The organism is Paenibacillus sp. JQZ6Y-1 (genome assembly GCF_040719145.1).
In the GTDB taxonomy this organism is placed as follows: domain Bacteria; phylum Bacillota; class Bacilli; order Paenibacillales; family Paenibacillaceae; genus Saccharibacillus; species Saccharibacillus kandeliae.
The window spans coordinates 1-54,425 of sequence record NZ_JBFDUZ010000011.1 but is presented as its reverse complement, the minus strand read 5'-3'; the positions used below and the strand labels follow the sequence as shown (position 1 = coordinate 54,425).

Genomic DNA, 54,425 nt, shown 5'->3' with positions numbered 1-54,425 from the left:
TATCGACTCCGCTCGACTTGCATGTATTAGGCACGCCGCCAGCGTTCGTCCTGAGCCAGGATCAAACTCTCCATAAAAGTGTTTGACTTGCTCATTTCTTGCTGGCGAGAACATTGCTGTTCTCTATTGTTTTGAAGAACCGAAGTTCTTCACTCACTCGTTGTTCAGTTTTCAAAGATCAAACTCTTTCGTTGCCGTTCAGTGTCTGTCGCAGCAACTTTTATATCATATCATGTTGTGTTTCTTTCGTCAAGCACTTTTTTAAGAAGTTTTTCTCGTTTCAAGTGTTTAACTTAGATCTTCATGATATTCCTTACATCGTTATCACTCGTTCGTGACAACTTTTATAATATATCATGGAACGTTTTTGTCGTCAACACTTTTTTTCGAATATTATATTCGGTTTAAATGATGACGATATTCGCTGATAATTGAAACAGCGACCGTTGCTTAATATATCACGAGAAATAAATGCTAGTCAACAACTATTATACTAATTGCTATAACACATATATCATCCAACGATTCTGGCATATCCATGTATTGCTTGGATACGTCAGAATCGTTGGATGAACCTGCTTATAGTATTGGAATAGAACGTCTGTAGCTTTTATTGCAATTCAGGAAAAGCATTGCGGACCTGCTCTGTAAAAGTGGCTACGACACTATTGTACTCTGTTCCATTTGTAATCCCTTCTTTAGCGACTTTGCGCCATAGTCCGAGAATTTCCTCACTATATTTGTCAGGCTGAATCGGAGGAAGATTCTTAACGGTTTTATAGTACACCTTCATTACAGTCTGGTCGCCTGTAATATCAGACTAAACTGATTCATATTTTGCTCGTACACGGCTGCACTTCCTGGCATATTTCCTGTCGTTTCCAAATTGTGCTGCTGCCACTTTTCGCCCGCTATATACTTAATAAACTCATAAGCTAACTCTTTGTTCGGCGATTGGCTATAAATCCCGCGATACGTACCGCCATTATAATAGCCTTCTGGTGTTGGGGCGACTCCATATTTCCCCTTGGCTGCTCCATTTTCATTATCGATCATAAAGGATGCCCATGCAGGCATTGTTGTCAGTATGACGCTACCGTCATTAAGAGCATTACCCCAGCCAGCAGACATAAACGGCAGTTTGGCATCGACATTGTTATCATTGATCTGGCGCTGAATATTGTAGTACTGCTGCCATTTGGGATCAATATTGAGTTTGCCATCCTTTACCCATGGCTCTGTATTATAAGCTTCAATATCGAAAAGATCACCGGAATTGGCAATCAGATGCACATTACCGCCACTCTTCTGCTGTACTTGTTGACCCAATTCTATGATCTTATCCCAACTGTCGGTCATCTCACCAATCTGTTGTGGGTCATCGGTACCGAGATATTTGCGGGCATTGTCACGGATATACCAAAAGCCGCCGGGAGAAGAATGGTCAGACACGGCGCGTATTTGATTATTGGCATCTCGCCCGATTGCTTGTACATACGGAATATACGCTTTGACTACGTCTTCCGCTCCCATTTCAGACAGGTCGGTGAGATATTTGGAGTCGATAAATTTGCCGATATACGAACGCTCCAGATCAAAAATATCCGGTACATTTTGCCCCGATTGCAGAGCAGTCAGCAGCTTGGTTTGATAATCATCACCCGGGAAGGTTTGTACCTCCACTTTGACTTTCGGATGTTCCTTCATAAATTGAGCAGCCATATCCTCAACTTGATTGAAGAACGTCCAGATAACAAGTGTGCCTTCCAATTCACCGTCGGCATTGCGAGCGGGCTGACTTGCCTCTTGTTTTTGGCTCCCTCCTCCACATCCTGCTAACAATATCGCTACTGTTAGCATAAGTATAACCGCTTTCCATGTATAACTCCCTTTGCCCTCTTTGATCACTCTTGTCATGATAGTAAGGTTGCTCATTATTTTCTCCCCTTTATAGTGAAATACAATCTGACAGTCAAAAAAGTGTATACACCCTTTCATCTTTTTACTTGGTTATGGAATAGAGAACTGTGCTTTGTGTACTCCGGCCAGTACCATGTATACGTTTCGTTTATGCAGTTCTCATAGGGAAGCAGAACTATGTTCTTCCGCTCTTCCTTTACTCTGCTACTGTGGCTGTGGCTGTGGCTGTGGCTGTGGCTGTGGCTGTGGCTGTGGCTGTGGCTGTGGCTGTGGCTGTGGCTGTGGCTGTGGCTGTGGCTGTGGCTGTGGCTGTGGCTTGAAAATGATAACTTTTACAGCACAGTTTGCATAGCATAATAGAGAGTTGCATAGTACGCAGTATGGTGTTCTTTGTTATAGAGCCATGCTTTATCCTTTCACGGCACCAGCAGCTACACTTCCGATAATCCGTCTAGACATGATCGAAAATACAATCAGAATCGGAATAATGGAAATCACAATCCCTACATATTGTGCGCCAAAATCGGCACTGAATTGCGACTTTACTCCGGCAATCATTACGGGCAAGGTTTGTAACTGGCTATCGAACAGAATAATTAATGGATTGAGGAAATCATTCCATTTGCCAATAAACGTGAATATGGCCAGTGTTGCCATACCCGGCATCAGCAGCGGCAATACGAGACGATGAAAAATCCGCCATTCCCCACTTCCATCGATCCGTCCCGACTCCACCATCTCGGATGGAATCATGCTATCGGCAAACTGCTTCATCAGGAAAACCCCAAATGCGTTATGGATGGAGGGCAGAATTAAGGGCCAATAGGTGTTAAGCCAGCCAAACGAATCCATCAGACGATAAAAACCGATAATGCCCAATTGCCCCGGAATCATCATTGTGCCTAATACGATGCCGAATAATACGCTATTCAGACGAAAGCGATATTTGGAAAAACCATACCCCGCTAACGCGGAAAAATAGACTGTCAGCAGTGTCGATATGGTACTGATCAGAGTCGTATTGAAAAATCCGCGCCAGATCGGTACCGCTTCTACCAGTCTGCTATAGTTATGCAGCAGCTCTCCACCGGGAATCAGCAATAGCTGACGGGCGATACTGGAATTGGTATGAGTAGCCGTTATAAACATACTGTAAAACGGAATCAAGCAAATCACGGCACTGCCAATCAAAAACAGATAAATGATGAGCCGAGCAATCCAGTTGCCTGTCTGTCGGTGTTGTATCGTACCCGTTTGACTCACTTCCATAACAACCTCCTCGATGTCTGTCATTGCCTCATAGGGACTACAGGTTTTATATGAATCATTGCTTATAGAAGTAATCCATCAGGCTGCCTTTTTGCGAGTAATCAGAAGTGTAATAACGGTGAAGATCATAACGATGACAAAGACACCGTAAGCAATCGCCGCTCCATAGCTGAAATTGAAATTTTTAAAAGCAGTCTCATACAAATACATAATCATGGTACGTGTCGTATTGTTCGGTCCATTGCCGATCATGAACGGCGAATCAAACAGCTGTAACCCACCAATTACGGACGTAATGAGCGTAAATAGGAAGACGGGACGCAACAATGGCAAAGTGACGTACAATGTGCGTTGCCACCCGCCTGCTCCATCCATCTCAGCGGCTTCATATACTTCGGAGGAAATACCTTGAAGTCCGGCGATAAAAACAATCATATTAAAGCCAAAATTCTGCCAGCAAATCACCGCTGCTACGATCAGTCGGGACCACCACGGATTGTTAAACCAATTGACTGGGTCGTCGACCAAACCGAATGTCATGAGCATTTTGTTGATACTACCTGTTTGCCAGTCAAAGATCAGACTGAACAATACACCTAGCGTAACTGGCGTAATCAGATTCGGAAAATAATAAATTGCACGGAAGAAATGCTTACCACGGATAAACTTTTCATTTAGGAGAACTGCCAGTGTGATGGCAATCAGAAGCTGTGGCACAATCGAGAGTACCCAGATAATGAGGGTGTTGCCGATAGACTGGTAAAAGGCGAGATCATGCAGCAACCGCACGTAATTATCAAGACCGGCATAGGTCGGATCGGTAAAGGCATCCCAGCTCATAAAGCTGAGATACAACGTGTAACCAATCGGAATAAGTCCGAACAGAGCAAATGAAATAAAAAACGGTGCCACAAAAATATAGCCAAAATAGTATTTGTTCAGCCGGGAATTCATTTCTCCCCTCCTTTGCTTGTAGCTATTCACGTTAGAGGAATATTTGACTTCCATTTGGTGCAATCCCTGTTCATACGGGATTGCACCAAACTGCTATACGGATTCGCATGAAGATCGCACGATAAGCTTGGGACGAAATCGTCGACTACTGCTCACAGACTCATTTATTTTGCTAAACAGAAGGTCTGCTGCATACTGACCCACCTGTTCCAGCGGCTGCCTCACTGTGGTCAAGCCCGGCATAATCCAAGCGGAAATGGGAATATCATCATAGCCAGCAATCGACATGTCGGTCGGTACATGCAGTCCCGCTTCCACGGCAGCACGCATCGCTCCGACAGCCACTTCATCGTTGGAGCCGATGACCGCGGTAAAAGAGGACCGTTTTAATAGATGCTGCATTGCCGTATATCCTCCCTCCTTACTCCAATCTGATGAGATCACCAGCTTCTCGTCGTAATCTATGCCTCGCTGTTGCAGTGCCTGCACATATCCTTGAAACCGATAGGTACTAGCTGTTATGTATGAGGGACCAGAAATATAAGATATCCGCCGATGACCGAGATCGTATAGATACTGCACCGTATCATCAATACCAGCTTCATGATCCACATCGACCGACAACAACTGCTCCTGCTGTCCATCATCCCCAATCAATACTACTGGGTACGGCGTATCCGCGATTCGCTGCAGTTCCTCCAAGCTGCGTTTACAGAAACTAAGCATGATTAATCCATCTACCTGACCTTCATGCAGCAGCTTCAAAAATGTGCTTTCTCGTTTCTCTTCTTCTCTAGGATGGTCGGTAAGTGTAGAGTCCCAGCTGTAAAAAACGCTATTATAGCCGCTGCGGTGTACCATTTGCTCAATGCCGCGGATCAAACCGGAATAAAACGTATTCGAAATATTATCTACGATCACACCGATAGTAAATGTTTTATTCATGACCAGCCGCCGAGCATTCATATTACGGTGAAAGTTCAACTCGCGAATTGCTTGCTCCAGTGCAAGCGCTGTATGCTTTTTGACCTTTTGGCCATTCAAGTAACGCGATACGGTGCTTTTGGATGTGTTAGCCAATCGGGCTACATCATGAATGGTAGGCTGCATGATGTACCTCCTTTTCTCTATAAGGTATATAGGATTTCAAAAATCATAGGGAATCGGCAGAGTGTCTTACATATGGTTCGTGGATTTAGATAGTACAGATGCCAAAATGGGAACGTTCCCAGAAACGTGACTCTTACCATATACCCTAAATCTATAAAAAGTAACAAAAAAAGGCGCCAGCCCCTATAAAATAGGACCTGACACCTTGTTATACATAATAGTTGCATGCCACCCCTGTCGGATGACCTGTTTTCTTTTGGGATGTAGCTTAGAGTTCGCGACGTCCTTCTAGCGCTTTGGAGAGTGTAACTTCATCCGCGTATTCCAGATCGCCGCCGACAGGCAGACCGTGCGCGATACGAGTCACTCGAAGGTTAAACGGTTTGACCAGTCTGGAAATGTACATCGCGGTCGCTTCACCCTCGATATTCGGATTGGTTGCCAGAATCAACTCCTGTACGCGCTCATCGCTCAGGCGGTTCAGCAATTCTTTGAGTTTGATCTCTTCCGGTCCAATTCCTTCAATCGGAGAAATCGCACCATGCAATACATGATAATATCCGTTAAACTCTCTGGTCCGCTCCATTGCTACTAGATCTTTCGGCTCCTGCACAACACAGATCACCGAAGCATCGCGGGTTTTGTCCTGACAAATCTGGCAAGGATCGGAGTCCGTAATATTACCGCAGACCGAACAATAGTGAAGATTGCGCTTCACATTCACCAGGGCTTTGGCAAAATCGATTACGTCATCCTCTTTCATACGCAATACATGAAAAGCCAGCCGCCCTGCTGTTTTCGGTCCAACTCCCGGCAGGTGTGTAAAAGCATCAATCAACTTGGCAATCGGTTCGGGATAATACAATACAGCGATCTCCTTTGAGACCGGTCATTTTAACGAATGCCGATCTGTTATTTTAGAACAGGCCCGGAATCTTCATTCCGCCTGTGAATTTGCCCATATCTTGGTTGGCGAGTTCTTCGGCTTTGGTCATTGCATCGTTCACAGCTGCCATGATCAGATCTTGCAGCATTTCAACATCTTCTGGATCGACCGCTTCTGGTTTGATATTGATAGCGAGTACTTTTTTGTGTCCGTTCACTTCAACGGAAACAACGCCACCACCGGATGTACCTTCAACGGTTTTGCCGCCCAATTCTTCCTGTGCTTTCAGCATTTGCTCCTGCATTTTCTTTACCTGTTTCATCATCTGGTTCATGTTACCCATTACGATCATCTCCTCGATTTGAATTGGTTATGGTGTCTAGTTATTCCTTAATAACAACAAGTTCTTCGCCAAACAGCTGGATGGCTTCATCAATCAAGGCTTCGCCTTGTTCTTCTTCGTGCTCCAGCTTCAATTCTTCGCCAGGCTGCTCGGTTGTTCCTTCAATGGCGTCCATCCAATCTTTTTGCATCATGGTCACTAGACGATACGAGCCGCCCAACACTTCTTGCAATACAGATTCGATGACTTCGCGGTTCGCCGCTTTTTCAATCGTCTCGCGGTGCATGTCATGCTTGAAGGCAACCAGTATCGCATCCTCATGAATCGATACCGGATCACAGTTGACGAACCAAGCGTGAATGGTCACTTTGACTTCCTTCACACGCTGTAGCACTTTGCTCCAAGAGCCTGAGATTTTGGTAAAGTTCTCATGGCTGCGATTCGCCACATAGTGATTCATTTGCGACGGGATTTTGGCAGCTGAAGAGATACGCGGCGTCGGTGCGCGGCGTCCGGTATTGGCTGCTGCGCCTCCACTCGAATCGCCACCACCAACACCTGCTTTGATCGCCTTCTCCAGCTTTTGCTCCAATGCAGCGAGCTGCTGCTTGAGCTGACGAATCTCGCCAGCGTCCGCAGGGGAACTAGAGGTTGAAGCTGCTACGTTCCCACCTGCCGTGCCACCGGATTCAACAATTCCGCTCAGCTTGAGCAGTGCAACTTCAAACAGCATCTGCGGCTGAGTCGCATACTTCATCTCAGTCTGGTAATGATTGAGTGTATCAATGATGCCAAATAACTGCTCGCGACTGAATGACGCTGCAGTCTCGCGGAAGTTATCTGGGTTCAGCATACGCTCAGTCAGATCGGCTGCCTGTGGAATCATCTTGATCATGAGTACGTCACGGAAATAGTAGAGTAAATTCTCCATGCACTTGTCGGCGCTTTTGCCTTCCTGCATAAAGGACTCAACCATCTGCAATACTTTACCCACATCGCCCTGCTGTAATGCGGTAGCCAGCTCAGCAAATTGCTCGGAGGCAATCCCACCGGTCATTTGCAGCACCTGCGGATAGGTGATCTTGCCTTCGGTAAAGGCAGATACCTGATCCAGTATGCTCAGTGCATCCCGCATTCCACCATCAGATAGACGTGCAATGTATTCCAGTGCATCTTGTTCCGCTTCCAATCCTTCCTGACCGGCAATCAATTGCAGTCGCTGGGTTTGCTCCTGAAGCGATACACGCCGAAAATCAAAACGCTGACAGCGTGAAATGATCGTCGCTGGTAAGCGATGCGGCTCGGTTGTTGCCAGTATAAAGACCACATGCCCCGGCGGCTCTTCCAGCGTTTTCAGCAGCGCATTGAACGCTTCCGTCGTGAGCATGTGGACTTCGTCAATAATGTATACTTTACGCCGAACTTCAGTTGGCGCATATTTTACCTTTTCCCGCAGGTCGCGGATCTCTTCCACACCCCGGTTGGATGCGGCGTCAATCTCCAGCACGTCCATAATATTGCCCGAGGTGATCCGTTTGCAAGTTTCACACTCGTTACAAGGTTCAACAGAAGGGCCTTTTTCACAGTTGATCGCCTTTGCCAGTATTTTGGCAGCGGACGTTTTCCCTGTTCCTCTTGGTCCATTAAACAGGTACGCATGTGATATACGCTCTTCCCGAATGGCATTCTGCAGTGTCTGAATGATATGCTGCTGTCCTACCATGTCCTGAAACGACTGCGGCCGCCAAGCACGATAAAGTGCGATATGTTCCACTTGCTTACCTTCCTTTCGCTATGGATTGCTTTATTCCGGCTTCATTTACACCGGGTTCATGTTGTCTGAAAATGCGTGTCAAAAGCAAATATCCTACCTTCAATTATACTATAAATCCACCTTCAACAAAACCAGCAACGGCTTATTTTACATACAAAAAACACCTGTTGCTGCATGCAAAAGGTGTTTTGAATAAGCTGTATAATATACCGTGCACCTGTCTTCGATAATTGCGATCCAAACGGTTCTTCTGAGCAACAGCTCGGGATAGGCACTCCCTCGGCACAAGAACGAAACTGCTTATGGCTGCTTCCTTCCGGACCTGACCAGATTCACAGGTGTCCCTTGCGAAGGACCCATCCGTCAACACTGCGCTCAGATACCTGCCTCACATCGACAATACCTATGACAGGAATTCAATCTCGCTATAGCGGATTGCGAGTTACAGGGCACCGCTACCTCCCCATCTAGCACGGCATTACATTATTATACTTGACGCAACTTCACTTTGCAACCGGTATCTGAATTGCACACGCGCAGACACTGTTAGCGACCAAAGCGAGTAGGATTGTATAGGATCAGTTCGTCGTAGCTGATGTAGCGGTAGAGCGAGTCGTACGGCGACCGTTACTGCTGGAATTGCTACTGGAACCAGTGGATGCCTTTTTACCAGTGGAGCTGTTGCCTGATCCATTGCTCCGGTTATCTTCAGTCGTATCAAAGGAAGCAAGGAATTCCTGATTTGTTTTGGAATTACGCAGCTTTTTGAGGAAGCCTTCGACAAAGTCTGGCGTTTCGTTCATATTTTTGCGGATATGCCAGATAGTGTCCAGCTCTTCTTTTGCGAGCAGGTCTTCTTCGCGGCGCGTACCGGAGCGACGAATATCGATTGCCGGGAAAATACGGCGCTCGGACAATTTGCGATCCAGATGCAGCTCCATATTACCGGTTCCTTTAAACTCTTCGTAAATGATATCGTCCATACGGGAGCCGGTATCGATCAGCGCTGTAGCGAGAATGGTCAAGCTGCCACCTTCCTCAACGTTCCGTGCCGAGCCGAAAAAGCGTTTGGGACGATGGAACGCTGCTGGGTCAATACCACCGCTGAGCGTACGTCCAGAAGGTGGAATTACTAGGTTATAGGCACGCGCAAGACGGGTGATACTGTCGAGCAGGATGACGACATCCTTTTTGTGCTCTACCAGACGAAGTGCACGCTCCAAAACGAGTTCCGCTACCTTGATATGATTTTCTGGCAATTCGTCAAATGTGGAAGCAATGACTTCCCCTTTGACAGAGCGCTGCATATCAGTTACTTCTTCCGGTCTTTCGTCGATCAGCAGCACAAACAGTTCAATTTCCGGGTTGTTTGTCGAAATGCTGTTGGCGATTTCTTTGAGTAAAAGGGTTTTACCTGCTTTGGGAGGTGCTACGATCAGACCGCGCTGCCCTAAGCCAACAGGAGCCAGTACGTCCATAATCCGAGTGGACAATTTGTTCGGAGCCGTTTCCAGTACGAGTTTCTTCTGTGGGTAGAGGGGTGTGAGAGCCGGGAAGTGCAATCGTTCCGCCGCTTGTTCAGGGCTAGTGCCATTGACTGCATTAACCTGAAGCAGACCGAAGTAGCGTTCATTCTCTTTGGGTGCTCTGCATTTACCGGAAACAAGATCGCCGGTACGCAGATCGAATTTGCGAATCTGGGATGCAGAAATATAAATATCTTCAGCGCTGGGCAGGTAGTTAATCGGACGAAGGAAGCCATAGCCTTCTGGCAGAATTTCCAGTACGCCCTGCATAAACATTAATCCACTTTTCTCTGCCTGTGCACGCAAAATAGCAAAAATAAGCTCTTTTTTCTTTAGCTGTCCATAGTAAGGAATCTGGTATTGTTTCGCTAACTTGTATAGATCCGTTAGCTTCATTTCTTCCAGATCGGCAATTTGTAAATCCATAAAATAACCACCTATTCAATTTTAGTCGGGATGTTAGATGTTAAAAGAACATAGAGAAGATATTGGGAATAATTCAGAAGGTGAGTGGACAGATTCCAAATCCATTCATTTAGGATAGCATTACCCATTGTGGGGAGGAGATATTCAAGAGGTATGTATTTCAGAAAATACAAAAGAGCTCTCCTCCCGGGTAAGAGGGACATTCATTATGGCGGGTTTGCATGCAAATCAGATTACAGCATCTCTCTCCATACATTCGCGCCCAGATGACGCAAATTATCTACGAGATGGTCATATCCACGGTCAATAAATTCCACACCAGACACCTCAGTCACGCCTTCTGGTACAGTCAAGCCAGCAATGACAAGTGCTGCACCAGCACGTAGGTCCATCGCTTTGACTTTGGCTGCGTTCAGTTCTCCACCCTCGATGATGGCAGAGCGACCTTCGACTTTGATTTTGGCGCCCATCCGTACCAGTTCCGGTACATGCTTAAACCGGCTGCTGTATACAAAGTCACTCAATACACTCACGCCCTGTGCTTGGGTGAGCAGACTGGTCATAGGAGATTGCAGATCCGTCGCAAAGCCCGGATAGGTCAGTGCTTTGACGTCTACATGCGTATAGGAAGACTTGCCGAGTACACGAATGCCCTCGTCCAGCTCGTCCACATGCACACCCATTTCCAGTAACTTCGCCGTTACCGCTTCCAGATGCTTAGGGATTACGTTGTCAATAATCACATCGCCACGTGTTGCTGCTGCGGCGATCATATACGTACCTGCCTGAATACGGTCAGGAATAATGGAATGTTTGCAGCCATGCATTTCGGAAACGCCCTCAATGCGGATCGTCTCTGTACCGGCACCCTTGATTACAGCACCCATGGCATTCAATAATGTTGCTACATCTATAATCTCAGGCTCTTTCGCCGCGTTTTCAATAATGGTATGGCCTTTGGCTCTTGCAGCCGCCAGCATAATGTTGATGGTCGCACCGACACTGGCTACGTCCAGATAAATTTTAGCACCGCGCAATTCTTTGGCATACAGATGAATAGCGCCGTGTTCGTTGGTTACAGTAGCGCCAAGCGCTTCAAAGCCTTTGATATGTTGATCAATCGGCCGGGGTTCAAAGTTACAACCGCCCGGCAAGCCGATAATGGCTTCTCCAAAACGTCCGAGTAATGCACCCATCATATAGTAGGATGCTCTTAATTTTTTGACTGGTCCGTTAGGCATCGGAATAGATCTGACGCTGCTTGGATCAATACGCATTTCGTTGTCTGCTTCATTCCAAGTTACCTTTGCGCCTAGATTCTCCAAAATCTCTGCATAAACTGCTACATCACTCAGAAGTGGCAGGTTATCAAGCACAACTTCCGATTCGGCGAGCAATGCCGCAGGAATAAGCGCAATGGCACTGTTTTTTGCACCACTGATGGTGATAGTTCCCTGCAACGGACTTCCGCCGCTGATCATCAATTTTTCCATAAAGCTTAGTATCCCCCTACGTGTTTTGCAGCCGATAAAACGATGGTTGTGTTTGCATTTTAACGGTGAAATTAGCGGTTAAAATGGAAAGACACCGTCAGCGCGGTGTACTTCCCAATTCAACCTATTCAATTAAACGCATATTGCATATAAAAGTTACGATCGTTGCGACAAATGCTGCTGTTTTAACTTCTGCATACTGTAATATACACTATGCTCAATCAAAAAGCGAATTATGCTTTGTTGCTTGTACCGAACTCACGGATTTTGCCGATAACAGTTTGTTTGATCGCTTCACGACCTGGAGCGATGAATGTACGTGGATCGTAAGCATCTGGTTTTTCAGCCAGAACTTCGCGAACTACTTTAGCGAAAGCGATCTGGTTTTCAGTGTTTACGTTGATTTTGGATGTACCCAGAGAAATGGCTTTGTCGATATCGTGTTTCGGAATACCAGTACCACCGTGCAGTACGAGTGGCAGGCTAACTGCATCACGAATTTCTTCCATTTCTTTGAAGCCCAGGTTAGGCTCGCCGTGGTAAGGACCGTGTACGGAACCCAGTGCTGGTGCCAGTGTGTCGATACCTGTTTCTTTAACGATGCGTACGCATTCTTGCAGGTCAGCGTACATGATGCCGCCGATTACGTCGTCTTCTTGACCACCGACTGTACCTACTTCAGCCTCAACGGAAACGCCTTTAGCGTGTGCGTATTCAACGACTTTTTTGGTCATTTCGATGTTTTCTTCGATTGGGTGGTGGGAACCGTCGATCATAACGGAAGTGAAGCCAGCGTCGATTGCTTCTTTACATTTGTCAAAGCTAGAACCGTGGTCCAGATGGATTGCAACTGGTACAGTGATTTTCATGTCGTGCAGCAGACCTTCTACCATTTTGACAACGGTAGTGAAGCCGCCCATGTGACGAGCTGCACCTTCGGATACACCAAGAATAACTGGGGATTTTTCTTCTTCCGCTGCGCCCAGAATCGCTTGTGTCCACTCCAAGTTGTTAATGTTGTATTGACCAACCGCATATTTTCCTTCAAGTGCTTTGTTCAGCATGTCTGTCATAGATACTAATGGCATAATGACATCCTCCTCAAATATATTGGGCACATCCTATCCGGTATGTCCCATATTGTGTAAGCCGCTACTGCATACGTGCCTATTATAACACAACCCACTTCAAATACTAAACAAACAATTTGCACAGATTGATGTCGATTTTCATGGAAATAACAACGATTTGCATAACAAAGAAGACGGCAAAATGCCGCCCTTTTCCTGTTTTACTGATCCACACTACTACCGCGCAAACAGCGATCTACTGCTTGACGCATTTCATCAATATCAAACGGCTTGGTAAAATGACTCAGCGCACCGAGTTCCTTTGCCTTCTGGATAATATCCAGTTCGCCGTACGCAGTCATCATAATGACATGAATATGTGGATGGGTCGTCTTGATATGGCGCAAAATCTCCAATCCGTCCATGCCAGGAATCTTCATATCCAGCAGTACTAGATCAGGCGAATCCTGCTCTACTACTTCAAGTGCCGCCTTGCCGTTGGCTGCTTGAAACATCTCATATCCTTCATTGCCGAACAATTCCATCAATAGAATCCGAATTCCGGTCTGATCATCTACAATCAATATCTTCTTCTGTTCCATCTGTCACCTTTCCCTTCTTCTATGCTGACGTATTCCGATGTACATGACTGCTGCTATTCAGAATGATGACGAACTACAGGTTGGTGACTGGTCTTATGAGCCGGATGAGCTATAACTTACATTATCCGTCAGAAATCACCAGACTTTGTTTGCAATAACATAATCTATAGGATTCGCCGTTTTTCGTACAAATCCTGCATCTTGCCGAAAAATCCGATCATTTCGTCTACATCCAGTGTGTACGCGAAATATAGGCGAAACGCTATATGTACGGCGGTTTGTTGCCTCATGGTGGGAGCGAACAACAAACGTGTTTCTACATCTATAGCATACAATGATTCATGTCTCAAAGATATGGGGTTATCCATGAATATCATGCTATTTGTATATGCAAAAAACCACCCATTTCCCATGACAGGAAACGGATGGTTGCGCAAAATGCAATTTAAACGTATAATCGTAAACCCGACGCTGTTATCCTTGGTGAGCGATAGAAGCTTTGACAAACTCACGGAACAGTGGCTGTGGACGGTTCGGACGGGAAATGAATTCTGGATGGAATTGTACCGCCAAGAACCATGGGTGATCAGGAACTTCCACGATCTCTACCAGTCGACCGTCAGGGGAAGTACCGGAGATTTTCATGCCAGCTTTCTCGATTTGCTCGCGATATTGGTTATTGAACTCATACCGATGACGGTGACGCTCGTATACCAACTCTTCGCCGTAGCATTCCATTGCCAGAGAACCGGGTTGCAGTTTACATGGATACAATCCAAGACGCATTGTACCGCCCAGATCTTCGATGTCTTTTTGTTCTGGCAGCAGGTCGATGACCGGATATGGTGTAGCTGGGTTAATCTCGGAGCTATTCGCACCATCCATGCCTGCAAGCGCACGCGCATATTCAATGACAGCTACCTGCATACCAAGGCAAATGCCGAAGTACGGAACGTTGTTATCACGTGCATAACGAATCGCACTGATTTTACCTTCGATCCCGCGATCACCGAATCCACCCGGAACAAGGATACCACCGAGACCGCTCAGCTTTTCAGCTACGTTATCATCGGTCAATTCCTCTGCATCCACCCAGCGCAGTTTCACATCTGCATTGGCATGGTAACCAGCGTGGGACAGCGATTCAACGACGCTCAGGTACGCATCATGCAGCGCTACATATTTACCAACAATCGCGATTTCGACGGTTTTCTCCAGATTTTGAATGCGACCGAGCAGTTGCTCCCATTCGCTCATATCTGGTGCTGGCGTGTCCAGCTTGAGATGCTTCACAACGATGTCATCCAGACCTTCGTCACGCAGGTTCAGCGGCACTTCGTACAGCGACGATGCATCGCGACATTCTACAACAGCATTAGCATCGATGTCGCAGAACAGGGCGATTTTGGATTTCATATCTTCAGACAGTTCGTATTCGGTGCGGCAAACGATCACGTTTGGCTGAATACCGATACTGCGCAGTTCTTTTACACTGTGTTGAGTCGGTTTCGTTTTCACTTCACCGGCAGCTTTGATATAAGGGATCAGGGTAACGTGTACATACATTACGTTGTCACGACCAACATCACTCTTGATTTGACGAATCGCTTCCAAGAATGGCAGACTCTCGATATCACCAACCGTACCACCGATCTCGGTAATAACGACATCTGAGTTGGATTCGCGACCTGCACGGAAAACACGTTCTTTGATCTCATTCGTGATATGCGGGATAACTTGTACTGTTCCGCCCAGATACTCACCACGACGCTCTTTGCTAATAACGGAGGAATAGACTTTACCAGTTGTTACATTGCTGTTTTTGGACAGGTTGATATCGATAAAACGCTCGTAGTGACCCAGATCAAGATCCGTCTCAGCGCCATCATCGGTTACGAATACTTCACCGTGCTGGTATGGACTCATGGTTCCCGGGTCCACGTTGATGTAAGGATCGAATTTCTGGATCGTTACCTTCAAGCCTCTGTTTTTGAGCAGTCTGCCCAGCGATGCAGCCGTAATCCCTTTGCCGAGGGACGATACGACGCCACCTGTTACGAAAATATACTTTGTCACAATATTACCTCCTAGTTATTATCCAGAAATTCAAACACCGCACGATGTATAAAGCATGGCTTGCAAATGCAGCAGACCTCAGGACAGCCTCTCGAAAAGATGACCGGATACGCTGTTTTTGCACGCCTTTTATACAAAATGCACAGGGGAAATCACTCACAAAAAACAAAAAAAGTGACACCCGTAGTGACGGGGCACTTTTATTAATTCAGCTGAAAAACGCTGGATATATGTGTGTTTATAGGTTTAATTCATAAGCCCATGCAATAGTTTACTCTGTCTCTATATTGCATGTCAAGATATATCGGCGAAAGATTTGTACGGTGTGATATGAAACCGCTATCAGCCCATCTACTGCTTGGGACATTTTGAAGAAGAACCTCAAATCTCCGTCCTCTGTATGCTAAAATGACCTAAAAAGAAAAGCCTGTCCGGGCTACCGGGCAGGCTTTTGAAATATTAACGATTGTCTTCGTCTTCCTCTTCGTCGTTATATTCCTCTTCTTCTTCCTCTTCATCCTCGTCGTCTTCATCTTCAATGACAAGGTCTTCGCTATCTTCGTCATCATCGGAGTAGATATCGTCGTCATCGTTTTCGTCCACGTCGTCGTAGTTATCTTCTTCTACTTCATCGTCTTCGTCCGCATTGTCGGCGCTATCGTCCTCATTGTTGAATTCGTCGTCTTCGATATCGTCATCGTCGTTATCATCATTGATGATCCGTGGACGCTTCGCGTTCGCGATTGGATCTTCCGCACGCTCCAGCGGATACCAACGTTTCAGACCCCACAGATTGGTACCGACACAAGCAAAACGACCGTCGATGTTCAATTCTGTGTAGAGCTGGGCGATGTATTCAGTAATCTGCTCTTCGGTATAGCCGCGCAGTTCTGCCACTTCCTTCATCAGGTCACGGTAGTACAACGGGGTATTCATTTTTTTCAGAACGGCAAAGGCTAGATCCACCATTGGAATCTCATGCACTTTGTCCGGGTTGATCTTCAGTTCTTGCGGTGTGCTCACTTACGGACACTTCCTCTCAGATCCAGTTTCAGGCTGTGTATTTCACTCCGGGATGATCCTGCATCATGTCCGCGGAGACAGGCGTTGTCAGACTATACGATACATTATACAAAATGCTGAGATAAGTTAAACCCATTTGCCTGCAAAAATCAAGTTTTTTACAAAAAACAGGGCATTTGGGATACCTCATCGCCGCAGAACGCCAATAATCGGCATAGTGCGACGATTGTTGCTGCCTTACATGCGGTCTGGTGCAGATACGCCAACCAGACGCAGTACATTGACGATAACGGTACGAACGCTACCCAGCAATGCTAGACGCGCCAGCGTTTTCGGCTGATCTTCAGTCAGCGTACGCTCGGCTTTGTAATAGCTGTGCATCTGCGATGCCAGCTCATATACGTAACGAATCAGACGGTGCGGTGCGAAGTTCTCCGCCGCCACAGCGATCTCGTTCGGCAGCTCGCCCAGCTTTTGCAGCAGGTCGTATTCATGCTCAGTGTTCAGCTGACTAAAGTCGATTTGCGACAGCTCTGGCAATACGATGCCCTGCTCCTCTGCCTGACGGAAAATACTGCAAATCCGCGCGTGTGCATATTGTACGTAGAATACTGGGTTTTCGTTGGAAGTGGACACCGCCAGATCCATATCGAAATCCAGATGCGAATCAATACTGCGCATCGCGAAGAAATAACGAACCGCATCCACGCCCACTTCGCTCATCAAGTCTTCCATCGTTACGGCTTTACCGGTACGTTTGGACATTTTGACCTTTTCGCCGTTTTGGAACAGGCTGACCATTTGTGCAATCAGTACGGTCAATTTTTCCGGGTCATTGCCCAGTGCCTGCATGGCTGCTTTCATCCGCGGGATATAACCGTGGTGATCGGCGCCCCAGATGTTGATCATGCGGTCGTAGCCGCGGTTGTATTTATCTTTGTGGTACGCGATGTCTGGTGTCAGATACGTATAAGTGCCATCATTTTTGATCAGAACGCGGTTCTTGTCATCGCCATAATCGGTCGTACGAAGCCATGTTGCGCCGTCCTCTTCAAAAATCTGACCACGTTCGCGCAGCTCATCCAGCGCGTCCAGCACGCGTCCGGTTTCATACAGCGAAGTCTCGCTATACCAGATGTCAAAGCCGACACGGAATGCTTGCAGATCGCGTTTGATTTTGTCCAATTCTTTGCTCAGACCGTATTCACGGAAAAAGTCGGAGCGCTCGCTAGAGGACAGGGACAGCAGGCTGTCGCCTTTCTCAGCAACGAGTTCACGCGCAAAGCCCTTAATGTCTTCGCCGTGATAACCATCTTCTGGCATCGGAGCATCCTGACCCAGCTCCTGCAAATAACGCGCTTCGATCGACAGACTCAGGTTGGACACCTGATTCCCCGCATCGTTAATGTAGTATTCGCGGGTCATCTCATAACCAGCGAAGTCGAGCAGGTTGCACAGCGAGTCGCCAAATGCGGCACCGCGTGCATGACCAAGATGCAAGCTGCCGGTTGGGTTGGCGCTGACAAACTCCACTTCGATGCGCTGACCTTTGCCCAGCTCAATACGTCCGTAGTTGTCACCTAGCGTATGAACCGCCTCGATAACCGGATACAGATAGCTTTTGTTCAGTTTAAAGTTAATAAAGCCCGGGCCAGCGATCTCGGCGTGCTCGATGCCGCCTTTGCTCAGGTCCAGGTTCTCGATAATGCTCTCAGCGATTTGACGCGGATTTTTCTTAGCGATACGCGTCAGCTGCATAGCGATATTGGTCGCTAGATCGCCGTGGTTTTTGTCTTTTGGCACTTCAAGCGCAACCTCTGGCAGTTCGTCGGCGCTAACGATACCGGCGGATAGCACGGCAGCGTGTACAGCCTCTCTAACCAGATTGCGGCTTTGTTCCAGTGGATTAGCAGTCATTGTTTAACGTTCCTCCTGTATAGGGCACTACCAGATCATGCGATCGGACTTGCCTTGGGTCTGCCTCACGGCAGGTTGTGCGTTTATGATTGAGGGTCATGTACCGAGAACACTATAGCATCTCAATATGCAGACTGACCTTAAAGCGTCCGTTCAATTGTTCGTATGCGTACAGATCATATTCCCAGATCATGCTGCCCGTCGTTCCGTCCAATTCATTGTGAATCGCCCGCGTATTCGTCTCCAGTGTAAAACGGGTAAAAGGCGATCGATAAAATCCGGTCAGCTGCTCTCCCGGTCGGAAAGTCTGCTCGGCTTCGACACCGCCATGACGCATGATTTTGATTTCGTCGCTACTGATTTTCACTGTGGTACGGACTTCCTGCTGAGGTGGCTGCTGTGGCTCGGTGTAACGAACATACAGGCTACTGCCTTTCATAAACACCTGACCGATCATTTCGGTTGTGCTGCTTTCGCCGTCCTGCTCACTACGCAGCGTCAGTCGCACCTGATTGGCTTCCGTCATACATCCAGCTCCATTTCGGATATTCCTCTGACTTGGCTTGTTGAATATAGAACATCTTCATAGCAAATTCAATAAGCGCACTCCTTCTTATTGTACCATCTTATCGACAGGAAAGCCGCATTTTCGTTGAAAAAGTTAAGGTTTTCATACGCAAAGGGTAAGGATGCCGCAGAGTGCAAAAACCAGCAGTCCTGTGCATCGCACGGATGACTGCTGGTTTGGGGCTTGTTGGGCTTATTTGCACAGATCTTCGACGAATTTGGGTAGTACGAATGCAGCCTTGTGCAGACGCGGGGTATAATATTTATTACTATCCATCTCAGGAATGGAGGATTCATCCACTTCTAGCGGATCGTACATTTTGCTACCCATGGTGAAGGTCCACAGTCCGCTTGGATAGGTCGGAATGTTGGCACCATACACGCGTACAATCGGGAAGATTTCTTTGACATCGCGATTGACCTGCTGGATCAGCTCAGCTTTGAACCATGGGTTGTCGGTCTGAGCGACGAAGATGCCATCCTCGCGCAGCGTTTCGTAGATGCCTTGGTAAAAGCCTTTTTCAAACAAAGGGGCTGCCGGACCAACCGGCTCCGTAGAGTCGACCATGATCACATCATAGGCGTTTTTATTTTCAATAATGTGCATATAGCCGTCGGCAACATGAACTTCAACACGCGGGTTGTCCAGTTCACCAGCAATCTCAGGCAGGTACTTTTTGGAGTATTCGATGACTTTGCCATCAATCTCAACCAATACGGCTTTCTCCACTTCGGGATGCTTGAGCACTTCACGGATGACTCCGCCGTCACCGCCGCCAACGACCAGCACATGTCGAGGATTGGGGTGTGTATTGAGGGCTGGATGGGCGACCATTTCGTGATAAACAAACTCATCCTTCACCGTCGTCATGACCATGCCGTCCAGTACGAGCATACGACCAAATTCTTCGGTATCGATCATCGCCAAATCCTGAAATTCGGTCTGCTCCGTGACCAGTGTTTCGCGGATTTTGGCAGTAATGCCGAATACGGGCGTTTGTTTTTCCGTGTACCACAGTTCCATAGAAAGTCCCTCTTTTCATGAAAGTATCGTTGTATCTAAAAGATCCATCGCATCCATAGCTTTACATCGTTCATTTCGCATTATACGACATCCGTACATTCACTGCAAAAGGGATACTGACCTCTGACAAGCTGCTGATTAAGCGTGAACCGTGCCATTCGATCGTAATCAGTGGATGCCCCATTTGGAACGTATCTACATCTATTATGCAAAGGAGCCTGACATGGATATTCAGCAAATCGTTCAATTGCCTGCGCGGGAAGCCGCGCCGCGACTGCTAGGGCAGATTATTAGACGCATCACGCCTGCCGGAGACATTCGTTGCCGGATTGTGGAAACGGAGAGCTATGGCGGTGCCGAGGACAAAGGCAGCCACGCCTACGGCAATCGCCGCACCAATCGGACGGAGATGATGTTCCGTCAAGGTGGTATTTCATACATTTACCTCATCTATGGCATGTACCACTGTCTGAATGTAGTAACCGGACCGGAGGATGATCCGCAAGCGGTATTAATCCGTGCTGTCGAGCCATTAACGAGTCGAGATGAGCAGTTGATGCTGCTACTGCGCAATCTACCTCCCGGCAAGCTTAAAACGCTATGTAACGGCCCGGGGAAGCTATGCCGCGCACTGGACATTGATAAATCGTTGAACGGCATTGATTTGCTCGCCAGCGGCGCACAGCTGCGGTTGGAGCAGGCAGATGAGCAAGAGCTCAAGAAACTCGTCATTGAGTGCGGACCACGCATTAATATTGATTATGCTGAAGAATATGCGGCGTATCCGTGGCGCTTTTACATCAAGGATCATACGTATCTATCAGTAAAAAATAAGACCCCGCAAGTCTTCACTCTGCCGGATGATGAACAAGTATGCCGACAAATAAAAAACCGCTGTACAAAGTGAATTCACTCTGCCAGCGGCATATTGAGTACGCGTTCTTTTAACCATTCATTCATCTGCATCACGGTCATCGGTCTGCCAAAATAAAAGCCCTGCATCAGATAGCAGCCTCTTGATTGTAAAAAGGCAAGTTGTTCGGCGGTTTCCACGCCTTCCGCCACTAACTCTAACTCCAGATTGCGCGCAATCGCAATAATTGTACTGACGATTGCCTGCTTGGACGTCTGATCGCTTTTGCGGACGAAGATTTGATCCATTTTGATAATATCGACGGGCATCTCATCTAGGCGACCCAGCGAGGAGTATCCGGTACCAAAGTCATCCAGCGATACACGGATGCCCAGCGATTGGATATGCTTGAGCTGTTCCACCGTTCCCTCCATGCTGTTCATAGCGATTGACTCTGTAATCTCCAGCTCCAGATAATGCGGCGATAAGCCGCTTTGCTGCACAATCCGCTCCACTCTGCCCGCAAATAGCGGATTCTCAAACATCCGTGCTGACATATTTACCGAGATTGGCACCATGACATCCATCTCCTGCTGCCAGCGCAAATTCTGCTCGCATACCTGCCCAATCATCCAATACGTCATTGGGATGATTAATCCAGTCTCTTCCGCAATCGGAATAAATTCACCCGGCGATACAAGACCTAACTCATGATGCTGCCAGCGCAGCAACGCCTCCATGCCAACCAGCTGATTGTGCTGGGAATCCCATTTGGGTTGATATACGATAAATAGCTGATTGTTATCCTGCGCCTGACGCAGATCATTTTCCAGACCCATACGGCGAATTTGGCGCTTATTCATATCTTCATTAAAGATACTGTAGCGGTTTTTGCCGGAGTTTTTGGATACATACATTGCGGTATCCGCGGCACGCATCAGCGATGTGCGATCATAGCCATGCTCCGGTGCTAGCGCAATACCGATACTGCCGCCAGTAACAAACAGCTGATCACCAGACAGATGATAGGGCTGCTTGATCGACTGCAAAATGCGCTCTGCCAGAGCAATCGCCTGCGCTGGATTCATATTGCTTGTCGCAATCAGAAATTCATCTCCGCCCAAACGAAACACCTGCTCATTACCGACGATTTTCTCAGCGATAATACATTCGCGTAATCGCCGCGATACTTCGATCAACAGCTCATCACCCATATCATGACCTAGCGTATCGTTAATCGATTTGAAGCGATCCAAATCAAGAAACAGCACGGCGCCTTGCGTGTGAGCATCAAATACCTTTTCAAAATAACGCTGCAAGCCGTGACGATTCGGCAGCGAAGTCAACGGATCGCTGTATGCCATTCGTTCCAGCAAATGCCGCTCTACAAACACCGCAGCCCATGATACTGACAAAATGCTAAAGGTGACGATCGACACCCCCGTAATTAACAGCACCTGACTAGCAGATAACGATGAGATGGTCTCCATATTACTGCTCATCCCAGCCATATAGTGAAAATTGGTCGCTGCCATGCCAGAATAGTGCATACCAGAAATAGCAAAGCCCATAATGATCGCACTGATCAATTTCCAATGACTGTAATCCGGTTTATCGCGGAATTTGTGAAACAAAAATAACGCGCCGTAGGAAGCTAGTAATGCAATAAATACCGACAACACAACATATGATGGTGTATAGCTAATCATCGCATCCATACGCATAGCTTGCATGCCGGTATAATGCATAGCGACAATACCGCATCCCATAATGATGCCTGCCAGCATAGGCTTCCATACCTTTTGCGCCGGGTTAAGCTTGACGGTAAATGCAACAAAGGATGCGACAATGCTCGCCATAGCAGAAAGCATAGTCAGCACAATGTCGTAATTTACAGGCATGTCAAAATGAAAGGCAAGCATGCCGACAAAGTGCATCGACCAGATACCGCTACCCATTACAAAAGAGCTAAGGCAAAGCCAGATTACTTTACTTCTCCCATGTGTTTGCGACACTTTGCTTGCTAGGTTGAGGGCAATATAAGAAGCGACAATGGAAATCAGGACGGATAGCCCGATAATCCAGCTGTTGTAATTAAGATGCATATCCTCCATGGCATCCTCCTTAGGTCAGACATTCAGGTTCATTCACAAAGGTATATTGGATTTCTCGCTAAGTTTCTAAATCATCTTCTCTATATTACAACGGTTTATTCACTTTGTTTCGTAATAGATGTCATTAACTATTAAAAAAATTAAAAGACGGCCGCTACGGATAGCATAACGGCCGTCTTCCATACTGTAATACGGTTCTTAGTACATCACATGAATGCGGAATTCACATCCATTATTTAATGTTAAATTTGTCGTTCATTTGATCCAGTAAACGAGCCAGAATCGTTGCTGCTTCGCCACGTGTAGTATTGGCTTTTGGATCGATGGTTCCACCCGGTCTACCTTTGATCAGCCCTTGATCGATAGCAAGTGCCAGATCATTGCGTGCCCAATTACCGACTTTGGAGCGATCATTGTACGAAGATAGTACTTTGTCTGCATCGGTATTGTACGATTTCTCAGAATCAAGATAACGCAGGGTGTTGCTGATAATATGCGTCATTTCTTCACGCGTAATTTTTTGATTCGGTTTGTAGGAACCGTCAGTGTAGCCATCGGTTAATCCCGATGCGGTTGCTGCTTTGATCGCATTGTTGTACCATGCGGCATCACGTACGTCCGAATAACCAGCTGCTCCGCCGCTAGCGTTCAGTTGCAGCATATTGCTAACCATTTGTGCAAATTGTGCACGGGTCAGCGTTGCATTCGGTGCATAACGGTTGCCACCGATCCCTTGTACGATGCCTAGACGATGCAGACGGGCGATATCGGATTGTGCCCAATGTCCGGCAGTATCGATAAAGTCAGATACATCGCTGTTTGTCAGATTGATGCCAGACGGAAGCTCCTCAGCTGCTTCGGTTCCGTCGGTACTAGCTGCTTCGACATCATTGTTGCCTGATGTGGTTGGCGTAGTGGTTTCCGCTGGCGTTGTTCCGTTGTTCGTTTCTTCTGCCGGTGTAGCTCCGGTTCCAGCAGCTGTACCGGTGGTGTCTGTGCCATATGGCCAGCCCAGCTGACCCGGAATACGGTTGGCAGGTACAGAATCGTCATCATCGTCACCGCCTGTGTTACCACCACCCGTATTGTAGCTAATCGTACCGACAGTTGTGGTTGTACCACCACGATTCAGTGTAACAACCAGCTGCCCAGAGGACTCAGGGAATTGTACACTGATGTCCACGATGCCATCCGCATCCACGGTGACATTTGCCAGTTCAACCGTACCTTGTCCATATACGGAACTTTGAACAGTTACGGTATCGCCGGTCAGAACTCCATTGACACGAACAGTACCTTGGTTACCTTGCGAATTGATCAAAGTTGCCTGCGGGTTATCTGGATTGCCCGGATCACCCGGTACTACTACACCGCTATAGGATAGTGTATTCAGTTCTGTTTCCACGCCATTGCTGACACTGCGTACAGACAATGTGCCGCTGGAAGATGGGAAGGCAAAGGTCAGTACGGCAGTACCTTGATTGTTGGCTGCATTTTCTGCCAGCTGCACATTCGCATCGCTGTATACGCGTGCGATTTGCTGCGGAGCCAGACCAGTTACGGTCACTGTACCTTGTCCATTGCTAGTATCGGTCAATTCCGCTGTTGGCTGCGGAGTTTCCGGTATAACTACGCCGCTATACGGCAGGCTGCCAATCTCCGTTTCGGCTCCATTGCTTACCGTACGTACGGATAATGTGCCATCCGAGGACGGGAAGGTGAAGGTCAGAGTTACATTACCGTTCGCATCGGCAGTGCCTTCTGCCAGTTGTACATTCGTATCGCTGTAGACACGTACCGTTTGTCCGACAGTTGCACCCGTTACAGTGACTGTACCTTGATCATTCGTTACATTAGTCAGATCAGCAGATGGTGCAGGTGTTGTCGGAATATCGACGCCGCTATATGGCAGTGTCGCAATCTCAGTCTCGGTTCCATTCGAGACGGTGCGTACAGACAACTCGCCATCCGTCGTCGGGAACGTAAAGGTTAGAACCGCTGTGCCATTTGCATTAGCTGTTCCTTCTGCCAATTGAACATTGGTATCGCTGTAGACACGTACGGTTTGTCCAGCGGCTACATTCGTAGCAGTCACTGTACCTTGATCGCCGTCGATGTCAGTCAATGCGGCGGTTGGGGTTGGATTGGCTGGAATGTCGATACCGCTGTATGGCAGTATTGAAATCTCGGTTTCCGTTCCGTTCGAGACGGTTCGTACGGACAATTCACCATCCGCCGTCGGGAACGTAAAGGTCAGAACCGCTGTACCATTCGCATTAGCTGTTCCTTCTGCCAATTGAACATTGGTATCGCTGTAGACACGTACCGTTTGTCCAGCCACTACATTCGTAGCAGTCACTGTACCTTGATCGCCGTCAATGTCAGTCAATGCGGCGGTCGGTGTTGGATTTGCTGGAATGTCGATACCGCTGTACGGCAGTGTCGCAATCTCTGTATCCGTTCCATTGATAGTGACTACAACGGTCAATGTGCCGTCAGTCGTTGGGAACGTAAAGGTAATAGTCGCTTCGCCATTGGTTCCCGCTGTTGCTGTGCCGAGTACGGCATTATTGTCGTCATATACCGTCACTGTTTGTCCCGCTGTCAAATTGCTGGCGGTAACTGTACCTTGATCGCCATTGATGTCGGTCAACGCTGCGGTTGGCTGCGGAGTGGTTGGAATATCCACGCCACTGTACGGCAAGGTTGTAATCTCCGTTTCAGTACCACCGCGTGTATAGGTGACAGTCAATGTGCCATCGGTTGTTGTAAAGGTAAAGTCAATCACGGCTGTACCAGTACTGTTCGCAGTTGCTGTGCCCAGTACTTCGTTATTCGGACCGTATACCGTAACAATATCGCCTTGTTGAACGCTTGTTACGGTTACCACACCATCGGCTCCATTAATGTCGCTGATTGTAGCTGTAGGTGTCGGTGTTGGTGGTGTAATACCGCTGTACGGTAGAACCGCAATCTCCGTTTCGGTTCCATTGCTAACTGTACGAATCGACAACTCACCGCTGGTTCCCGGAAGAGTGACTGGTAACACCGCTGCTCCATTGCCATCTGCGGTCAGTTCTGCCAGTTGTACATTCGCATCGCTGTAGACACGAACCGTTTGCCCCGCAGTCACGCCTGTTACGGTGACAACACCTTGGTCGCCATCAATGTTACCCAGTGCCGCTTCCGGTGTCGGCGTTGCTGGAATGTCGATGCCGCTGTACGGCAGTGTCGCAATCTCTGTATCTGTTCCATTGATAGTGGCGACAACGGTCAATGTTCCGTCAGTTGTTGGGAAGACAAAGGCGATAATCGCTTCACCGTTTGTTCCCGCTGTTGCTGTTCCCAGCACTGCATTGTTATCGTCGTAGACTGTCACTGTTTGTCCAGCAGTCAAATTGCTAGCAGTGACCGTACCTTGATCGCCACTAATGTTGGTCAATGCTGCGATTGGCTGCGGAGTGGCTGGAATATCTACGCCACTGTACGGCAACGTTGTAATCTCGGCTTCCGTTCCGCCACGAGTATACGTAACGGTCAACGTGCCATCTGCTGTGGTAAAGGTAAAGTCGATCACGGCTGTACCTGTACCGTTCGCTGTAGCAGTACCCAGTACGGTATTGTTCGGACCGTATACTTTTACAATATCGCCCGGTTGTGCATCTGTTACGGTTACCGTTCCGGCTGCTCCGTTAATATCACTAATAACGGCTGCTGGTGTCGGTGTTGGTGGTGTGATACCGCTGTATGGTAGAACCGCGATCTCCGTTTCGGTTCCATTGCTAACTGTACGAATCGACAACTCACCGCTGGTTCCCGGAAGAGTGACTGGTAACACCGCTGCTCCATTGCCATCTGCGGTCAGTTCTGCCAGTTGTACATTCGCATCGCTATAGACACGAACCGTTTGCCCCGCAGTCACGCCTGTTACGGTGACAACACCTTGGTCGCCATCGATGTTACCCAGTGCTGCTTCCGGTGTTGGTGTCGCTGGAATGTCGATGCCACTGTACGGCAGTGTCGCAATCTCTGTATCTGTTCCATTGATAGTGGCGACAACGGTCAATGTGCCGTCAGTCGTTGGGAAGACAAAAGCGATAATCGCTTCACCGTTTGTTCCCGCTGTTGCTGTTCCCAGCACCGCATTGTTGTCGTCATAGACTGTCACTGTTTGTCCAGCAGTCAAATTGCTAGCAGTGACCGTACCTTGATTACCACTAATGTTGGTCAATGCTGCGATTGGCTGCGGAGTAGCTGGAATATCTACGCCACTGTACGGCAAGGTTGTAATCTCCGTTTCAGTACCACCGCGTGTATAGGTGACAGTCAACGTGCCATCTGCTGTGGTAAAGGTAAAGTCGATCACTGCTGTACCTGTACCGTTTGCTGTAGCAGTACCCAGTACGGTATTGTTCGGACCATATACTTTTACAATATCGCCCGGTTGTGCATCCGTTACGGTTACCGTTCCGGCTGCTCCGTTGATATCGCTGATGACAGCTGCCGGATCTACAGTTGGTAGATCAATGTCGCTGTATGGCAAAGTGCTAATTTCCGTTTCCACGCCATTACTAACTGTACGTACAGAGAGTGTACCGTCGGCTGTGGTGAAGATGAGTGGCAGAACGGCTGCGCCGTTACCATCTGCGGTCACTTCTGCCAGTTGTACATTGTCCGCTCCATATACACGTACTGTTTGTCCAGCAGCTGCGCCGGTAACAGTAACAACACCCTGATTACCATTAATATTGCCCAGTGCCGCTTGTGGCGAAGGCGTTGTCGGAATCTGGATTGCACTGTATGGTAGCGACGCAATCTCTGTATCTGTTCCGTTAATGTTGGCTACAACCGTCAATGTTCCGTCGGTTGTTGGGAAGACAAAGGCAACAATCGCTTCGCCGTTTGCTCCCGCTGTTGCTGTACCCAGCACCGCATTGTTGTCGTCATAGACCGTCACTGTTTGTCCCGCTGCCAGATTGCTGGCGGTTACGGTACCTTGATTGCCAGTAATATTAGTCAAGGCTGCGATTGGCTGCGGAATGGCTGGAATATCCACACCGCTATAATCCAGCGTTGTCACCTCATTCTCCCCGTTACCACCGGTACGAGTCGATGTTACGACCAATTGACCGTCAGCCGTTGGGAATGTAAAGGTAATCAGCGCACCACCGAGACTATCCGCTATAGCTGTGCCGAGTACATTGCCATTTGGTCCGTACACTTTCAGTACGTCACCTGCTTGTGCACCAGTAATTGTTACGGTGCCTTGAGCGCCTACAATGTCTGTCAGTACTGCCTGCGTGGTATCTGGTGCAGGTTCAATCACTACATTTTGATAGTCAAACGTACTAATAGTTGTTTCTGTACCATTTGCCAGTACACGAATAAACAGTTTGCCCTGTGCTTTCAGGAATTTGAACGTAACGACAGCTTTGCCGCCGCCATCTGCTGTAGCATTACCAAGCAACGCATCATCCTGATCGTACACTCTAGCATCCGTACCCGCCTGCATGCCGGTTACGGTGATCGTTCCTTGATCACCTTGAATGCTATCTACTGCCGCTTGTGGCGAATCAATCGGCGCTGCTGGCTCTGCTGGATAGGTTACCGGTACCGGCGTACTTTCCAGTTGAGCGCGAATCAGAATTACCGAAGCGACACCGCCTGCTGGCAGTAACTGCAGCTGGAAGTTGACTGTTCCCGTACTATCGGCAATCGCTGTACCCAGAACAGTGTCGTCCGCTCCCAAGATACGGATCGTATCGCCCGGCTGCAAGCCTTTCACTGATGCACTATCATTATTACCGGTGTTGTTAACCAAACTGATGCTGTCTGCATTCAGTATAGGACCCGGCTCGGCATCATAATTGACTATAGTAGCTGCACTTTGAATCGTATTGTGCGTACGTGTAATCGATAGTATGCCCCCCTGTGCTTGCAGTTTTACAGCAAGGGAAAGCGTACCATTTGCCGCCACTGTACCGGTATCCAGCACAGCACCGTTCTCATAAATCGTAATCAGATCGCCAGCAACAAGCGACGTAAATCCAACGGTATCTTGCGTACCCGAAATATTGTTAATGGTGATCAAATTGGCAGGAATCGGCGGTACTACTTCTGCCGCATACTGCACAGCCACTTTGTCACTTTCAATACCCAAATAGCGTTGAGACACGTAGATTGTACCGCCTGTTGGAATGAGAGTTGCCGAAATGGAAACCTGAAGTGAGGCTGGAACGGTTGCCGTGCCAAGAACGGTATCGTCATCGCCATACACGATAACTTCCATCCCTTCGCTCGCTTCGGTTACTGTTACAATGTCCTCATCTCCATAGTTATTTTGTGGATTTACATTTTGCGCCACAATGGATGGAACAAGCAACGCATCATAATTGACAAGTGTCGGCACACTTTCAATGCCATTACGAACTAAAGTGACACTGACCATACCGCCATTGGAAGAAAGGGAGACTTCCAGCTGTACATCTCCTTGTGCATTCGCTGTACCGGTACTCAGCAGCGTACCGTCTGCATATACATTGACAATATCGCCTTCCTGCAATTGATCAACTGCAACACTAGCGGATGCGCCAATAGCTGTCGTAACTGTAATACGTTCAGCTGGAATCGCATTGACGACTTCCGCCACATACGCCGTCAGCGTTGGTACACTTTCTACACCGTTGCGTGTCAATGTTACACTCACACTGCCGCCAACCGGAATCAGCGTGACTGGAACACTAACACTAGCGGAGCCTGCGGCTACGGTTTCTGTACCAAGCAGCGTGGCATTTCCGTATACTTTGATTACGTCACCGCTCGTCAAACCGCTGACGGATACGGTATCATCATTACCCGAATTGTTTTTGACATTGATGCTTGCTGCCGTTAACGGCGGCACCACTTCAGCCACGTATGCCACAGGCAGGACAGCACTTTCTACACCCTGACTGGTAATACTGACACTTACACTACCGCCAAGTGGATTTAATTTTACATTAACGGTAGCTGTACCATTGCTGGCAACTGTACCTGTACCAAGTACACTACCACCTGCATAAGCAGTCACAATATTGCCTGCCGTCTGATTTCTTACAACTACGGTGTCGCTGTCACCCGCATTGTTGGTGATCGTTACATCGCCAATCAATACCGGATCGACAACGATAGAACCATACATTGCCGAAGTAGCCAAACTCTCGATACCATTGCGCGTCAAGCTCACATTCAAGCTTCCGCCTTGTGCATTGGCTCGAACGGGAATAGCGACTGAACCAGTTGCTGTAGCAGTTGCAGTTCCCAATACTTCTCCCGCTCCATATACTCGAATCAAATCGCCTGCTGTCAACCCATTCACAGTGACAACGATCTGACCGTTAACAATACTGCCTAGCGAAATCTGGTTGCTGAGCAGTGGAGTAACTACTTCAGCCAGATAGGCAACTGCGGTCGCCGGGCTTTCCACTTCATTATGCTTCACACTCACATTGATAGAGCCGCCGAGCGGAGTCAATGTGACCGGCACACTCACGCTGCCTTGTGCATTGACTGTGCCTGTACCCAGCACACCACTTCCGTCATATACAGTGATTACATCGCCAGCAACCTGACCAGTAATCGACACCGTATCGGCATTGCCGGAATTGTTATTCACCTGAATATTGGCAGAGGCAATAGCAGGAACAGTAATGGAAGGATAGGTGAGCGTCGTAGTGGCGCTTTGCAGCAATCCTTCTTTGACACTGACATTCAAACTGCCGCCAGTCGCATCCAATACAACCGGCAACACCAGCGTTGCCGATGTCGCTGTACCTGTAGCAAGTACAGTCGCTCCTGAAGAAACAGTAACAATAGAGCCGACTTTCAAATTGTTGACAGTGACTGTGGATGTACCACCATACGAATTGGCAATCGAAACATTCGCAGAAGCAATAGGAGGAACTGTTTCTGCGCCATAGGTAACAGCAGTGGAGGCGCTTTCCACACCGCTGCGCGTACGGGTAACATTAACGGTGCCGCCGGTTGCAGTCAAAGGGGCAGTGACTGTAGCCACACCGCTGCTATTGGCAGTTGCTGTGCCGATCGATGTGCCAGAGGCATAGACCGTCACGAGATCGCCAGCACTAATATCAGATACGGTAATCGTATCGCTATTGCCGTAGTTATTTTGTACGTTGATACTGGAGGATGGAACAGCGCTTAATACCGCTGCGCTATACGTCACACTGGTACGTGTACTTTCCGCTGTACCACGTTTGGCAGTTACGCCAATGGTGCCACCTGTCGGTGTAAGCGTAGCCGAAACAACTGCCGTGCCTCCGGCATTTACGGTTGCTGTACCAAGCACTTGATTGCTAGCATTATATACAGTAATAAGATCGGTAGGATTTTGCCCGGTTACGGTGATTGTGGATGTACCGGACATTTGATTGGAGACGCTAATTTGCGAGCTAGTTGGCGCAGGTGTTGCTGCCAGAACGGTAAATGTGTTCTGTTGCGTCGATTCGCCAATTGTCACATTGAGGGTACTTTTGGTATACGCTGTAATAGTGTATGTGCCTGCAGCGGGGAGCGTTTTTGTTTTAAGCGTTAATGTATCGTTGGCAAGTAGATTAAGTAAGAGCGTGCCGCTTAAAGTAATCGTTCTACCACTGTTGGTAATCATACTCGCTGGAATTGCTGTGCCGTTAAATTCATCGCCAGCCACAGCGGTGATCCCTGCCGGAAGTTCAAACACCATACTTCCGATCAGATTTAATTGAATACCCGGTTCATAGCTGATAGTCAGCGTTGTCGTCTGACCAGCTACATTCTGTCCGTTAAGTGATGTGATTCGAAGTGCACCTGCAGCACTTGCGTGACCGGGGAAGTTTACGATCACCATACTGAAGATTAGGAAAATAATAAACAGCGAATACCCCTTTTTTCTCATCTCTTTCGCCCCTTTAATGATTGTTGTGGGTAATTGTGACTGGGTCGACGGGTTGACGGTTTGGGAAAATCTAGGAAACTCATATCCCCATTGTCTCTCAAAACAGTTGTTTAATTAATAGCCTTATTTTCCTATTTTAGTATTAATAATGTATATTACCCCCTTTATTCCTTTTTTCGCCAGTAAAGTAAAAAAAGATCACCTTATTTATAAAAAATAAGGTGATCTTTTTACTATATTTCCATATAGGATCAAATATTCACGTAAATGAGACATATAACCTATGCAAAAGACTCAATCCCGCTGCTTTGCGTTCATTTCTAAGCCTTTTCTCATTCTTCCTCTCATTCTCAGATAGAACAAGTGTTCAATCAAGGGCTACGCTGTTAACCAATACTTTTGTTAAATACCGCAGCAATCGCCTGCGCACGGTCACTGACACCCATTTTATTGAAAATATTGGTCAAATGGTTTTTAACCGTATGTTCACTAATAAACAGAGTCGCTGCAATCTCTTTATTACTAGACGCCTTCACAACCAGCTCCAATACTTCCTTCTCACGCGGAGACAAGCCGAATTGCTTGACGATTGCTTCCAGACCGCGTCCTTCGGCACCTTCGGACGACGTTCTGGCAGGCGAATTGGCAGTAGCTGGCTTTTCCTCGACCAGATTGATCTCTGTTTCTAGCGTATGACGGCTCAATACAAACAAACGGAACTGGCTAACCAACCCTTGGTCGATACCACTAACTGGCAGATCATTCACTACACGCATATCGTGATCGCCTGCTGCTGCAATCGCGAATGCTAACGACATAATCTGTCCCCCTTTGGAATAGGTAGTGCCAGAAGGCACAGATTGCGCGTCCTGAATACGTTTGTAATCCTCGATCATCTCGGCTTCCTGCTGGAATAGATGCGGGAAGCTGCGCAACATATTCGGATCAGAATACGACATCACACAGGCACGACCGATCACATCGGCTTCATCCTTCGTTACGCCGCCCCATACGGCAAATTCCTGCACAATTTTCCGCGCATCTGCGGTCAACTGATACAGTGCCATATTCCATTCCCGAATCGATTCATGCAGAATCTGTGCAAATCGATTGCTGTTGGACATATACTGCTGACGGTCGTAAACCGATTTCATAACTACACTGCCCATCATGGCAAGTGCAGACAGAATCTCGCGACACTCCTCGCCTTCCTGCTCATCACTAACCGCTACCGCCAGCACCGCACGGACACGATTGCCATATACGATCGGATATTCCAGCATCAGTGAGAAGGGAGTGTTGTTATTGATGTAAGAGTTGGCTGACGGATTATCGCTACCTTCCAAATAACGTCGAGCAATATCCTTGGCATACGTTTCGCCATTGGGACTTTGCATCCCGCGCGCAACCATCTGAATTTTGCCGTCTTCGGATGTACGATGAACGACGATGGATGCCGACGGATTCCATACTAGATTCAGACTCATATCAACCAGCATGAACATGACGCGCTGCGCATCCTGCACAGACACGATCAGACGTGACAGCTCAATCAACGGTTTGAAGCGCTGTAGCTGCTTTTCCATCTTTTCATAGGTCAGATGGTTGGCAATATACCAGCCCATCAGCGAGATCATGGTTTCTTCAAATTGGAAATGAAGACCCGGTACGGAGCGCTCCTTGAAGCTCACGCCAAATAGCAATCCGTACACCTCATCATCGTAACGAATCGGGAAGCCTTGCACTTCATGTACCTGCGGTACACCCTTTTGCAGGAAAAAGTTGCTACGCGGATCACGATCTACGTTGTTCCAGCGCGTCGGCTGTGCACTCAATACCGCCTGCCCTAGAAACCCTTCTCCCTCATGGAAAACCGCTCCATTCAGCTCGGCAGATGATGGTCCAATACTGTTGATGATCGTATACTTGCCTGGACCCGTACGCAGTGCAAAGCCGAATACATCCGCCAGATCACTCGTTGACAGCACAGCACGCGTAATCTCCTCAATCGGATGCGAGGCATTCATTTCAGAAGATAGCGTATCGTTCAACGCGACCAATCGGTCCGTCAGACGCTTCTCCTTGTAGCTGGACTTGAGAATCAATGACAGTGCATGCGCAAGCTTTGTAATTTTCTCACGCTTGAATACTTCCTGCTCCGGCGTCGTTTCCGGTACATTGCGAATCCAATCCTGAATCGCCTCAAAGAATCCGACAGGCACATCATTTGGCGGCTGCACAAAGTTCGGATGTGATAGTATGCCTTGGCGCGTACCTGTTTGAATCAGAATCCCCGCCCACACAAATAACCCGGTCAGCGGCTGGTCAAAGGCAATCGGCGAGATCAACCACCGCACACCCGGTATCCATTGATCCGACAAAATCGTATGTTTCGCACCGTGCAGCTTTTCAATTTCCTGACGGAACATTTCATTTAGCTCACCGGCATATTGCTCAAATACCGAACTACTCCGCAAATGCGAAGGTGCCGTAATAATCCGCCCTTCATGATCGGTTATAAAAATGAGCAGCTCGGTCAATTGAGCGTAAGTATCTTGAAGCTCCTGGCATATATCGCGGATATCATTTAGCATGTATGTTTCAATCATAGGCGTTCAAATCCACTTCTGTCTGAATATAAGGAGCCTTGTAACGGTAAATGGCACGCACACCATCCCCATTTTTCTCCAGGATAGCCATCTCCGCCAGACGATTCAATGCTCGCTCAGTAACCTGTTGACTGCGGCCCAGCCTCTTGGACAGGCCGCTGCTTGTCTCAATCGCATACGGATTGTTTTCAAAAAATAGCGTGCATTCCATTTGCAAAGTAATTACATCACTTTCTGCTACCATACGGTTCCAATCCCTCCTTATATCAGCTGTACAAACGGCTCTTCGGTTGCGTTCGCAATAATGTGCGGTGCGGATACGCGACCACTAGGGGATTTGGTAACCTGCAAGTATTGGTAATTGCCATCTACCCAGGTTCGGATTACACCGTTACAGGTCCGTTCCAGGAAGGAAGCCGTCTCCTGTCCAATCTCCGCAAAATTGCAATGTACGACAATGGTAATACCCAGCGAGCGCCACATGGACATCTCTTCGGCAAAGTAACGTAGCAGGAACTCGCGTCCACGTTCGGAAATGATGGTGTTCAGATCATAATACACAAACCAGCGACGATCACATGTATCCTCACATTCAAAAATCGGACCTAGACGATCATTCAACACTTGAGCATAATCCTCATTACTCACCTTATCTACACGGATCATCGCCTTCTCTAGCGTAGATTCGACTGCCCTTCGATAATGCTCAATAAAGAACGCTTTACCTTGAGCAGCAGCTTCGCGCAGCGATACGCCAAACAGCTCAATCGTATCGGCAAAGGTATCCAGTGAGGTATTGCCCGACATCATTGTCACCGTACAATCGCCGTCTTTAATGCGCTGTGCATAGATAGAAGACAGCAGATAACGATAATTGGCTTTGCTGTTCGTGTCGATCATATAGACGCTGCTGCGTGGAATACCGCCGCCCAGCATCTCATCCAGCGTTGCAATACCGGTAGTCAGCACCTCCGTCTCGTTGGTCAACATTTTATCCTCCGCCATAGACAGAGATGGAACGATGTATACGCCATTGTTCAGAAACTTGTACGTATGCTCGCCTTCCATAATGCGAGTACCACGCATCTTGAGTACTTCAATCGTGCGCTTGCGGTACTTTTCCATCAGCGGCTTCAGTGATAGCCGAACGATACCATCACAGATGTAATTCTCAAAAGGCACATTGGATTCGCCAGTCTCACCATATTCGCGAATGAAGAACGAAGTCAGCGAGTGCTTGCGCATAATATTGCGGATGGTGTACACATTGTTGCGCACCTGCTCATCCGTGCTCACCAGTCGGAATAGACTGATACTATCGATCACGACGCGTTTGCAGCCGATCTCACCGACCATACTTTCAAAAATACCACCTGGCTGTAGCATTTGATCCAGTAAAATATCCGGCTCCATACAAATAACGCGCAGCCGATTTTCCTGCTCTAGCTGACGCAGATCCCATCCGAACCCTCTCATATCTTCGTATATTTGCTCCGGCAGTTCTTCAAAGGTAATGTAGATTCCCGGCTCGTCAAAGTTTGTGGCTCCTTCTACCAGAAATTGCATACCGACTGTCGTTTTACCGGTACCTGGTTCGCCTTCCAAAATCACTACAGACCCTGGCGGTATACCACCGTACAAAATATCGTCCAGTCCTGGTATACCCGTATGAATAGCATTGATGTTGTTCATGTATTGCTCCCTCCATCTGTAGCATAGTTTAGTCATGCAAGGGTTAGCTTTTCCTACGAAGATGACTGTAAAGCAATTATAACAACGTAAGGCACTTTGAAGAAAGGAATTTCCCATTTTTATAACGAGTCAAAAGTATTTAATCATTTATACCCTTTTTTTCCAGTTTATCATTGCAGTTTCTTAATAAATTGAATAAATTTAGACCAAAAAATACAGCATTTTATCCGGTTATTTTAAATTTAAATGAATACCTGCGAATAATTATACAAAGAGGCTGGAAATCAGTTGATCTCCAGCCTCTTTGTTGTACATCAAGCCTGTTGTGGGAATATAGACGGCGGGCAGGAATACCGGTATTCCAGACAGTAAATCGTCATTCCCACCCGTTCATTGTATTGTGATGATTATACTCTACGTACCCATTGCAGCAGCCTCGGAATCTATACTGATTACCGATTAGCCTTCCAATGCTTCTTTTAACTCTTCTGGCGAACGATCCCACCACTCTTGGTTATGCGTGGACAGTAGTTTTTTCAATGCCGCTTTATCTTCGCTGCCTAGCTCGCTCAGCATGATTCGACGCTTGATCGCATAGTCCAGCTTGTTTACGTGGTCAGCGAGGATTTTCCAGCCTTTTTTGTCTTCTTCATTAATCCACATCTCACAGGCTGTTGCTCCAGCGTAGCTACCGCCCTCTGGCTGCTTGTCCACCGCTACCCAGACAACCCATACTTGGCGACCACCGACAACATCCTCGCGCTCAGCGCTGAATTTGATCCCGCGCTCCACTTTGCTCTTCGCGTGCATCGCACCAATATCAATCGTTGCTTCGCCGCGATCAATAATAATAGGAGAAACATTGTTCAGATTAATCGAGCCTGCACCGAATCCCTTATGCTTGCTGCTCTTGGTGCTGCTACTAATAATATTTAAAGACATTGATTTTTTGGCAGGTTGTTGATTTTGATCCATGGTAAAAGTAACTCCTTTTTTATTCAAATATGAACCGATATCTTCATATGATTGATTTTAACATGATTGTAGCGGATTAGGGTCAAAAAACTAATGCCACAGGCTGTATGTTAGATAAAGTATCAAAAAATCAAAACAAATATCGACAAAAGTATAAAGTTTACAAAAAAATGACCGAAAAAAAGGAAAGCAATCATAAATCAGCCAGTTCACGCGTAAACAATCATCACCTTGCACTAAAAAATGAATTTTTTTTCATAAATGTAATCCCTTTATTGGCGCGGTTTTCATCCTGCCATGTCATAAAGATGACAATAATTTTCGTAGAAAAACAGTTATCAAACGTTGCCAAAGTAAAAAAGCTCTGTTAGAATAAACCCAGCGAGTTTTTAGTAACAACTTTGTAAACTTTAAAATGTCATCTTGTAACTTTTACCAGAAAAGCTGATTTTTGTCGAAAAAGTTGGATATCGTCATACGGTGCATTAACAAAGTGTAAAGCCAAATTCCGTGGCACCGGGAAACGGGGGAACCGTTTTGGGTGAATTGATCTTGCAAGAGAGGGATCATAGGGGAAGCCTTCTACCGAATCCTTAAGCTAACCTCGTAGGCATTGGAAGGGGACAAATGATTTTGAACATGAAAAAGAAACTAACCGCCGCACTAATGGGATTCGCAATTGCATTTACTGTTATGGGGAATAGCAGTGCACATGCTGATTCCAAAATGGACCAGATCATTGATCCAGCAATGGGAACACCGTACCGCATCGGGGGAACCTCTTTCAACGGTTTCGATTGCTCCGGATTCACTCAATATGTATTCAGTAAAATGAACATTGATCTGCCGCGTCAATCCACATCGCAATTCCAAGTAGGCGACGCAGTAAGTAGAGACAATCTGCAAGCTGGAGACCTCGTCTTCTTCAACACGACTGGAGCAGGAGTTTCACATGTAGGAGTCATGGTAAGCAGCACGCAATTCGCGCATGCTTCCACATCCAGAGGCGTACGTATTGATAACCTCAGCATGGATTATTACGCAGAACGCTATGTCGGCGCTAAACGCGTAATGAGCAATTATGCTTTTGACACGTTCGCAACCGACAATTAATATAACCTTTTAAATAATAACCTTATATTTTGTGATTCATAACCGTAAGAGATTCCCGCCAGAATCTTTTGCGGTTTTTTATTTGTTCTTGTACTATATAAACGAAACAAAACCGAAATTGGTTACACTTATTTGGAAAAAAGTTATCCAGTATTTGAGATATTGATTTGGTAATTATGTCTACTAATAATTAACCACGCCATAATTATGGTAAACATGTTTTCCAATATTTATTTTAATTATTTTTAGTTAATACCCGTCTCATTTGATCTTCAATCATCTTCAAAAAGGAGCAGTGATTCATGTCGATTTCCCTCACCCCGCCCTTCATCGTTACGGAAATGACTGAGGCCCATGCGGCTGATATTTGTACATGGGTATATCAAGCCCCTTACGATATTTATGGCTGGATGTCATGGGATCAGATGCAGCAACTGGAAGTGGAGTTTGGCGATCCAAAGCTGCGCAAGGAGCAATATGCCTCCATTTTAGACAGTACAGGTGTGCTATTTGGATTCGCACAGTTTTTCCCATTGGAAGGTACTGTTCGACTCGGTGTAGGCATGCGACCCGATCTATGCGGCAACGGTTATGGCGAAGCATTTGTCCGTGTCATTACCGAAGAAGCGATAGCACGGAAGCCTGAAGCAGAGATCGATCTGGAAGTACTCACTTGGAATCAGCGCGCCATCCGTACGTATCAGAAAGCTGGATTTCATATTACCGATGCATATGATCGCCGTACACCGGACGGTATGAAGCCATTCTATTGTATGGTTTACCAAGCGGACGCAGATAGAACCTCATCGCCATAAAGATTCGGCATACCGATACCAGTGACTGCCCAAGCATCCTTCTTTACTATGGGCATCCAACGACAAAAGACCGAATGACAAAAGAAGCAATACGCCTTCTCCCGTCATCCGGTCTTTTTCATTTTACCCATTTATATTCATCGTACCCTGTTCATCAGATCAGCGGAACAAAGGTCATTTCCGTTTCCCCGATCAAAATATCGATCCGGTGCGTATCCGCAGCATAAATGACTACCCCGCTGCCGACCTGAATGGAAGGTTCGGAACCAAGCGCATAAAATAGATCCTCTGCTAGCGCCTCTTGCACCTCACGGCGCTCCTCTGCCTGTAAGCCTGCCCATTCTTCCGGCGGCATTTGAAAAAATAGATAACAATCGGGAATCAAGTCCAACGCCGTCGTCAAATCAGTCAGTATATCCTCATACTCGCGTCCATGTTTAACGCCCATAACGAACCTCCAGTCCATCTGTCTATATTGTTACAATTGCCAACTTCTTTCCATTATAACTTAAAAAAACTCTTCATAAAGCATCATATTCTGTCGATAACAAAAGTATCAGCGAATCAAGCAATGCCATCATTCCATGGAAGAGAATGATGCAAGCCATACAACATATACTCATGGACGAGGTGTATTATGCAAATTTCAACAATTCTTGGTCTGGTACTCGGGATTCTCTCTCTAGTTGTCGGTATGATCCTCAAGGGCGCACCACTGGTCAGTCTGGTTAACAACCCTGCTGCCTACGTTATCATCCTGGTAGGTACAGCCGCAACGATCTTTATGGCGTTCCCGATGCCCGAAGTCAAACGTGTTCCGAAACTGTTCGGAATCATTTTCAAAAATCAGACTCTGCTCGACAAAAAGGAACTGGTTCGTACATTCATGGACTGGGCTTCCATTACGCGCCGCGAAGGTTTGCTCGCGCTGGAATCCAAAGTTGAAGAAATCGACAATTCCTTTCTCCGCAATGGAATGCGGATGATCATTGATGGTAATGATCAGGAATTTGTACAGGATGTGCTGATGGAAGATATTAATGCTACCGAGGAACGTCACCGCTCCGGCGCGCTGATCTTCTCGCAGGCGGGTATGTATGCACCTACACTCGGTGTACTCGGTGCGGTTGTCGGTCTGATTGCCGCCCTTGCCGATTTGAGTGATATGGAAAAGCTGTCCCACGCGATTGCTGGTGCGTTTATCGCAACGGTTCTCGGTATCTTTACCGGTTATGTATTGTGGCATCCGATGGCCAATAAATTGAAACGTCTGTCCAAAGCAGAAGTGGAGATTAAGCTGATGATGGTCGAAGGTCTGCTATCGATTCAATCCGGTGTATCGACCATGGCAATCAGTCAAAAACTCGCTGTATTCCTGACACCAACAGAGAAAATTGAGCTAGAAGGACAACAGGAAGGAGGCGGCGGCGGTGAGCAAGAAGGGTAAACGACATGAACCTCATGAGGAGCATGCCGACGAAAGCTGGCTGCTCCCCTATTCCGACTTGATGACCCTGCTGCTAGCACTCTTCATCACCCTGTTCTCCATGAGCTCGCTAGATGCTGCCAAATTTCAGCAGATGGCCAAAGCTATGAGTGCCGCCTTCACCGGTGGCAGTGGTGTACTGGATGAAAATGCGATGGCTCCAACTGAAGGCGAAGTTCCAAACAAAGATCCGCAGGACAATACGGCTGCGGCAGCTGACAACTCAGATAGTCAGAAGTCCAAGCAAAAGCTGCGCGAAGCGTTACAAAAGCAAGAGCAGCAAGATCTGGAAAATCTCAAGCGCAAGCTGGATCAGTATATCAAGGAAAATGGTCTTAGCTCCCAGCTGACCACCAAGTTGAACCAGTCCGAACTGAAAGTGACGATCAGTGATAATACACTGTTCGCTTCCGGTCAGGCAACGGTCAAAACTGATTCACGCATGCTCGCCAAATCACTATCCTCTATTTTACAAGCAATTCCTGATTATGATATTATCGTCTCCGGTCACACGGACAATGTACCGATCTCCAACTCGCAGTATACATCCAACTGGAATCTGAGTTCGGACCGTGCATTGAACTTTATGCAAATTTTGCTACTCAATCAGAAGCTGGACCCGCGCAAGTTTAGTGCAATTGGTTACGGTCAGTACCACCCGATTGCCGATAACTCCACCAATGTGGGACGTGCCAAAAACCGCCGCGTTGAAGTTGCCATTGTCCGCAAATATGTAGACAGTGATGTGAATCCAACATTGCAGTCCATTGTAGGCAACGGAAGCGACACCAGCAATTAATTGTATACGATGGAAGAAGTCATTCGCTTCTCCATGCAATGAACGGATACCGGCTTGCTGGTATCCGTTTTTGCTTGTGGATTAACATTGAAATCCCCCCTCGTATTGCCTAAAATTGATAGGGAAGCCTGTGGAAAACATTTAGACGGCAAAAGAACGTCACAATACCCGACTACATTGTGCCACACCATACGTTGCCTGCTCTCTCGCTCTCTTGACAGCTACAAAAGTTATTCACAAAAACGATTAAAAAGTAAGTTTTCCACAACAAAACATAGTTATCCACAGTTTTGTCCACAAGCTGTTAACAACGAATATTTGTTCGATGGACAAGTGCCATACGTATCCACAATAGAAAGAAGGGTTTATCATTTCCATCATTCAACATCAGCACTGGATGAAAGAGGCGATTGAGGAAGCACGCAAAGCCGAAGTGCTGGGCGAGGTCCCGATCGGTGCCGTCATCGTTAAAGATAACGAAATTATTGGGCGAGGATATAATCTGCGTGAAACGACGCATGATGCCACCGCCCATGCCGAGATTATCGCCATTCGTGAAGCTAGCGAACGACTCGGCTCATGGCGCTTGCTCGACTGCACCTTATACGTCACATTGGAGCCTTGCCCCATGTGTGCAGGCGCTATCGTGCAAAGTCGTGTACCCACAGTCGTTTACGGCACTACCGATCCTAAGGCGGGCTGTGCCGGCACATTGATGAATCTGCTGCAAGAGCCGCGCTTTAATCATCGGACTGAGATAATGGATGGCATTATGCAGGAAGAATGTGCAGCACTGCTTACTGACTTTTTCCGAGGGTTGCGAGTGAAGCTCAAGCAAGCACGTTTAGAACGTCAAGCAGAGTCAGAATAAGAAACGAATTCCTCATAATGTTCATAGTAGGGAGGCACACATATGCACATGCAATTGCATAACCAAGAGCGGGGCATATATGTCCGTCTATTACAGCCGGATGATGCAGAGCAGCTACTACAGCTGCGGTTATCTAGTCGGGAAGAGAACCAGCAGTATGAACCGCAGTATCCCGACGACTTTTTCACGTTTGCCAGTCAGCTGGATCTGATCTATCGTCGCAAGCAGGAGGCTGCCGAGGATCGTGGGTATTTGTTCGGTATGTTTCGTGAAGAGGACGACGTACTGATTGGTACGATCTCAGTCAGCCATCTTGTACGCGGTGTTGGCCAATTCGCCGATCTGGGCTACTCCCTCGGCTCTGCTTACAAAGGGAATGGATATATGACAGCCGGTGTGCGGCTGGTGCTAGAGTATGCCTTTCGTTCGCTCGGTCTACATCGTATTCAGGCGGGAATCATTCCCTATAATACAGCGTCTCAGCGCGTATTAGAGAAATGCGGCTTTCAGAAGGAAGGTATCGCTCGTAAGCTGGTTAAGATTAACGGTCAATGGGAAGATCATCAGATGTATTCCCTTCTGGTCGACGATTTTCTGACGTGATCCATCCATAGTGATGGTGATATAGGAATAGGTAAGCAATGTTATAACGTCATCCTAGCGGATACAAACACCGTTCATAAACAAACAACCCTCGTCTGCACCATATGGTGTCGTGACGAGGGTTGTTTGTTTATGCTACGTTTGCTTTTGTGATTGAAGCTACTTGTACAATCTACTTGCTCCTAACGTGGTACATCACCACGCAGGATAGGGTCTTCTATGATATGAGTTATCTTGCTTATGCGGATTCAAGCTACGATTGAATGATTGAACATCTACGAATACCGATTACCTTTACAGGACAGGAACGGTTACTTGTCGCTACCGTCTTGATCCTATCCGACTACTTAGTACGACGATCCCATTTCTTGTTGCAGCTCTTGCAGTGTGATTACGTCAGCATCAGCCGGGATACCAATCGCAAAGGTTTGTTTTTCGTTGATTTTGGAATACTGACCGCTTCCTTCAAGTGCCAGCTTCACATTTTGTTTTGTATCTGGATCAGAGAATACCGCATCCATCACCATTTTTTGATACACAGGGAAGTCTTTATCGTTGATCGCTGTGTTGATATTGAATTGGTTCAGCGTCAGGTATTTATCCAGCTCGTTCACTGTTTTGGAGAATTCACTTTGCGAATCTTGAGATTGAATATCCTTTTTCGCTTGGTCAATATCTTCTTGCGTCAGGTTCAGAGCAGAACGATATTCTTCTTTGGACAGTACATCCAGCACTGCAGGCAGCGCTTGTTTTACAAAGATCGTTACTGCTTCTTTAGCATTGTCATTCGTTACAGCAAATTGCACCACTTGCTTCGCATCTACACCATCTGGCAGGCCAGCATCAGCAGGTTTGATGTCTTTGAAGTATTTTGCTTGGTCGTATTTATCCAAGATAGCACCGGACAGCTCTTGTGCCAGCTTTTGGCTAGTGTCTGCGCTAATTGGTGTGTACTCTTCACCTTGCATTTGCGCCAGTTCTTTGAGATCCAGCTTCAGGAATTTGCCAACTACGTTTTGCGACAGTGGCAGCATCGGGATTTGCGGGATTTTAACATACATGGTTTCCTGTGTCAGCACGATCGGCACTTCAAAGTTCATGGAGCCGCCAGCCAGTTTCAGGTTCATTGTCATTTCTGTTTGCATTGGGTCTGCTTGATACACACCGTTCAGTGTGAATTCTGCATTTTTCAGCGTGTTGGCGATTTGCGCGCTTTCGGACGATGCTGCGCCATCAGCCGAAGTGATTGCCAGATCATTGATCTTGAACTGACTTGTCATGGTGTAGGAAGTCATTTTAGCAGCATTTGCTGTCGCTGCTTTTACCGCTTCTTTTGGTTCTGCTGTTTTTGTACAGCCAACCAGTGTGAGGGTGAATACCAGCAACAGTGCCAGTAGGCTCCCGGTCATCTTCTTGTTCATTGTGTTACCCCTTTCTGTGTCAAAGCGTGTAATGTTCAATAGTAGTGAAATCAAGCAAGAAAAATAAACTCCGCATCCATGATAACCCATTTTGGCAATATTTTAAATGACGCATCCAAAATTAGTTATAATTTCTTAACATTGCGGGTTAATTTGACCTGCTCATTCTACCAAAGAGGAATGAATCTGATCGTATTGCTAATCGTTCTGTCCTGCTTTTGCACATACATGCAGATATGTCTTGCTGTTGTTCGATGCGTAGCACATGTACACGGGTCCGTTTAGTGAATATCCCGTTTTCTGAAGCGTCCACCTTTGACATCGTGAATATTGCCGACCGCCATAAAGGCATTTTCGTCAAAGTGATTCACAATTTCCTTGAGCTTGGCTTCTTCGAGGCGTGTAATGACGCAAAAGATCACTTTCTTGTCTTCACCGGAAAATCCGCCTTCCCCGGATAAATAAGTAACAGTTCGTCCCAACCGACTGATAATCGCGTCTCCGATATCATGAATACGGTCGCTGATAATCCAGACCGATTTGGACTGATCCAGACCATCGATGGTAATGTCGATAACCTTGGTGGCGATATAATACGCGATAATCGAATACATCGCCCGATCCCAGCCAAATACAAAGCCTGCGCCGGTCAAAATAAATACATTGATGATCATGACAATCTCACCTACGGAGAAAATACTACGTCGCGATAGCAAAATCGCAATAATCTCCGTTCCATCCAGTGAACCGCCAGAACGTAGCACTAGCCCAGTGCCTAGTCCGAGAAACATACCGCCGAATACAACAGCCAGTACCGTTTCATTCACAAAGGCAGCGACCGGATGCAGCAGCAGGGTACCGACCGACATAACGGAAATGCCCAGCAACGTGGACAGCGCAAAGGTTTTGCCGATCTGCTTGTATCCAATCACGAGAAACGGAATATTGATCAGAAACAGAAAAATCCCGAGCTTCCAGCCAGTCAAGAAGGACATAATGATCGAAATCCCTGTAATACCGCCATCCGTTACATTGTTCGGTACAAGGAACAGCTCCAGTGCGATCGCCACCAGAACAGCACCAAGAACGATCAACATCGTACGGACGAGCGTGCTTCGCAGAGAACGTTTGCCGTGCTCCACCGGAGTGAATGCGGCCAAATCGGGAGGTTGGTGCAATGCCATGGCATGGCCTCCTTTTCTTATGTACGTGGCAACTTCCAAAAAGGTGACAATTTTTTGTCAATCAGCAATATATTTATATTATTATTATTACATAAATTACCTTCGTCTCCTATAACAAACCGATCCAACAGCCAATTTTCTTCGATAGGAACGTATTGGAATACAGAGATACTTTACGATAGACATATATAGATGTAACAAGACATATATGAATATAACAAAAAAGCCGTCCCTTTCGGAACGACTTGGATAGACGATATATGGCGGAGAGGGTGGGATTCGAACCCACGTGGAGTTGCCCCCTAACGGTTTTCAAGACCGCCCCGTTATGACCGCTTCGGTACCTCTCCAAACATTATGTTATACAATATTCGGTTGAATATTGCACAACATAATTAATATATCACACATGCTATAGCAGCACAATATTTATTTTTGCAGTTTGCTGATAACCTCAACTCCGCGCATATACGGACGCAGCGCTTCCGGCACAATCACACTGCCATCTTCCTGCTGATAATTTTCCAGAATCGCAGCTACTGTACGACCTACTGCCAGACCAGAACCATTCAGTGTATGCACAAACTCTGGCTTGCTCTTGTTATCTTTGCGGTAACGGATGCTAGCACGACGCGCTTGGAAATCCTCCACATTGGAGCAAGACGAGATCTCACGGTACATATCGCTTTCAGGCAGCCATACTTCCAGATCATACGTTTTCGCCGCGCTGAAGCCCATATCGCCTGTGCACAGTGCCAGAACACGGTACGGCAGACCCAGCAGCTGCAAAATGCGCTCTGCATTGGCTGTCATTTTCTCCAGCTCTTCGTAGGACGTTTCCGGCTCAACCACTTTGATCAGTTCAACCTTATTGAATTGATGCTGACGGATCAGACCGCGTGTATCGCGACCCGCAGCGCCCGCTTCGGAACGGAAGCAAGAGCTATACGCTACATAGTGCTTCGGCAGATCTTCCTTCGACAGAATCTCTTCACGATGATAGTTGGTAACTGGTACTTCTGCGGTTGGGATCAGGTAATAATCGGTATCCGTCAGCTTGAACAGATCTTCTTCAAACTTCGGCAATTGACCTGTACCCACTAGACTGTCACGGTTTACGATATATGGAGGCAGAATTTCTTCATATCCATGATCGCCACTGTGTACATCCATCATAAAGTTGATCAGTGCGCGCTCCAGGCGTGCACCCAGCCCTTTATAAAAGGTAAAGCGTGAACCCGTTACTTTGGCACCCGCTTCAAAGTCTAGAATACCCAGCTCCTGTGCAATATCCCAGTGTGCCTTTGGTGTAAAGGAGAATTCACGCGGTTCGCCATTGCGACGAATCTCTACGTTATCTTCTTCGGAAGCACCAATCGGTACACTGCTGTCTGGCAGATTCGGAATCGCCAGTGTCAGCGCATCAATCTCGGTTTCCAGCGTACGGATTTCCTCATCCAGTGCTTTGATACGGTCAGATACCTGACGCATCTCCAGAATCAGTTCCTCTGCATCTTCCTTGTTCTTTTTGCGCTGTGCCACTTCACCCGATACGGTATTACGGCGATTTTTTAGCTGCTCTGTTTCTTGCAGCAGTTCGCGACGTTTCGCATCCAGCTCAGGGAAAGCAGCGATCAAATCCAGAGATTTGTTGCGATTTTCCAATGCTTGGGCTACACGCTCATAATCATTACGCAAGATTTTGACATCCAACATATAGAACCCCTCCTCATAAAAATAACCTTAACTCCCGGTTCTCTTCTTCGCCGACAGACCAGCCGATGAAAGGAAACGATTCGTCCATCAATCCAAACGAATCATTCCCTTTCGTCAAGCCAGGTGCTGTACCAGGCAAGCGAGAACTTGCCGCACTCCGAAAGAGAATACGCTCGCTTACGGAAGCTGCCAAGAGTTAAGGTCTATATTTCCATCATTACTATCACGGTTGAACAGACAAGCTCATGCGATACACGCTATCCTACGCCCGCGCTGCCAGCGATTCCTTAACCATATCCACAAAATACTGATGCAGTCGGTAATCGTCCGTCAGCTCTGGATGAAACGAACAAGCCAGCAGATGCCCTTGACGCGCTGTTACGATCTCGTCCTTGTACATCGACAGCACATCTACACCTTCGCCCACCTGTTCAATCAAAGGCGCTCGGATAAAGACAGCACGAATCGGCTCATCAATACCCTTCACATCCAGATCAGTTTCAAAGCTTTCCTTTTGCCGTCCGAATGCGTTGCGGCATACCGTCATATCCATCAGCGACAGATGTGCATCTTCCTGTCCAGCGATACGCTCTGCCAGCACGATCAGACCAGCACATGTACCGAATAATGGCTTGCCTTGAGCAGAAAACTGTTGCAGCGCATCGATAAAATCGTACTTGCGCATCAGCTTGCCGATCGTCGTGCTCTCGCCACCAGGAATCACCAGTCCATCCAGTTCCGCCAGCTCGTCGACCCGTTTGACACTTACCGCTTCTGCTCCAGCAAGCTTCAAACTGCGAATATGCTCTGCTACGGCACCTTGCAGTGCCAGTACACCGATCTTCATGAATGTATCCTTCTTTCTTACCAGCCGCGGTCCTGCATACGCTCGTCCGCAGTCAATTTGGAGATTTCAATACCTTTCATTGGCGCACCCAGATTTTTGGATACTTCAGCAATGAGTTTGTAATCTGTATAGTGCGTTGTCGCTTCTACGATTGCACGTGCGAATTTCTCTGGGCTTTCGGATTTGAAAATACCAGAGCCTACAAATACGCCATCTGCGCCAAGATGCATCATCAGCGCTGCATCCGCAGGTGTAGCTACACCGCCTGCTGCAAAGTTAACAACTGGCAATTTACCATTTTCGTGTACGCCCAGCAGCAACTCGTACGATACACCCAGAATTTTCGCTTCCGCATACAGCTCGTCCGTGGACATGCTTTGTACTTTGCGAATTTGGCTGTTAATCAGACGCATATGACGTACCGCTTCGACGATATTACCTGTTCCTGGCTCGCCTTTGGTACGGATCATTGCTGCGCCTTCACCGATCCGACGCAGTGCTTCGCCCAGATCTTTGGCGCCGCATACGAACGGTACAGTAAATTCATTTTTATTGATATGGAAAACTTCATCCGCAGGTGTCAATACTTCACTTTCATCCAGATAGTCTACACCAAGGGATTCCAGTACTTTTGCTTCTACATAGTGACCGATACGGGCTTTTGCCATAACTGGGATGGAGACAACTTTCATAACTTCCTCAACAATCGTCGGGTCAGCCATACGGGCTACGCCGCCTGCTGCACGAATATCAGAAGGCACGCGCTCCAGAGCCATAACTGCTGTTGCACCAGCTGCTTCAGCTACTTTCGCCTGCTCTGCGTTCATGACGTCCATGATGACGCCGCCTTTTTGCATTTCCGCCATACCTCTTTTGACTCTCGATGTACCAGTTTCCATGTCCATGCCTCCTGAATTCTTTCGGTAAATCCCCTGATTTCCGTGATGATGGAGATTACTGTAAAATGTGGTTCTGTTCCCGGCCCAATATGCCGCTGTTGCCCTATTTTCAAAGCAAACAGAGGACAGAATCTAACTCATAATTTTACATGACACCTATGCATTATACAATAGAATATTCGCATATATAACAGTATGACCGCCAAGCTAAGCCTAGCGGCACATGATGAAGATGAAGATACACGAATGGATACGTTTGAGACATACCCTTTACTATGGTATGTGTAAGGCTCACCTTAATAAAAGGGAGCGTTATCTCAATCGTTTTATCCCAATCGCTCTACTTAGAACATATTTTTAACGGAGCTAAACAGATCGCCGAATAGATCACCGATGGAACGGAAGAACATACGCAACCAGCTCCCTTTTTCTACTGGCTCAGAAGCAATCAGATTCACAGTCGTAACCTGATCCTGTGGGATGCTGTCATTTTTGTACGTATACGTGATTGTACCCAGCGCTTTGCCTGCTTCGATTGGAGCGGTACGTGCTGTTTCGTCAGATTGAGCAACGGTGTACGTTACATTTTGTGGTTTTGTACCTTTTGGAACGACTACATTTACAGCAGATTCAGTTACAACCGGCACTTCTGTTTCTGTACCTTTCACAACCGGAATACTAGCCAGACCCGATACTGCCGATTTCGCGCCAACAATTTGTTTCACTTCAAAATGATCAAATCCGTAGTCTAGGACTTTTTTCGTTTGAATGAAACGTTCTTTATCACTTGAGGTACCCATAACCACACTAATTAGACGCATACCATTACGTTCAGCCGTACCAGTAAAGCATTGACCTGCTGCATTAGTATGTCCTGTTTTCAAGCCATCCAAACCTGGATAAGCATACGCTTTGAAGTTGGTAATAGACGAATTGGATTCTAACATCCAGTTCCAGTTAACGACAGGGTCTTTGTCCGTAGAACGGAACTTGAATGATGGGATACTTGTTACTTCATTAAAGTCAGGATGATCGATAACGATATGACGTGCCAAAATCGCTGTATCTGCAGCCGACATAATCGTTTCTTGATCGGAATCTGGACGAGTGGCTTGTGGCATATCCGCAATATTCAAACCCGTTGCATTAGCAAAATGAGCTGTTTTCATACCGAACTCTTTTGCTTTGGCATTCATCAGCTTCACAAAATCTTGTTCACTACCTGCTAGATATTCTGCTAATGCAACCGTCGCATCGTTAGCGGAGCCGATTGCCATCGCTTTGTACAGATCCAGCACAGTATGCTTGTCGCCCTCTGCCAAGAATACGCGAGAACCAATTTGCGCGGCAGCATTGGCAGATACAGTTACCTGATCGTCCCATTTGATCTTGCCTTGTTTTACAGCATCAGAAACAAGATACTCCGTCATCATTTTGGACATACTTGCTGGTGGCAGTGCTTCATCGCTGTTTACGGACAGCAGAACTTTACCGGTAGAAGCTTCAATCAGAATCGCCGATTTCACTTGCAAACCGAGCGAATCAACAGACGGAATCGTTGTACTACTGGACGATGTCGCTTCAGTCGACTTTTGATCAGTGGATGTGCTGCTGGAGTTACTGGAAGATGCAGCCATAGCTGCGGTTGGAATAATCGTGCATAAACAAAGCATATTTACAAGCATCAGCGATGCTACACTTTTCTTAATAAGTTGACGTTTCGACTTCTTTCCTTTTTGCGTTAACCACTTGCGTTCCAATGTATTAATGCTCCCCTCAAGTCTTCACTTATGTTATTTCATGCAATACGCGGCATTATGTAGTTCAAAACGAATGCGAAAAAAGCCTGATATTACAATGACTTTCTCATTTTAGCACATGGTGACATGCAAAAAAAGACAAGCCTGCGCAAAATCACAGGCTTGTCTAAACGTCAACCGCAAATTACCTACCAACCGGACACCAATTGGATAGATGGGAATGATTATCGTCGAATGGCTGTGTATCATTCACGATCCCTATCCATTGTTACATGTGGAACATGATGGTACACGATCAGAGTATACATTTACGGTAATGATTCATTACCTAATACGATAGCAACCTACTTACAGCGAGTAGTTAGGCGCTTCTTTTGTAATTTGAATATCATGTGGATGGCTCTCACGCAGACCAGCACCAGTGATACGGATAAATTGAGTATCATTGCGCAGTTCCTCAAGGCTGCCTGTACCACAGTAACCCATACCGGAACGCAGACCACCGATCAGCTGGTGTACAGTTTCGGACAGAGGTCCTTTGTAAGCTACGCGACCTTCGATACCTTCTGGAACGAGTTTTTTGTCATCGTCTTGGAAGTAACGGTCTTTACTGCCTTGTTTCATGGCAGCCATAGAACCCATACCGCGATATACTTTGAAACGACGACCTTGATAGATCTCCGATTCGCCCGGGCTTTCTTCCGTACCAGCAAACATACTGCCCAGCATAACCGCAGATGCGCCTGCTGCCAGAGCCTTCGTGATTTCGCCAGAATATTTGATACCGCCATCAGCGATGATCGGTACACCATATTCGCGTGCTACAGTCGCGCAATCGTAGATAGCAGTGATTTGTGGTACACCGATACCAGCGATAACGCGGGTGGTACAGATGGAGCCTGGACCGATACCGACTTTAACGATAGAAGCACCCGCTTGAATCAGATCGCGTGTAGCTTCACCAGTAGCTACGTTACCTGCGATGATTGTCAGCTCTGGGAACATGCTGCGCAGTTTACGAACAGCATCCAAAATATTGATATGATGACCGTGAGCGGAATCGACAACAAGCAGATCGACACCTGCATTTACCAGTGCTTCTGCGCGTGCAAACGAATCCTGAGATACACCGATAGCAGCACCAACGAGCAGACGACCTTGTGGGTCTTTGGCTGCGTTCGGGAATTGGATCGCTTTTTCAATATCCTTGATCGTAATCAGACCTTTGAGGATATTGTTATCGTCTACCAGTGGCAGCTTCTCGATTTTATGCTTTTGCAAAATACCTTCTGCTTCTTGCAGGGTTGTACCTACAGGAGCAGTCACCAGATTTTCGCTAGTCATCACATCACTAATTGGAATGTTAAAGTCATGGATGAAGCGCAGATCGCGGTTCGTGATGATACCCACCAGCTTGTGGTCTTCATCAACTACAGGTACACCAGAGATGCGATATTTCGCCATAACCGCTTCTGCATCGGAAACCATTTTGTCTGGAGTCAGTGAGAATGGGTTTGTAATAACGCCACTTTCGGAACGTTTTACACGATCAACCTCTTCTGCTTGCTGCTCCAGTGGCATATTTTTATGAATAATACCAACGCCGCCCTCACGAGCCATAGCGATTGCCATTGCAGCTTCTGTCACAGTATCCATACCCGCACTGATCAAAGGTACATTCAGCTTCACATTGTTGCTCAATACAGCTGATACATCTACTTCCTTAGGCAATACTTCGGATTTACGCGGCACCAACAGTACATCGTCAAATGTCAGTCCCTCTTTAGCAAACTTTGTTTCCCACACGAAGATGTTCCTCCCTTAATCTGTTTTGAAATCTGGCTTACAAAATAATCCGTTTCAATCCGCTGTCCCAAACGGGAAAAATCAAACTGCCATCCGATCATTTCCGACACTCACGGCATCTTCTCAAAAGCGAATATTTATAAGCAAATGATTGTATTAAAAGCCCCGATATTCAAGGCAAAATAACCCTGAAAATTAGTTTCTGAAAATATATTATTGCCATCTTAGCAAAGGGGTTATACGCTGTCAAGAACGTTACACCATAATCATTTAAAGGAATCGGAACAACCAAACTTTGCCTTTCCACAGCATACGACTGTCCTCTCCATAAGGACAAAAGGAGAATAAAAAGCACTTTTATTCTATTTAACGGCTATGATTCGACTCTTCCAGCATATTTTGTAAAACGTCTATGTAAACAACGCAAAATAACAAGCAATCGCATAATGATAAACCTATATGTATGATTATTCAATTTCTAGATTAAATAATCACTTACCTACCTGTTTACAACCACCTGTATCCATCACTCTAATACCCACCCAACACAACCACCATCACACTTCCTAGACATACCATAAACTATACAAATGATTGTACAAATCAATCAAGATAGCAGAAAAAAATCCTAAAATCCCGCCTCTTCTCATCCCTTGCTGCGTCTACACGTAAGCCATTTAACAACCAAAAAATTCCCATTTTTTTGTCAGAAAAAGTGGATAAATCAAACCAGAATGGTTATCATGGTAGTCAAACCATCTTACACATCGAAAGGAGATTAATAATGAAAAAAGGAATTACTTCTTTGTTGATTGGATCTGCTTTACTGGTAGGAACAGGTACAGGTGCACTAGCCGCCACAAATTTGGAAAAGGTCACCGCTTATTTAAATGATCAGGTGAAAGTTGAGGTTGATGGTAGTGCAGCAACGCTCAAATCAGCAGACGGTACCAAAGTTACACCACTGACTTATGAGGGCACTACGTATCTTCCTGTACGCGCAACAGCCGATCTGCTTGGTGCAGATGTAAAATATAATTCGACAAGTGGCACTATCCAATTCACAACCGCAACTGGCAGCACATATGGAACAAACAGCAGTGGAGCAAGTGATCCTACAAGCAGCTCAAGCTCCGATAGTACCGGCATCAGTAGTACTGACACATCGTATGATCCTTCGACAGATAGCTCCGCCATCGGTGACGACACATCAGCATCAACTAGTGCCACTAGCAATACGTACACAGACACCAGCACTAAATGATGATTATAAAATAATTTAAATATCTATGTAAAACGATACGCTTAAAACGACCTACTTGAAACTAGATATTAGAGACTTGAAATTAAATACAAAAGATCATCTATTACAAAAGTTATATCAATCGATAGTCCAAATGTTTGGTATATCACTGCTTATACCCACAAGAAGTCATTACTGGCATCCATACTGTGTAAGTATATGGCACTGATTCGATGGTCTCAATACTAAAGTAATTTAGTAAAACCGACTGATCCTTCGTTTAATAACGAATATTAGTCGGTTTTACTTGTTTTGTTTGCTATATTACTTTAAGTATCAAATAAGAGACTAGAATATACAAAAAGAGACGCTACCTCATGGGTAACGTCTCTTTTCTAGTCTTACGTTTCGCTTGGCAACGTCCTACTCTCCCAGGACCCTGCGGTCCAAGTACCATCGGCGCTGGAGGGCTTAACGGTCGTGTTCGGGATGGGTACGTGTGGAACCCCTCCGCCATCATCACCAAACGTGCAGGTTGTTCATCACCTGAAAACTGAATCCGAAACGAATACATCGCGCATTTAGAATCTTGGATAAGCCCTCGACCGATTAGTATTGGTCAGCTCCATGCATTGCTGCACTTCCACCCCCAACCTATCAACCTCGTCGTCTTCAAGGGGTCTTACATACTGGGAAATCTCATCTTG

Annotated in this window: 40 protein-coding genes, 1 tRNA gene, 3 rRNA genes, 1 other RNA gene and 1 riboswitch; of the genes, 9 read left to right on the top strand and 36 right to left on the bottom strand. The window is 46.9% G+C overall.

Going from position 1 to position 54,425, the window contains the following annotated elements; all coding sequences use genetic code 11:
• The 3 genes from ABXR35_RS23865 to ABXR35_RS23855 all read right to left on the bottom strand — a co-directional run.
• Positions 1–77, bottom strand: a 16S ribosomal RNA gene (locus ABXR35_RS23865); the annotation flags it as partial.
• A 533-nt stretch (positions 78–610) separates the two neighbouring features.
• Positions 611–793 carry a hypothetical protein gene (locus ABXR35_RS23860; protein WP_367064574.1) on the bottom strand — a complete coding sequence of 61 codons (183 nt, stop codon included), beginning with the start codon at positions 791–793 and terminating at the stop codon, positions 611–613.
• On the bottom strand, positions 793–1,935 hold the full coding sequence (locus tag ABXR35_RS23855; protein ID WP_367064573.1) for an ABC transporter substrate-binding protein: 1,143 nt from the start codon (positions 1,933–1,935) through the stop codon (positions 793–795). Before ABXR35_RS23855 ends, ABXR35_RS23860 begins: the two co-directional genes overlap by 1 nt.
• 162 nt (positions 1,936–2,097) lie before the next feature.
• Between ABXR35_RS23855 and ABXR35_RS23850 the strand changes: the two genes are divergently transcribed.
• Positions 2,098–2,277, top strand: coding sequence for a hypothetical protein (locus ABXR35_RS23850; protein ID WP_367064572.1), 180 nt, complete (start codon positions 2,098–2,100; stop codon positions 2,275–2,277).
• Between the two features lie 51 nt (positions 2,278–2,328).
• Here ABXR35_RS23850 and ABXR35_RS23845 read toward each other — a convergent pair whose 3' ends face one another.
• From ABXR35_RS23845 to speE, 16 genes are all read right to left on the bottom strand, one after another.
• A complete protein-coding gene (locus ABXR35_RS23845; protein ID WP_367064571.1) occupies positions 2,329–3,189 on the bottom strand; it encodes a carbohydrate ABC transporter permease in 861 nt (286 codons plus the stop codon).
• A gap of 78 nt (positions 3,190–3,267) precedes the next feature.
• On the bottom strand, positions 3,268–4,143 hold the full coding sequence (locus tag ABXR35_RS23840) for a carbohydrate ABC transporter permease (RefSeq protein ID WP_367064570.1): 876 nt from the start codon (positions 4,141–4,143) through the stop codon (positions 3,268–3,270).
• A 93-nt stretch (positions 4,144–4,236) separates the two neighbouring features.
• Positions 4,237–5,253: a LacI family DNA-binding transcriptional regulator gene (locus tag ABXR35_RS23835; RefSeq protein ID WP_367064569.1), complete on the bottom strand. Its 1,017-nt coding sequence runs from the start codon at positions 5,251–5,253 to the stop codon at positions 4,237–4,239.
• Positions 5,254–5,521: 268 nt separating this feature from the next.
• Positions 5,522–6,118 carry a recombination mediator RecR gene (gene recR / locus ABXR35_RS23830; protein ID WP_367064568.1) on the bottom strand — a complete coding sequence of 199 codons (597 nt, stop codon included), beginning with the start codon at positions 6,116–6,118 and terminating at the stop codon, positions 5,522–5,524.
• A 52-nt stretch (positions 6,119–6,170) separates the two neighbouring features.
• Entirely contained in the window at positions 6,171–6,482 is a 312-nt protein-coding gene (locus ABXR35_RS23825) for a YbaB/EbfC family nucleoid-associated protein (RefSeq protein WP_367064567.1), read from the bottom strand.
• A 40-nt stretch (positions 6,483–6,522) separates the two neighbouring features.
• The gene (dnaX, locus tag ABXR35_RS23820) at positions 6,523–8,256 is read right to left on the bottom strand and encodes a DNA polymerase III subunit gamma/tau (RefSeq protein ID WP_367064566.1); all 1,734 of its coding nucleotides are present in this window, start codon (positions 8,254–8,256) and stop codon (positions 6,523–6,525) included.
• Positions 8,257–8,465: 209 nt separating this feature from the next.
• Positions 8,466–8,732, bottom strand: an RNA gene (gene ffs / locus ABXR35_RS23815) — signal recognition particle sRNA large type.
• A 102-nt stretch (positions 8,733–8,834) separates the two neighbouring features.
• Positions 8,835–10,208: a transcription termination factor Rho gene (gene rho, locus ABXR35_RS23810; protein ID WP_367064565.1), complete on the bottom strand. Its 1,374-nt coding sequence runs from the start codon at positions 10,206–10,208 to the stop codon at positions 8,835–8,837.
• 233 nt (positions 10,209–10,441) lie between these two features.
• The gene (gene murA / locus ABXR35_RS23805; protein WP_367064564.1) at positions 10,442–11,701 is read right to left on the bottom strand and encodes a UDP-N-acetylglucosamine 1-carboxyvinyltransferase; all 1,260 of its coding nucleotides are present in this window, start codon (positions 11,699–11,701) and stop codon (positions 10,442–10,444) included.
• Between the two features lie 233 nt (positions 11,702–11,934).
• On the bottom strand, positions 11,935–12,789 hold the full coding sequence (fba, locus tag ABXR35_RS23800) for a class II fructose-1,6-bisphosphate aldolase (RefSeq protein ID WP_367064563.1): 855 nt from the start codon (positions 12,787–12,789) through the stop codon (positions 11,935–11,937).
• Positions 12,790–12,992: 203 nt separating this feature from the next.
• Entirely contained in the window at positions 12,993–13,373 is a 381-nt protein-coding gene (locus tag ABXR35_RS23795; protein ID WP_367064562.1) for a response regulator, read from the bottom strand.
• A 474-nt stretch (positions 13,374–13,847) separates the two neighbouring features.
• On the bottom strand, positions 13,848–15,449 hold the full coding sequence (pyrG, locus tag ABXR35_RS23790) for a CTP synthase (protein WP_367064561.1): 1,602 nt from the start codon (positions 15,447–15,449) through the stop codon (positions 13,848–13,850).
• Between the two features lie 459 nt (positions 15,450–15,908).
• Positions 15,909–16,472 (bottom strand): DNA-directed RNA polymerase subunit delta, encoded by a 564-nt coding sequence (rpoE, locus tag ABXR35_RS23785; protein ID WP_367064560.1) that lies wholly within the window; start codon positions 16,470–16,472, stop codon positions 15,909–15,911.
• Positions 16,473–16,709: 237 nt separating this feature from the next.
• A complete protein-coding gene (argS, locus tag ABXR35_RS23780) occupies positions 16,710–18,389 on the bottom strand; it encodes an arginine--tRNA ligase (protein WP_367064559.1) in 1,680 nt (559 codons plus the stop codon).
• 112 nt (positions 18,390–18,501) lie between these two features.
• Positions 18,502–18,915 (bottom strand): YwiB family protein, encoded by a 414-nt coding sequence (locus tag ABXR35_RS23775; protein WP_367064558.1) that lies wholly within the window; start codon positions 18,913–18,915, stop codon positions 18,502–18,504.
• Between the two features lie 234 nt (positions 18,916–19,149).
• Positions 19,150–19,980, bottom strand: a complete 831-nt coding sequence (gene speE, locus ABXR35_RS23770; protein WP_367064557.1) for a polyamine aminopropyltransferase — start codon at positions 19,978–19,980, stop codon at positions 19,150–19,152.
• Positions 19,981–20,203: 223 nt separating this feature from the next.
• Here speE and ABXR35_RS23765 point away from each other — a divergent pair, with 223 nt between their 5' ends.
• On the top strand, positions 20,204–20,887 hold the full coding sequence (locus tag ABXR35_RS23765) for a DNA-3-methyladenine glycosylase (protein ID WP_367064556.1): 684 nt from the start codon (positions 20,204–20,206) through the stop codon (positions 20,885–20,887).
• Between the two features lie 2 nt (positions 20,888–20,889).
• Here the strand turns inward: ABXR35_RS23765 and ABXR35_RS23760 are convergent, their stop codons facing one another.
• The 6 genes from ABXR35_RS23760 to ABXR35_RS23735 all read right to left on the bottom strand — a co-directional run bounded on the left by ABXR35_RS23760 (position 20,890) and on the right by ABXR35_RS23735 (position 37,155).
• Positions 20,890–22,947, bottom strand: a complete 2,058-nt coding sequence (locus ABXR35_RS23760) for a bifunctional diguanylate cyclase/phosphodiesterase (protein ID WP_367064555.1) — start codon at positions 22,945–22,947, stop codon at positions 20,890–20,892.
• A gap of 232 nt (positions 22,948–23,179) precedes the next feature.
• Complete coding sequence (locus ABXR35_RS23755; RefSeq protein WP_367064554.1) at positions 23,180–31,879, bottom strand: S-layer homology domain-containing protein; 8,700 nt, start codon at positions 31,877–31,879, stop codon at positions 23,180–23,182.
• A 386-nt stretch (positions 31,880–32,265) separates the two neighbouring features.
• On the bottom strand, positions 32,266–34,488 hold the full coding sequence (locus ABXR35_RS23750) for a LuxR C-terminal-related transcriptional regulator (protein ID WP_367064553.1): 2,223 nt from the start codon (positions 34,486–34,488) through the stop codon (positions 32,266–32,268).
• Complete coding sequence (locus tag ABXR35_RS23745) at positions 34,481–34,732, bottom strand: hypothetical protein (protein ID WP_367064552.1); 252 nt, start codon at positions 34,730–34,732, stop codon at positions 34,481–34,483. Before ABXR35_RS23745 ends, ABXR35_RS23750 begins: the two co-directional genes overlap by 8 nt.
• A 17-nt stretch (positions 34,733–34,749) precedes the next feature.
• The gene (locus tag ABXR35_RS23740; RefSeq protein WP_367064551.1) at positions 34,750–36,180 is read right to left on the bottom strand and encodes an ATPase domain-containing protein; all 1,431 of its coding nucleotides are present in this window, start codon (positions 36,178–36,180) and stop codon (positions 34,750–34,752) included.
• Positions 36,181–36,639: 459 nt separating this feature from the next.
• A complete protein-coding gene (locus ABXR35_RS23735; RefSeq protein ID WP_367064550.1) occupies positions 36,640–37,155 on the bottom strand; it encodes a YwhD family protein in 516 nt (171 codons plus the stop codon).
• A gap of 489 nt (positions 37,156–37,644) precedes the next feature.
• A riboswitch (cyclic di-AMP (ydaO/yuaA leader) is annotated at positions 37,645–37,783 on the top strand.
• 11 nt (positions 37,784–37,794) lie between these two features.
• On the opposite strand from ABXR35_RS23735, the gene ABXR35_RS23730 reads away from it, so the two are divergent.
• Together ABXR35_RS23730 and ABXR35_RS23725 are read left to right on the top strand one after the other, a co-directional pair.
• The gene (locus ABXR35_RS23730; RefSeq protein WP_367064577.1) at positions 37,795–38,268 is read left to right on the top strand and encodes a C40 family peptidase; all 474 of its coding nucleotides are present in this window, start codon (positions 37,795–37,797) and stop codon (positions 38,266–38,268) included.
• A 302-nt stretch (positions 38,269–38,570) separates the two neighbouring features.
• The gene (locus tag ABXR35_RS23725; RefSeq protein WP_367064549.1) at positions 38,571–39,083 is read left to right on the top strand and encodes a GNAT family N-acetyltransferase; all 513 of its coding nucleotides are present in this window, start codon (positions 38,571–38,573) and stop codon (positions 39,081–39,083) included.
• Between the two features lie 154 nt (positions 39,084–39,237).
• Here the strand turns inward: ABXR35_RS23725 and ABXR35_RS23720 are convergent, their stop codons facing one another.
• Complete coding sequence (locus ABXR35_RS23720; protein ID WP_367064548.1) at positions 39,238–39,531, bottom strand: hypothetical protein; 294 nt, start codon at positions 39,529–39,531, stop codon at positions 39,238–39,240.
• Positions 39,532–39,720: 189 nt separating this feature from the next.
• Here ABXR35_RS23720 and motA point away from each other — a divergent pair, with 189 nt between their 5' ends.
• From motA to ABXR35_RS23700, 4 genes are all read left to right on the top strand, one after another.
• Positions 39,721–40,530, top strand: coding sequence for a flagellar motor stator protein MotA (gene motA / locus ABXR35_RS23715; protein ID WP_367064547.1), 810 nt, complete (start codon positions 39,721–39,723; stop codon positions 40,528–40,530).
• Positions 40,514–41,368: a flagellar motor protein MotB gene (gene motB, locus ABXR35_RS23710; protein WP_367064545.1), complete on the top strand. Its 855-nt coding sequence runs from the start codon at positions 40,514–40,516 to the stop codon at positions 41,366–41,368. The genes motA and motB overlap by 17 nt, the downstream gene beginning before the upstream one ends.
• A gap of 370 nt (positions 41,369–41,738) precedes the next feature.
• Positions 41,739–42,239: a tRNA adenosine(34) deaminase TadA gene (gene tadA, locus ABXR35_RS23705; protein WP_367064576.1), complete on the top strand. Its 501-nt coding sequence runs from the start codon at positions 41,739–41,741 to the stop codon at positions 42,237–42,239.
• Positions 42,240–42,281: 42 nt separating this feature from the next.
• Positions 42,282–42,842 (top strand): GNAT family N-acetyltransferase, encoded by a 561-nt coding sequence (locus ABXR35_RS23700; protein ID WP_367064543.1) that lies wholly within the window; start codon positions 42,282–42,284, stop codon positions 42,840–42,842.
• A gap of 347 nt (positions 42,843–43,189) precedes the next feature.
• On the opposite strand, the gene ABXR35_RS23695 is transcribed toward ABXR35_RS23700, so the two are convergent.
• The 8 genes from ABXR35_RS23695 to guaB all read right to left on the bottom strand — a co-directional run bounded on the left by ABXR35_RS23695 (position 43,190) and on the right by guaB (position 52,475).
• Entirely contained in the window at positions 43,190–44,263 is a 1,074-nt protein-coding gene (locus tag ABXR35_RS23695; protein ID WP_367064541.1) for a hypothetical protein, read from the bottom strand.
• Positions 44,264–44,544: 281 nt separating this feature from the next.
• Complete coding sequence (locus ABXR35_RS23690) at positions 44,545–45,447, bottom strand: YitT family protein (RefSeq protein ID WP_367064539.1); 903 nt, start codon at positions 45,445–45,447, stop codon at positions 44,545–44,547.
• A gap of 261 nt (positions 45,448–45,708) precedes the next feature.
• Positions 45,709–45,797, bottom strand: a tRNA-Ser gene (locus ABXR35_RS23685).
• A gap of 79 nt (positions 45,798–45,876) precedes the next feature.
• Positions 45,877–47,163 (bottom strand): serine--tRNA ligase, encoded by a 1,287-nt coding sequence (serS, locus tag ABXR35_RS23680; RefSeq protein WP_367064537.1) that lies wholly within the window; start codon positions 47,161–47,163, stop codon positions 45,877–45,879.
• 262 nt (positions 47,164–47,425) lie between these two features.
• Positions 47,426–48,010, bottom strand: a complete 585-nt coding sequence (gene pdxT, locus ABXR35_RS23675; protein ID WP_367064535.1) for a pyridoxal 5'-phosphate synthase glutaminase subunit PdxT — start codon at positions 48,008–48,010, stop codon at positions 47,426–47,428.
• A gap of 17 nt (positions 48,011–48,027) precedes the next feature.
• Complete coding sequence (pdxS, locus tag ABXR35_RS23670; RefSeq protein WP_367064533.1) at positions 48,028–48,909, bottom strand: pyridoxal 5'-phosphate synthase lyase subunit PdxS; 882 nt, start codon at positions 48,907–48,909, stop codon at positions 48,028–48,030.
• Positions 48,910–49,253: 344 nt separating this feature from the next.
• Complete coding sequence (locus ABXR35_RS23665) at positions 49,254–50,594, bottom strand: D-alanyl-D-alanine carboxypeptidase family protein (RefSeq protein WP_367064575.1); 1,341 nt, start codon at positions 50,592–50,594, stop codon at positions 49,254–49,256.
• A 423-nt stretch (positions 50,595–51,017) separates the two neighbouring features.
• Positions 51,018–52,475 (bottom strand): IMP dehydrogenase, encoded by a 1,458-nt coding sequence (guaB, locus tag ABXR35_RS23660; protein ID WP_367064532.1) that lies wholly within the window; start codon positions 52,473–52,475, stop codon positions 51,018–51,020.
• A 784-nt stretch (positions 52,476–53,259) separates the two neighbouring features.
• Here guaB and ABXR35_RS23655 point away from each other — a divergent pair.
• The gene (locus ABXR35_RS23655) at positions 53,260–53,739 is read left to right on the top strand and encodes a stalk domain-containing protein (RefSeq protein WP_367064530.1); all 480 of its coding nucleotides are present in this window, start codon (positions 53,260–53,262) and stop codon (positions 53,737–53,739) included.
• A gap of 389 nt (positions 53,740–54,128) precedes the next feature.
• Here the strand turns inward: ABXR35_RS23655 and rrf are convergent.
• Both rrf and ABXR35_RS23645 read right to left on the bottom strand, forming a co-directional pair.
• Positions 54,129–54,245, bottom strand: a 5S ribosomal RNA gene (gene rrf / locus ABXR35_RS23650).
• A 62-nt stretch (positions 54,246–54,307) separates the two neighbouring features.
• Positions 54,308–54,425 (bottom strand): 23S ribosomal RNA (locus tag ABXR35_RS23645); the annotation flags it as partial.

Coding starts and splice junctions, on each gene's coding strand:
- ABXR35_RS23860 (WP_367064574.1), bottom strand. CDS start 793: ATGAAGGTGTACTATAAAACCGTTAAGAATCTTCCTCCGATTCAGCCT.
- ABXR35_RS23855 (WP_367064573.1), bottom strand. CDS start 1,935: ATGAGCAACCTTACTATCATGACAAGAGTGATCAAAGAGGGCAAAGGG.
- ABXR35_RS23850 (WP_367064572.1), top strand. CDS start 2,098: ATGTTCTTCCGCTCTTCCTTTACTCTGCTACTGTGGCTGTGGCTGTGG.
- ABXR35_RS23845 (WP_367064571.1), bottom strand. CDS start 3,189: ATGGAAGTGAGTCAAACGGGTACGATACAACACCGACAGACAGGCAAC.
- ABXR35_RS23840 (WP_367064570.1), bottom strand. CDS start 4,143: ATGAATTCCCGGCTGAACAAATACTATTTTGGCTATATTTTTGTGGCA.
- ABXR35_RS23835 (WP_367064569.1), bottom strand. CDS start 5,253: ATGCAGCCTACCATTCATGATGTAGCCCGATTGGCTAACACATCCAAA.
- ABXR35_RS23825 (WP_367064567.1), bottom strand. CDS start 6,482: ATGGGTAACATGAACCAGATGATGAAACAGGTAAAGAAAATGCAGGAG.
- rho (WP_367064565.1), bottom strand. CDS start 10,208: ATGGATTTACAAATTGCCGATCTGGAAGAAATGAAGCTAACGGATCTA.
- murA (WP_367064564.1), bottom strand. CDS start 11,701: ATGGAAAAATTGATGATCAGCGGCGGAAGTCCGTTGCAGGGAACTATC.
- fba (WP_367064563.1), bottom strand. CDS start 12,789: ATGCCATTAGTATCTATGACAGACATGCTGAACAAAGCACTTGAAGGA.
- ABXR35_RS23795 (WP_367064562.1), bottom strand. CDS start 13,373: ATGGAACAGAAGAAGATATTGATTGTAGATGATCAGACCGGAATTCGG.
- argS (WP_367064559.1), bottom strand. CDS start 18,389: ATGACTGCTAATCCACTGGAACAAAGCCGCAATCTGGTTAGAGAGGCT.
- ABXR35_RS23775 (WP_367064558.1), bottom strand. CDS start 18,915: ATGACGGAAGCCAATCAGGTGCGACTGACGCTGCGTAGTGAGCAGGAC.
- speE (WP_367064557.1), bottom strand. CDS start 19,980: ATGGAACTGTGGTACACGGAAAAACAAACGCCCGTATTCGGCATTACT.
- ABXR35_RS23765 (WP_367064556.1), top strand. CDS start 20,204: ATGGATATTCAGCAAATCGTTCAATTGCCTGCGCGGGAAGCCGCGCCG.
- ABXR35_RS23760 (WP_367064555.1), bottom strand. CDS start 22,947: ATGGAGGATATGCATCTTAATTACAACAGCTGGATTATCGGGCTATCC.
- ABXR35_RS23755 (WP_367064554.1), bottom strand. CDS start 31,879: ATGAGAAAAAAGGGGTATTCGCTGTTTATTATTTTCCTAATCTTCAGT.
- ABXR35_RS23750 (WP_367064553.1), bottom strand. CDS start 34,488: ATGATTGAAACATACATGCTAAATGATATCCGCGATATATGCCAGGAG.
- ABXR35_RS23745 (WP_367064552.1), bottom strand. CDS start 34,732: ATGGTAGCAGAAAGTGATGTAATTACTTTGCAAATGGAATGCACGCTA.
- ABXR35_RS23740 (WP_367064551.1), bottom strand. CDS start 36,180: ATGAACAACATCAATGCTATTCATACGGGTATACCAGGACTGGACGAT.
- ABXR35_RS23735 (WP_367064550.1), bottom strand. CDS start 37,155: ATGGATCAAAATCAACAACCTGCCAAAAAATCAATGTCTTTAAATATT.
- ABXR35_RS23730 (WP_367064577.1), top strand. CDS start 37,795: ATGAAAAAGAAACTAACCGCCGCACTAATGGGATTCGCAATTGCATTT.
- ABXR35_RS23725 (WP_367064549.1), top strand. CDS start 38,571: ATGTCGATTTCCCTCACCCCGCCCTTCATCGTTACGGAAATGACTGAG.
- ABXR35_RS23720 (WP_367064548.1), bottom strand. CDS start 39,531: ATGGGCGTTAAACATGGACGCGAGTATGAGGATATACTGACTGATTTG.
- motA (WP_367064547.1), top strand. CDS start 39,721: ATGCAAATTTCAACAATTCTTGGTCTGGTACTCGGGATTCTCTCTCTA.
- ABXR35_RS23700 (WP_367064543.1), top strand. CDS start 42,282: ATGCACATGCAATTGCATAACCAAGAGCGGGGCATATATGTCCGTCTA.
- ABXR35_RS23695 (WP_367064541.1), bottom strand. CDS start 44,263: ATGAACAAGAAGATGACCGGGAGCCTACTGGCACTGTTGCTGGTATTC.
- ABXR35_RS23690 (WP_367064539.1), bottom strand. CDS start 45,447: ATGGCATTGCACCAACCTCCCGATTTGGCCGCATTCACTCCGGTGGAG.
- serS (WP_367064537.1), bottom strand. CDS start 47,163: ATGTTGGATGTCAAAATCTTGCGTAATGATTATGAGCGTGTAGCCCAA.
- pdxT (WP_367064535.1), bottom strand. CDS start 48,010: ATGAAGATCGGTGTACTGGCACTGCAAGGTGCCGTAGCAGAGCATATT.
- pdxS (WP_367064533.1), bottom strand. CDS start 48,909: ATGGAAACTGGTACATCGAGAGTCAAAAGAGGTATGGCGGAAATGCAA.
- ABXR35_RS23665 (WP_367064575.1), bottom strand. CDS start 50,594: ATGCTTGTAAATATGCTTTGTTTATGCACGATTATTCCAACCGCAGCT.
- ABXR35_RS23655 (WP_367064530.1), top strand. CDS start 53,260: ATGAAAAAAGGAATTACTTCTTTGTTGATTGGATCTGCTTTACTGGTA.